The sequence below is a fragment of the Mesorhizobium sp. WSM4832 genome, from assembly GCF_055811115.1.
Genome location: NZ_JBVVQH010000005.1, coordinates 22,500 through 78,517, shown reverse-complemented (window position 1 = coordinate 78,517; position 56,018 = coordinate 22,500). Strand labels below are relative to the sequence as shown.

The 56,018-nt window shown below is 64.4% G+C and carries 54 protein-coding genes (1 of these 54 only partly in view); 30 read left to right on the top strand and 24 right to left on the bottom strand.

Annotated elements, in window-relative coordinates; genetic code table 11:
• Positions 1-420, bottom strand: the beginning of a protein-coding gene (locus AC0L2L_RS08995; RefSeq protein ID WP_473577644.1) for an ABC transporter substrate-binding protein. It extends 1,239 nt beyond the left edge of the window; the window shows 420 of its 1,659 coding nt (coding positions 1-420); its start codon is at positions 418-420; its stop codon lies beyond the left edge, outside the window.
• A 127-nt stretch (positions 421-547) separates the two neighbouring features.
• Here AC0L2L_RS08995 and AC0L2L_RS08990 point away from each other — a divergent pair, with 127 nt between their 5' ends.
• Positions 548-1,459 carry a LysR family transcriptional regulator gene (locus AC0L2L_RS08990; protein WP_473577640.1) on the top strand — a complete coding sequence of 304 codons (912 nt, stop codon included), beginning with the start codon at positions 548-550 and terminating at the stop codon, positions 1,457-1,459.
• A 6-nt stretch (positions 1,460-1,465) separates the two neighbouring features.
• On the opposite strand, the gene AC0L2L_RS08985 is transcribed toward AC0L2L_RS08990, so the two are convergent.
• From AC0L2L_RS08985 to AC0L2L_RS08940, 10 genes are all read right to left on the bottom strand, one after another.
• Entirely contained in the window at positions 1,466-3,499 is a 2,034-nt protein-coding gene (locus AC0L2L_RS08985; RefSeq protein WP_473577638.1) for a dipeptide ABC transporter ATP-binding protein, read from the bottom strand.
• Positions 3,492-4,382: an ABC transporter permease gene (locus AC0L2L_RS08980; RefSeq protein WP_473577636.1), complete on the bottom strand. Its 891-nt coding sequence runs from the start codon at positions 4,380-4,382 to the stop codon at positions 3,492-3,494. Before AC0L2L_RS08980 ends, AC0L2L_RS08985 begins: the two co-directional genes overlap by 8 nt.
• A complete protein-coding gene (locus AC0L2L_RS08975; RefSeq protein ID WP_156913276.1) occupies positions 4,379-5,332 on the bottom strand; it encodes an ABC transporter permease in 954 nt (317 codons plus the stop codon). Before AC0L2L_RS08975 ends, AC0L2L_RS08980 begins: the two co-directional genes overlap by 4 nt.
• Before the next feature lie 70 nt (positions 5,333-5,402).
• Positions 5,403-7,067 (bottom strand): ABC transporter substrate-binding protein, encoded by a 1,665-nt coding sequence (locus AC0L2L_RS08970; RefSeq protein WP_473577635.1) that lies wholly within the window; start codon positions 7,065-7,067, stop codon positions 5,403-5,405.
• A gap of 252 nt (positions 7,068-7,319) precedes the next feature.
• Complete coding sequence (locus AC0L2L_RS08965) at positions 7,320-8,504, bottom strand: mandelate racemase/muconate lactonizing enzyme family protein (protein ID WP_473577634.1); 1,185 nt, start codon at positions 8,502-8,504, stop codon at positions 7,320-7,322.
• Positions 8,501-9,610 carry a mandelate racemase/muconate lactonizing enzyme family protein gene (locus AC0L2L_RS08960; protein WP_473577633.1) on the bottom strand — a complete coding sequence of 370 codons (1,110 nt, stop codon included), beginning with the start codon at positions 9,608-9,610 and terminating at the stop codon, positions 8,501-8,503. The genes AC0L2L_RS08965 and AC0L2L_RS08960 overlap by 4 nt, the downstream gene beginning before the upstream one ends.
• Before the next feature lie 23 nt (positions 9,611-9,633).
• Positions 9,634-10,323, bottom strand: a complete 690-nt coding sequence (locus tag AC0L2L_RS08955) for a GntR family transcriptional regulator (protein WP_473577632.1) — start codon at positions 10,321-10,323, stop codon at positions 9,634-9,636.
• Between the two features lie 244 nt (positions 10,324-10,567).
• On the bottom strand, positions 10,568-11,716 hold the full coding sequence (locus tag AC0L2L_RS08950; protein ID WP_473577631.1) for an efflux RND transporter periplasmic adaptor subunit: 1,149 nt from the start codon (positions 11,714-11,716) through the stop codon (positions 10,568-10,570).
• Between the two features lie 14 nt (positions 11,717-11,730).
• On the bottom strand, positions 11,731-14,931 hold the full coding sequence (locus AC0L2L_RS08945; protein ID WP_473577630.1) for an efflux RND transporter permease subunit: 3,201 nt from the start codon (positions 14,929-14,931) through the stop codon (positions 11,731-11,733).
• The gene (locus AC0L2L_RS08940) at positions 14,925-15,164 is read right to left on the bottom strand and encodes a hypothetical protein (protein ID WP_473577629.1); all 240 of its coding nucleotides are present in this window, start codon (positions 15,162-15,164) and stop codon (positions 14,925-14,927) included. The genes AC0L2L_RS08945 and AC0L2L_RS08940 overlap by 7 nt, the downstream gene beginning before the upstream one ends.
• A gap of 248 nt (positions 15,165-15,412) precedes the next feature.
• Here AC0L2L_RS08940 and AC0L2L_RS08935 point away from each other — a divergent pair, with 248 nt between their 5' ends.
• Positions 15,413-15,994: a TetR/AcrR family transcriptional regulator gene (locus AC0L2L_RS08935; protein WP_473577628.1), complete on the top strand. Its 582-nt coding sequence runs from the start codon at positions 15,413-15,415 to the stop codon at positions 15,992-15,994.
• Between the two features lie 405 nt (positions 15,995-16,399).
• Here the strand turns inward: AC0L2L_RS08935 and AC0L2L_RS08930 are convergent, their stop codons facing one another.
• The 5 genes from AC0L2L_RS08930 to AC0L2L_RS08910 all read right to left on the bottom strand — a co-directional run bounded on the left by AC0L2L_RS08930 (position 16,400) and on the right by AC0L2L_RS08910 (position 21,769).
• The gene (locus tag AC0L2L_RS08930) at positions 16,400-17,422 is read right to left on the bottom strand and encodes a LacI family DNA-binding transcriptional regulator (RefSeq protein WP_473577627.1); all 1,023 of its coding nucleotides are present in this window, start codon (positions 17,420-17,422) and stop codon (positions 16,400-16,402) included.
• Between the two features lie 59 nt (positions 17,423-17,481).
• On the bottom strand, positions 17,482-18,276 hold the full coding sequence (locus AC0L2L_RS08925) for an ATP-binding cassette domain-containing protein (RefSeq protein ID WP_473577626.1): 795 nt from the start codon (positions 18,274-18,276) through the stop codon (positions 17,482-17,484).
• Between the two features lie 4 nt (positions 18,277-18,280).
• The gene (locus tag AC0L2L_RS08920; protein ID WP_473577625.1) at positions 18,281-19,267 is read right to left on the bottom strand and encodes an ABC transporter permease; all 987 of its coding nucleotides are present in this window, start codon (positions 19,265-19,267) and stop codon (positions 18,281-18,283) included.
• A 103-nt stretch (positions 19,268-19,370) separates the two neighbouring features.
• On the bottom strand, positions 19,371-20,303 hold the full coding sequence (locus tag AC0L2L_RS08915) for a sugar ABC transporter substrate-binding protein (RefSeq protein WP_473577624.1): 933 nt from the start codon (positions 20,301-20,303) through the stop codon (positions 19,371-19,373).
• Between the two features lie 308 nt (positions 20,304-20,611).
• Positions 20,612-21,769: a fumarylacetoacetate hydrolase family protein gene (locus tag AC0L2L_RS08910; protein ID WP_473577623.1), complete on the bottom strand. Its 1,158-nt coding sequence runs from the start codon at positions 21,767-21,769 to the stop codon at positions 20,612-20,614.
• Positions 21,770-21,966: 197 nt separating this feature from the next.
• Between AC0L2L_RS08910 and AC0L2L_RS08905 the strand changes: the two genes are divergently transcribed.
• From AC0L2L_RS08905 to AC0L2L_RS08880, 6 genes are all read left to right on the top strand, one after another.
• Positions 21,967-23,250: an NAD(P)/FAD-dependent oxidoreductase gene (locus AC0L2L_RS08905; RefSeq protein WP_473577622.1), complete on the top strand. Its 1,284-nt coding sequence runs from the start codon at positions 21,967-21,969 to the stop codon at positions 23,248-23,250.
• 93 nt (positions 23,251-23,343) lie between these two features.
• Positions 23,344-24,231: an ABC transporter permease gene (locus tag AC0L2L_RS08900; protein WP_473577621.1), complete on the top strand. Its 888-nt coding sequence runs from the start codon at positions 23,344-23,346 to the stop codon at positions 24,229-24,231.
• Positions 24,228-25,049 carry an ABC transporter permease gene (locus AC0L2L_RS08895; protein ID WP_473577620.1) on the top strand — a complete coding sequence of 274 codons (822 nt, stop codon included), beginning with the start codon at positions 24,228-24,230 and terminating at the stop codon, positions 25,047-25,049. Before AC0L2L_RS08900 ends, AC0L2L_RS08895 begins: the two co-directional genes overlap by 4 nt.
• Positions 25,050-25,077: 28 nt before the next feature.
• Entirely contained in the window at positions 25,078-26,148 is a 1,071-nt protein-coding gene (locus tag AC0L2L_RS08890; protein ID WP_473577619.1) for an ABC transporter substrate-binding protein, read from the top strand.
• 258 nt (positions 26,149-26,406) lie between these two features.
• Complete coding sequence (locus AC0L2L_RS08885) at positions 26,407-27,015, top strand: cupin domain-containing protein (protein ID WP_473577617.1); 609 nt, start codon at positions 26,407-26,409, stop codon at positions 27,013-27,015.
• A complete protein-coding gene (locus AC0L2L_RS08880) occupies positions 27,005-28,171 on the top strand; it encodes an ABC transporter ATP-binding protein (protein WP_473577616.1) in 1,167 nt (388 codons plus the stop codon). The genes AC0L2L_RS08885 and AC0L2L_RS08880 overlap by 11 nt, the downstream gene beginning before the upstream one ends.
• A gap of 19 nt (positions 28,172-28,190) precedes the next feature.
• Here the strand turns inward: AC0L2L_RS08880 and AC0L2L_RS08875 are convergent, their stop codons facing one another.
• Positions 28,191-28,892, bottom strand: coding sequence for a GntR family transcriptional regulator (locus AC0L2L_RS08875; RefSeq protein ID WP_473577614.1), 702 nt, complete (start codon positions 28,890-28,892; stop codon positions 28,191-28,193).
• A 232-nt stretch (positions 28,893-29,124) separates the two neighbouring features.
• On the opposite strand from AC0L2L_RS08875, the gene AC0L2L_RS08870 reads away from it, so the two are divergent.
• From AC0L2L_RS08870 to AC0L2L_RS08830, 9 genes are all read left to right on the top strand, one after another.
• A complete protein-coding gene (locus AC0L2L_RS08870) occupies positions 29,125-30,165 on the top strand; it encodes an ABC transporter substrate-binding protein (protein WP_473577613.1) in 1,041 nt (346 codons plus the stop codon).
• 80 nt (positions 30,166-30,245) lie between these two features.
• Positions 30,246-31,328, top strand: coding sequence for an ABC transporter ATP-binding protein (locus AC0L2L_RS08865; RefSeq protein ID WP_473577977.1), 1,083 nt, complete (start codon positions 30,246-30,248; stop codon positions 31,326-31,328).
• Complete coding sequence (locus AC0L2L_RS08860) at positions 31,325-32,248, top strand: ABC transporter permease (RefSeq protein WP_473577612.1); 924 nt, start codon at positions 31,325-31,327, stop codon at positions 32,246-32,248. Before AC0L2L_RS08865 ends, AC0L2L_RS08860 begins: the two co-directional genes overlap by 4 nt.
• On the top strand, positions 32,245-33,045 hold the full coding sequence (locus AC0L2L_RS08855; protein WP_473577610.1) for an ABC transporter permease: 801 nt from the start codon (positions 32,245-32,247) through the stop codon (positions 33,043-33,045). Before AC0L2L_RS08860 ends, AC0L2L_RS08855 begins: the two co-directional genes overlap by 4 nt.
• Before the next feature lie 22 nt (positions 33,046-33,067).
• Positions 33,068-34,654 (top strand): gamma-glutamyltransferase, encoded by a 1,587-nt coding sequence (ggt, locus tag AC0L2L_RS08850; protein WP_473577609.1) that lies wholly within the window; start codon positions 33,068-33,070, stop codon positions 34,652-34,654.
• A 45-nt stretch (positions 34,655-34,699) separates the two neighbouring features.
• The gene (locus tag AC0L2L_RS08845; protein WP_473577608.1) at positions 34,700-36,229 is read left to right on the top strand and encodes an acyl--CoA ligase; all 1,530 of its coding nucleotides are present in this window, start codon (positions 34,700-34,702) and stop codon (positions 36,227-36,229) included.
• Positions 36,229-37,215, top strand: a complete 987-nt coding sequence (locus AC0L2L_RS08840) for a 2-dehydropantoate 2-reductase (RefSeq protein WP_473577607.1) — start codon at positions 36,229-36,231, stop codon at positions 37,213-37,215. The genes AC0L2L_RS08845 and AC0L2L_RS08840 overlap by 1 nt, the downstream gene beginning before the upstream one ends.
• 57 nt (positions 37,216-37,272) lie before the next feature.
• Entirely contained in the window at positions 37,273-37,524 is a 252-nt protein-coding gene (locus AC0L2L_RS08835) for a hypothetical protein (RefSeq protein WP_473577606.1), read from the top strand.
• 462 nt (positions 37,525-37,986) lie between these two features.
• The gene (locus AC0L2L_RS08830) at positions 37,987-38,340 is read left to right on the top strand and encodes a SnoaL-like domain-containing protein (protein WP_473577605.1); all 354 of its coding nucleotides are present in this window, start codon (positions 37,987-37,989) and stop codon (positions 38,338-38,340) included.
• Between the two features lie 96 nt (positions 38,341-38,436).
• Here the strand turns inward: AC0L2L_RS08830 and AC0L2L_RS08825 are convergent, their stop codons facing one another.
• Positions 38,437-38,916: an SRPBCC family protein gene (locus AC0L2L_RS08825; RefSeq protein WP_473577604.1), complete on the bottom strand. Its 480-nt coding sequence runs from the start codon at positions 38,914-38,916 to the stop codon at positions 38,437-38,439.
• Positions 38,913-39,266, bottom strand: coding sequence for an ArsR/SmtB family transcription factor (locus AC0L2L_RS08820; RefSeq protein WP_473577602.1), 354 nt, complete (start codon positions 39,264-39,266; stop codon positions 38,913-38,915). Before AC0L2L_RS08820 ends, AC0L2L_RS08825 begins: the two co-directional genes overlap by 4 nt.
• Before the next feature lie 158 nt (positions 39,267-39,424).
• On the opposite strand from AC0L2L_RS08820, the gene AC0L2L_RS08815 reads away from it, so the two are divergent.
• Complete coding sequence (locus AC0L2L_RS08815; protein ID WP_473577600.1) at positions 39,425-39,778, top strand: ArsC family reductase; 354 nt, start codon at positions 39,425-39,427, stop codon at positions 39,776-39,778.
• A 17-nt stretch (positions 39,779-39,795) separates the two neighbouring features.
• On the opposite strand, the gene AC0L2L_RS08810 is transcribed toward AC0L2L_RS08815, so the two are convergent.
• The 3 genes from AC0L2L_RS08810 to AC0L2L_RS08800 all read right to left on the bottom strand — a co-directional run bounded on the left by AC0L2L_RS08810 (position 39,796) and on the right by AC0L2L_RS08800 (position 42,499).
• Positions 39,796-40,152: a DUF488 domain-containing protein gene (locus AC0L2L_RS08810; RefSeq protein WP_473577598.1), complete on the bottom strand. Its 357-nt coding sequence runs from the start codon at positions 40,150-40,152 to the stop codon at positions 39,796-39,798.
• A 98-nt stretch (positions 40,153-40,250) separates the two neighbouring features.
• Positions 40,251-41,507, bottom strand: coding sequence for an aminopeptidase (locus AC0L2L_RS08805; protein WP_473577596.1), 1,257 nt, complete (start codon positions 41,505-41,507; stop codon positions 40,251-40,253).
• 77 nt (positions 41,508-41,584) lie between these two features.
• Positions 41,585-42,499, bottom strand: coding sequence for a LysR substrate-binding domain-containing protein (locus AC0L2L_RS08800; RefSeq protein ID WP_473577594.1), 915 nt, complete (start codon positions 42,497-42,499; stop codon positions 41,585-41,587).
• Between the two features lie 97 nt (positions 42,500-42,596).
• On the opposite strand from AC0L2L_RS08800, the gene AC0L2L_RS08795 reads away from it, so the two are divergent.
• From AC0L2L_RS08795 to sbmA, 3 genes are all read left to right on the top strand, one after another.
• Positions 42,597-42,794, top strand: a complete 198-nt coding sequence (locus AC0L2L_RS08795; protein WP_473577592.1) for a hypothetical protein — start codon at positions 42,597-42,599, stop codon at positions 42,792-42,794.
• A 72-nt stretch (positions 42,795-42,866) separates the two neighbouring features.
• Entirely contained in the window at positions 42,867-44,027 is a 1,161-nt protein-coding gene (locus tag AC0L2L_RS08790) for a YbfB/YjiJ family MFS transporter (RefSeq protein ID WP_473577591.1), read from the top strand.
• A 122-nt stretch (positions 44,028-44,149) separates the two neighbouring features.
• A complete protein-coding gene (sbmA, locus tag AC0L2L_RS08785; protein ID WP_473577589.1) occupies positions 44,150-45,427 on the top strand; it encodes a peptide antibiotic transporter SbmA in 1,278 nt (425 codons plus the stop codon).
• Between the two features lie 118 nt (positions 45,428-45,545).
• Here the strand turns inward: sbmA and AC0L2L_RS08780 are convergent, their stop codons facing one another.
• Positions 45,546-46,556 (bottom strand): polysaccharide deacetylase family protein, encoded by a 1,011-nt coding sequence (locus AC0L2L_RS08780; protein ID WP_473577587.1) that lies wholly within the window; start codon positions 46,554-46,556, stop codon positions 45,546-45,548.
• A 199-nt stretch (positions 46,557-46,755) separates the two neighbouring features.
• Here AC0L2L_RS08780 and AC0L2L_RS08775 point away from each other — a divergent pair, with 199 nt between their 5' ends.
• Both AC0L2L_RS08775 and der read left to right on the top strand, forming a co-directional pair.
• Entirely contained in the window at positions 46,756-47,421 is a 666-nt protein-coding gene (locus AC0L2L_RS08775; protein ID WP_473577586.1) for a tetratricopeptide repeat protein, read from the top strand.
• A gap of 6 nt (positions 47,422-47,427) precedes the next feature.
• Positions 47,428-48,858, top strand: coding sequence for a ribosome biogenesis GTPase Der (der, locus tag AC0L2L_RS08770; RefSeq protein ID WP_473577585.1), 1,431 nt, complete (start codon positions 47,428-47,430; stop codon positions 48,856-48,858).
• Between the two features lie 237 nt (positions 48,859-49,095).
• Here the strand turns inward: der and AC0L2L_RS08765 are convergent, their stop codons facing one another.
• The gene (locus AC0L2L_RS08765) at positions 49,096-50,016 is read right to left on the bottom strand and encodes a LysR substrate-binding domain-containing protein (protein WP_473577583.1); all 921 of its coding nucleotides are present in this window, start codon (positions 50,014-50,016) and stop codon (positions 49,096-49,098) included.
• Positions 50,017-50,130: 114 nt separating this feature from the next.
• Here AC0L2L_RS08765 and AC0L2L_RS08760 point away from each other — a divergent pair, with 114 nt between their 5' ends.
• The 7 genes from AC0L2L_RS08760 to AC0L2L_RS08730 all read left to right on the top strand — a co-directional run bounded on the left by AC0L2L_RS08760 (position 50,131) and on the right by AC0L2L_RS08730 (position 55,772).
• On the top strand, positions 50,131-51,405 hold the full coding sequence (locus AC0L2L_RS08760) for an MFS transporter (protein ID WP_473577581.1): 1,275 nt from the start codon (positions 50,131-50,133) through the stop codon (positions 51,403-51,405).
• A 227-nt stretch (positions 51,406-51,632) separates the two neighbouring features.
• Positions 51,633-52,817 (top strand): cell wall hydrolase, encoded by a 1,185-nt coding sequence (locus AC0L2L_RS08755; protein WP_473577579.1) that lies wholly within the window; start codon positions 51,633-51,635, stop codon positions 52,815-52,817.
• 288 nt (positions 52,818-53,105) lie between these two features.
• Positions 53,106-53,498 (top strand): AtpZ/AtpI family protein, encoded by a 393-nt coding sequence (locus AC0L2L_RS08750; RefSeq protein ID WP_473577577.1) that lies wholly within the window; start codon positions 53,106-53,108, stop codon positions 53,496-53,498.
• A 66-nt stretch (positions 53,499-53,564) separates the two neighbouring features.
• Positions 53,565-54,323 carry a F0F1 ATP synthase subunit A gene (locus AC0L2L_RS08745; RefSeq protein WP_473577575.1) on the top strand — a complete coding sequence of 253 codons (759 nt, stop codon included), beginning with the start codon at positions 53,565-53,567 and terminating at the stop codon, positions 54,321-54,323.
• Positions 54,324-54,401: 78 nt separating this feature from the next.
• Positions 54,402-54,626, top strand: coding sequence for a F0F1 ATP synthase subunit C (locus tag AC0L2L_RS08740; RefSeq protein ID WP_027164582.1), 225 nt, complete (start codon positions 54,402-54,404; stop codon positions 54,624-54,626).
• A gap of 61 nt (positions 54,627-54,687) precedes the next feature.
• Positions 54,688-55,269, top strand: coding sequence for a F0F1 ATP synthase subunit B (locus tag AC0L2L_RS08735; RefSeq protein ID WP_473577572.1), 582 nt, complete (start codon positions 54,688-54,690; stop codon positions 55,267-55,269).
• A gap of 11 nt (positions 55,270-55,280) precedes the next feature.
• A complete protein-coding gene (locus tag AC0L2L_RS08730) occupies positions 55,281-55,772 on the top strand; it encodes a F0F1 ATP synthase subunit B (protein WP_473577570.1) in 492 nt (163 codons plus the stop codon).
• Positions 55,773-56,018: the final 246 nt, after the last annotated feature.

Here is a 56,018-nt window from a genome sequence, read left to right as displayed (position 1 = left end):
CACGCCCTTGCGCAGCTTGAAAGTCCACACGCTGCCGTCGGCGTTGGGCGACCAGCTCTCCGCCAGCACCGGTTTTAGTGTGAGGTCCGGCTGCGTGATGCAGAGAAATTCCGCGGTCTGGAAGACCAGCTGATAGCTGCCGCTGTCATAGAAGGTGACCGGGTCGATGGCGCCGCCGGGCACGGCAATGCCGGCACGCACCGTGCCGCCGGGCTTGCCTTCGGCGCGCGCCTGCGGAGCGCCGAGGCCGACCGCCGAAGCGATGCCGCCGAGGAAGGGCAACGACAGGCCGAGCACGCTGCCATGGCGAAGGAACTCCCGCCTGCCGATCCTGCTGCCGAGCAATTCATCGATAGCGGAATTTTCGATTGCGCTGAGAGACTTGCGGGCGGCGTCGATGGTCCTGAAATGCTTCGGCATGGCTGCATTCCTCGCTTCTTGCGGATATGCCGCCATTTAGGTCACTGTTGACCACAGGCGGAAAGCGATATTTTTTGATTGCAGCCATCGAAATTTTCGATGGCGGTCCACCGAAAGGCTGCAAACAATGGACACCGAGAATCTGCGCAGTTTCCTGGAGGTCGCGACGCATGGCAGCTTCACCGTCGCGGCCAATCGGCTGAATCTCGCACAGTCCACCGTTAGCGCGCGCATTCGCGGCCTCGAAGAGCAGTTGGGCCGCAAGCTGTTCGTCCGCGACAGCGACGGCGTCACGCTGACGCCGGCCGGCCGGCAGTTCCTGCCGCATGCCTCGACGATCACCCGTACCTGGGAGCAATCGCGGCAGGACATCGCGGTTCCCGATGGCTATGAGACGCTGCTCAGGCTGACCGCGCCCGCCTATCTTTGGGACAGCATAACCTCGCCCTGGATCGCCTGGATGCGGGAGAGGCGGCCGAATGTGGCGCTGCGGCTGGAAGGCAGTTTCCCGGACCTGGCGGTCGACCAGATAGCCGAGGGCCTGCTCGACATCTGCATCCTCTATCTGCCGAAGCCGCATCCGGGCATCGTCTATGAGACGCTGGCGGTCGATCAGGTGGTGCTCGTCCAACACACGGGGCAGCCCGGATCGTGGACCGACAACTACATCCTGATGGATTGGGGGCTGGAGTTCCGCATCGAGCACGATCGTGCCTTTGCCGGTGTCGTGAAGCCCGCCATCTCGGCCGGGCTGGTGTTCATCGGGCTACAGCACGTCCTGTCGCAGAAGGCGGCCGCTTACCTGCCGCTCAGCGCGGTGAGCGCGCATATCGAGCGCGGCGAGCTGAAGCGCGTCGAGGGCACGCCCGTGTTCCAGCGCCCGATCTACCTTGCCTACCCCGCCAACCCGGCGTCGTCCGACGCTCTCGACATTGCACTAAAAGGCCTGCGCATGCTGGTCAGGGACTGGTCGGATGCCAGCGGCTTTGCCGAGGGCGACCGCGCCCTCGGCATGGCGGATGCGCTCCACGCGCCTTGATCGCGGTCACGCCGGCTCCGCGGCCTTCTGCCTCTGCAGCCGTGCCAGTTCGGCATAAGGGATATGGCAGCGGATTGTGTGGCCGGGCTGGGCCTCGGTGAGTTCCGGCTCCTGCATCTCGCAGATGGCGCCGATCTTGCGTGGGCAGCGCGTGTGGAAGACGCAGCCCGTCGGCGGGTTGGCGGCGCTCGGGATTTCGCCGTCGAGGCGGATGCGTCCGGTCTCGGTCCGGTCGAGCTTGGGTACGGCCGACAACAGCGCTTCGGTGTAGGGATGGTGCGGGCCGGAGAAGACCGCTTCCGACGGTCCGAACTCCATGATGCGGCCGAGATAGAGCACGGCGATCTTGTCGGAGAGATAGCGCACTACGCCGAGGTCGTGCGAGATGAAGACGTAGCTGACATCCTGCTTCGACTGCAGGTCGGCCAGAAGGTTGAGGATCGCCGCCTGCACCGACACGTCGAGCGCCGAGGTCGGCTCGTCGCACACCACGATGCGCGGATCGCCCGCGAAGGCGCGCGCGATCGCCACGCGTTGCTTCAGCCCGCCCGAGAGCTGCCGCGGCTTGACCGCCAGATGCCGGTCGGTGAGCCGCACCGAGCGGACAAGCTCTTCCAGGCGCGTGTCCAGCGTCTTGCCGGTGAGCCCGCCCAGCCGCTTCAAAGCCCGGCCGAGGATGTGTCGGATCGAATGCGAGCGGTTGAGCGCCGAATCGGGATTCTGGAAGACGATCTGCACCGCCTTGACCTGGTCTTCCGAACGGCTGGCAAGCCGTGGCGCGAGCTTCTTGCCTTCGAGCTCGATCGAGCCACCGTCATCGGGCGGCACAAGGCCAAGCAGGAGCCTGGCGAAGGTTGTCTTGCCGCTGCCGGATTCGCCGACCAGGCCAAGCGTCTCGCCCGGTGTCAGGCTGACCGAAACGTCCTTGACCGCCCTGAGCGGATGACCGTGACTGGCGTAGGTCTTGTTCAGCCCCTCGACCCGCAGCACCGGCGGCGCATGCTTGGGTGCGGCGGCGGGAGCGTTGGCGGGCGTGGCGCGCGGCAGCGACTGCGCCTTGTCGTGATAGTGGCAGCGCGACAGGCGGCCATCGCCGAGCTCATAGAGCGGTGGCGGTTCCGCGCGGCAGCGCTCGGTCGCCAGCGCGCAGCGGTCGGCGAAGGCGCAGCCGATGATGTTGGCGCCGATGCCGGGCAGGAAACCGGGGATGGTGTCGAGCCGGCCCTGGTCCTTGCGCTGGCCGCCACGTGGCAGGCAGCGCAGCAGCGCCACCGTGTAGGGATGGCGCGGGTCGTTGAAGACATCCTTCGTCGAGCCTTCCTCGACCAGCATGCCGGCATAGAGCACGCCGACGCGGTCGCACATGTTGGAGACGACGGCGAGGTTGTGGCTGATGAACAGGATCGAGGCCGACAGCTCGCGCCGCAATTGCCCGATCAGGTCCAGCACCTCGGCTTCGACCGTAGCGTCGAGGCCGGTGGTCGGCTCGTCGAGTATCAGCATCGAAGGGTCGTTGGCCAAAGCCATGGCGATCGCCACGCGCTGCTGCATGCCGCCGGAAAGCTGGTGCGGATAGCGCTGCATGACGCTGACCGGATCGGAGATGCGCACCCTGTTCAGCATCGCGGTCGCCTTGTCGGTGGCCGCCTGTCCGGTGATGCCGGCGAGCTCGAAAATCTCGGTCAGCTGGCGGCCGATTCGCAGCGACGGGTTCAGCGCCTTGCCGGGATCCTGATAGACCATCGACACGCTGTCGGCGCGGGCACGACGCAGCGCCTCGCCGTCAAGCTTCATGACGTCCTTGCCGTCGAGCGCGATCGAGCCGCCGGTGATCGAGCCGTTGCGCGGCAGGTAGCGCACCACCGAAAGCGCCACGGTCGACTTGCCGCAACCGGATTCGCCGACCAGCCCGTAGGCTTCGCCGGCCTTGATGGTCAGGTTGACGTCGCGCAGCACCGCGCGGTTGCGGCGGCCGACGCGATAGGCGACCGAAAGGTCCTTCAGTTCGAGCGCGTTGGCGGCTTGCCTGGGCTCAATCATTGAACGCTCCATGCACGCCGTCGGCCACCAGGTTGACGCCGATCACCAGCGAGGCGATGGCCAAAGCATCGAACAGCACCGTCCACCAGAAGCCGCCGCCGATCATGCCGTAATTGGAGGAGATCGACAGGCCCCAGTCCGGCGAGGGCGGCTGGATGCCGAAGCCCATGAAGGAGAGCGTGGCGACGGCGAAGATGGCATAGCCCAGCCGCACCGTCGTCTCGACCAGGATCGGCGGGATGACGTTGGGCAGGATCTCGACGAACATCGTATGCAGCGCCCCTTCGTGGCGCAGCTTCGCCGCCGCGACATAGTCGAGCTCGCGTTCGGCAAGCACCGCCGAGCGCACCGTGCGGGCGATGATCGGCGCGAAGCTCAAGCCGATCACGACGATGACGGTCACCTTCGAGGTGCCGAGCGCGACGATGGCGAGCAACGCGATGATCACCACCGGTATCGCCATGAAGGCTTCCAGCACGCGGCTGATGACATCGTCGACGATGCCGCGGAAATAGCCGATGACGAGGCCGAGCGCGGTGCCGGCGATGGTCGCCAGGATGGTTGCCAGCGGCGCCACCGTCAGGATGTCGCGCGAGCCGACAATAACGCGCGAGAACACGTCGCGGCCGAGCTGGTCGGTGCCGAACCAGTGATCGGCCGCCGGCGGCGTAAGCGCGTTGATGATGTCGCTTGCCAGCGGGTCGTAGGGGACGAAGTGCTGGCCGAACAGCGCGCAGACGACCCAGAACGCCAGGATGAAAAGCCCGGTCAGGAAGGTTCCGGACCTCGCCAGCGAATGCAGCACCTCGCCCCAGGGGCTGCGCCCCGCGGTGTCGGGTGCGGAGGGCGCCGGCATGCCGACGGGCGTGTCGGTTGCGCTCATTGCTCTGCTCCCAGCCGGATGCGCGGATTGAGCACGGAATAGAGGAAGTCGGCGACCAGAGTCGCCACCGCGTAGACGATGCCGATGGTGAGGATGCCGGCCTCCAGCATCGGAAAGTCCTTGCCGCGCGCGGCGGTGAAGATCAGCGAGCCGATGCCCTGGTAGCGGAACAGCGTCTCGATCACGACCAGGCCGCCGATGAGATAGCCGGTCTGGGTGGCGATCACGGTGATGGTCGGCAGCAGCGCGTTGCGCAGCACATGGCGCCAGATCACCGTGCGCCACGGCAGGCCCTTGAGCACCGCGGTGCGCGTGTAGTCGGAATCGAGCGCCTCGATCATGCCGGACCGCGCCATGCGCGCGATGTAGCCGAACAGCACCAGGAACAGCGGCAGCGAAGGCAGGATGAGATAATAGATCTGGGTGAAGAAGCCGGCGCCTTTCGGCCAGGCGGCGGCGATCGGCAGCCAGCGCAGCCAGACCCCGAAGATCAGGATCAGGATGATGCCGGTGACGAACTCCGGCAGCACCGTCACCGACAGGCCGCCAAGGCTGATGATCCGGTCGAGCGGGCGGTTGAGGTTGAGCGCCGCGACAACGCCGCCGAGGATGCCGATCGGCACCACCAGCACGAAGGCGATCAGGGCCAGTTTCATAGAGTTGCCGAGCGCGTCGACAACGAAGGGCGCCACCGGCGCGCGGAAGACGTAGGACGTACCCATGTCGCCGTGCAGGAAGTTCCAGATCCAGCTTCCGTACTGGACGAGTAGCGGCCGGTCGACGCCGAGCGAATGGTTGAGCGCATCGACCGCGCGCTGGTCGGCGAACGGCCCGAGGATGGCCCGCCCTACATTGCCGGGCAGCACCTGGCCGCCGAGGAACACCATGACGCTGAGCAAAAACAGCGTGACGAGCGACAGAGCCAGGCGCCGGACGAGGAAGACGAGGATGGCGAATACTCCTATTGAAGCCGGCTCTCCGTGGAGAGCCGGCTGCCAGAAATATGCTTGTTCGCTCGCGTCAGGCCTTCGAAGCCTTCTCGAGGAACAATTGCGACATGGCGGTGGGCTGCACGCCCGCCACGCCTTTCGCCGTCGCCGTCAGGTAGTCGTAGAAATAGCCGAAGATCACAGGCGTTTCCTCGAGCAGCAGCTTCTGGATCTTGCTGGCGCTGGCCTTCTGCGCCTCGAGGTCGAGCGCCCCGATATAGCTCGCCGCCATCTGGTCGTAGTCCTTGTTCTTGAAGTGGGCGGCATTCCAGGTGCCGTCGCTCTTCAAAGGCGCGGCGAGGTAGACGTTGGGAACGCCGCGGTGGCCGTAGTCGGTGATGCCCATCGCCGAATCCAGCCAGTTCGACTTGCCGAACACGGCATCGCCGTAATAGGCGCCTTGGTCGAGGATGTTGAGTTCGAGCTCGATGCCGATTTCCTTGACCCAGTTCTGGATGAGCTGGGCGTATTCCGGGATTTCCAGATAGCGCTCAGTGGTGAGCGTCATCTTGAAGCCCTGCGCGAGGCCGGCCGCTTCCATCAACTGCTTGGCCTGGGCGATATCCTGCTTGCGCTGCGGCACGCTGGTGTCTGTCGAGGGGTAGACGGCGGCGAACGGGCTGTCATTGCCGAGCGCCGAGCGTCCCTTCATCAGGCCGGCGGCCAGTTTCTCGCGGTCGAGGCAGAGCGCGATGGCGCGGCGCACGCGAGCGTCCTTCGTCGGGCCCTCGTCGCAGTGCATATGCAACTGCTGATGCGCGGACGACTTCAGGCTGATGATGTCGACATTCGGATCGTTGAGGACGGCGACGCCCGCCAACACCGGCATCTGGTTGATGATGTCGATCTGGCCGCCCTGCAGCGCCAGGATCTGCGGCTGGATGTCGGTGAAGAAGGTGAATTCGGTGCGGTCCGGCAGGGCTTTTTCGCCCCAGTAGTTGTCATTGCGCACGAAGGAGGCGCCGACCTTGGGCGTGTATTTTTCGAGCTTGAACGGTCCGGTGCCGTCGAAGCTCTGTTCATAGCCGCCCTTGTAGCTCGCCGGGATGATGACGGCGTTGTAGTTGTCGGACGACACCATGTAGGGGAAGTTGCCGTTCGGCGCGTCGAGATGGAATTCGACGGTGTAGTCGTCGACCTTCTTCGTGTTGCCCTTCTGCAGGATGCCGGTGAACACCGACAGCGCGTTGGACGAGTTGGCCGGATCGGCGAGCCGGTCGATGCTGGCGGCCACGTCATCGGCCTTCATCTCGCCGCCTGAGTGGAATTTCACGCCCTTGCGCAGCTTGAAGGTCCACACCGTGCCGTCGGTGTTCGGCGACCAGCTTTCAGCCAGTGCCGGCTTCAGCACCAGGTCGGGGCCGTCGACGCAGAGGAATTCGGCCACCTGCTGCATGACAAGCAGGCCGCCGGCGTCCGCGATGGTGACCGGATCGATCGCCGCGGCCGGCACGCTGCTGCCGACGCGGATGGTGGCGCCCGCCGCACCGGCGGCACGAGCGAGCGATGGCGCGGCGCCGAAGCCGGCCGCCATGCCGATACGGCCGAGCAGCGGCAGCGACAGGCCGAGGAGACTGCCGTGGCGCATGAATTCGCGGCGGCTGACGCGGCCGTCGATCAGGCCGTCGATGAGGTGATTTTCGAGCGGCGTGCGGCTGCGCCGGATGAGATCGAGGATGCGGTAATTCTTGCTCATGGGTCTAAGCCCTTTCCCCAGTTATTGTGGTTGGCGAGTGCATTCCAGTTGACGAGTTCCGTGGAGTTCTCCTGTCCCGGCACCCGTCAGTATTTGTCGATGTACAGTAGCATGCGGTTCCGACCGGTCCATCCGCTGGTTGAAGCGGAAAAGTCAGATTTTCTTGATGCATTGTCTGCCGGCCAGGCGACCGGGACGAACCCGTGGCCGCCCCTTTTTCTCGATATGTCCTGCTTGCTTTTCGGTATCCTCCTAGCTCAGCGGCAATCTGCGGTAAGTCCCGGGCTTTTCCGGGTCGTGATATTTGTTGCAGGGTCCATTCTCGACGACGTCGCGATGGCAGGCGGCGAGCTTGTCCTGCGACAGCGTGACTCCAAGGCCGTGCCCCTCCGGCACCCGCACGACGTTGTTCTTGGGCGCGAACGGGCCTTCCTCGATGATGTCCATCGGCTGCATGCGAAACAGCGACTGGTTGGGTTCCCTGATCCAGCCGAGCGCGGCGCACAGATGCAGGTAGCAGGCGCTGCCGATGCCGGTGTCGCCGCTGTAGCACCAGTAATCGATGCCGGCATGCTCGCAGGCTCCGACGAAGCGCAGCATGCGGTTTATGCCGCCATGCGCCGTCGAATTGCCGACGAAGGCGTCCGGAACTTTCAGCTCAATGGCGCGGGCAATGTCGATATTGTGGGTCGAGAACGGGATCGAGCTGTGGCGGCGCAATTCCCGCATCTCCTCGATCGTCGCCACTGGATCTTCCCAATTGCGCACGCCAAGCTCTTCCAGCGGCCGCGCCAGCTGCCTGGCAGTGGCCAGCGAATAGGCCTGGTTGGAATCGATGCGGATCATCGCATCGTCGCCCAGTTTTTTGCGGATCAGCTCGACCATCTTCAGCGACAGCTTCGGATCCTGCGTCGAGAACTTGCCCTCGAAGAAGGTTGTGCCGTGGCGCTCGTGCAATTCGACGCAATAGTCAGCGACTTCTTCCGGCGACTTCTCGCCCTTGACCTTCGCTCCATCGCCACGCAGCGAGAAATAATCGGTGAAGGGTATCTCCTTGCGCACCGCGCCGCCGAGCAATTGGTAGAGCGGCTGCTTCCAGGCCTTGCCGCGCAGGTCCCACAACGCCATCTCGATGGCGCCGAAGGCCATGATGCGCGTGCGGTCGTTGATCGATTGCACGCCGCTCCAGAAGGGCAGGCAAACTTCCTCCGCGCCGGCGATGTCGAAAGCGTCGCGGCCGGCGAGCCTTGGCGCCAGCACGTCGTTGATGACGGCCGCGGCAGCCGCCGTCGGCGCCTCGCCGATGCCGACAAGCCCGTCCTCGGTCTCGACCTCGACGATGGTCGGCGAGAAGCCGTCGAGCTCGCCGAAGACCCAGACATAAGGGGCCTCCAGCCTGTAGTTGATCGGGGTTGCCTTGACGCGCCGGATCTTCATCTTGAGCCGATCTCGAAGAAGGGCTTGCCGAGCAGGCTCGGGTCCACGTCGATGCCGAGGCCCGGGCCGTCAGGAATGCCCATGCGGCTGCCGGTCACCGGCGGCTTGTTGGTGGCCGTGCGCACCGTGACCCATTCATGGAAGGCGATGGCATGCAGCCGGCGTTCTTCCGGCGTCGACAGCGACAGATGCGCCATGGCGGCGGTATCGATCTCGGCGCCGCCGGTGTCTTCCACCGTGATCATGAAGCCGAGATCGACGGCGACATCGCGGATCAGCCGCGTCTGCGTCACGCCGCCGAGCCGCGAGATCTTCAGCGTCAGCCCGTCGGCCGCGCCGCGTCGATGGATTTCCAGCATCTCGTCCAGCGAGGTGACGGATTCGTCCAGCACCATCGGCTTGTCGAGCATGCGGCGCACCGACATGTTCTCCTCGATCGTGCTGCAGGGCTGCTCGAACGTGTAGTCGATGCCGCGCGTGGCGTCGGCGAACTGGCGCGCCTGATAAGGCGTCCAGCCGGCATTGGCGTCGCAGAAAATCACCGTGCCTTTCGGCACGGCCGAGGCGACCGCCGTGACCCGCTCGATGTCTTCTCGCACATTGCCGCCGACCTTGACCTGCAGCCGGTGGTAGCCTTCGGCCACGATACCCTTGGCAAGTGCGGCCATCTGATCGACGGTGCCATGGGTGACGACGCGGTAAAGCTCCGCCGTCTCGCTTTCGCGGCCGCCGAGCATGGTCACCAGCGGCACGTCTGCCGCGCGGGCGGCGAGATCCCAGCACGCCATGTCGAGCGCCGCTTTGATATAGGGGTGGCCCTTGAACACCGTGTCCATCAGCCTGCCGATACCGGCAAGGCCGCGCGGGTCGTGGCCGATGAGATGCGGCGCGATTTCGGGCACGCCCGTGCGTGTTCCCGCCGGAAACGCGGCCGAGTAGAAATTGCCGAGCGGCGCCATCTCGCCCCAGCCGGTCACGCCGCTGTCCGACGTGATGGCGACGATCACCGCGTCGAAGCAGTCGGCGACCCGCCCCTTGGACATGCGGTAGGGCCCATGCGCGAAGGGCTGCACGACATGATAGGCCTTTATGCTCTTGATCTTCACTTGCTGTCCGTCGTCCGCTTGTGTCAGTTCTTCGACGTGCGCTTTTCGAGGCTGCGCGCATAGGCGAGAAGCTCTTCGAAATCGAGGTCGATATGCTCGCGCGCATGGCGCTGGGCGGCGCCCATGTCCGAGCCCTTCATCAGGGCGACATAGGTCTCGTGCACGTCTTCGGCCGGAACCGGTTCGTTACGCGCCCGCTGATGCAGGGCGAAATACATCTGCAGCCGGCTGGTCAGCCGCTGCCAGGTCTCGAGCAGCACCGAATTGTCGGCCCATTCGTAGATCAGCCCATGCAATTGCAGCGCCGTCTCGATCTGGCGAGTGGTGTCCATTGCCCGTGTCGCCTGCTTCACCGCCTCGTGGCGGCGATCCAGCTCGTCGAAGAAACGCGGGTCGCGCTGCGGCCAGGTCTGCTCGATGGCGAATTCGTCGAGCACCTTGTTGAGGGAATAGGCGTCGATGATGTCCTTGGCGGTGACCTCGATGACGAAGGTTCCGGCATAGGGAATGCTGGTCAGGATGCCTTCCTGCACCAGCTCGCGCATGGCCTCGCGCAACGGCGCGCGGCTCACGCGCATCTGCTCGGAAATCCTGAGCTCGTTGAGCTTTTGGCCCGGCTCCAGCTGTCCGGTCAGTATGGCTCGCCTGAGCAGGGCGACGATCTCCGCCCTGCGCGTCGTATCCGCGATCGGACTGAAATCCAGCTTTGCCATAGGTCGAGTCCCGGGAGGAATTTCTGCAAGACAAGCAGATTGTCGACAATCTAACAAGAGCCGATTTCTCGCGAACCCATTTTGGATAGACAGCAGAGCCTTCAGGGGTCCCAACTATGGGGGCAACATGCATCAGAAAAACGCGGATCGACCTTCGCCCGGAATTGCCTGAGCCTGGACAACAAAACGGCGCCCTCGACGTGGGTGTCGAGGGCGCCGTCGGACCGGAAACTGATGGGGGTTATCAGCTGGCCGGTTTCGGTTGCGGCAAGGGAGAAACCGGCATTCCGGGTCCGATCTTCTGCAAATTGCCCGTGATCACCTGGTCGTTCTCGGAGATGCCGGAGGTCACGGAAATCAGGTCGCCGTCGGTCGGGCCGAGCGAGACCAGCTTCTGGTCGACGGTGTTGCCCTTGCCCAGCACGTAGAGGTACTTGCCGAGCTGGCTGGAACCCAGCGCCACCTGCGGCACCATCAGCGTGTTGGGCTGCTCCTTCACATGCAGCCGCACGCGCACATACTGGCCGGGCAGCAGCGTGAACTTGGCGTTGCCGATCGTGGCGCGCGCCGTGATTGTGCCGGTCGAATGGTCGATCGTGTTGTCGATGAAGGTGAGCTGGCCTTTCTGGCTGGGCTGGGTCTCGCCGGGCAGGAGCACGTCGACGGCGATCGGGCCCGCGGCCTTGGCCTGCTCGATCTGCACGAGGTCGGTCTCGCTCGGATTGAAGGTCACGTAGATCGGGTCGAGCTGCACCAAGGTGTTGAGCACCGTGCCGGCGACGCTGACCAGCGTGCCGACCGAGGCCTGGTTGCGGCCGATGCGGCCGGGGAACGGCGCCTTGATCTCGGCATAACCGAGATTGAGCTCGGCCGTCCGCACCGCCGCCTGGTCGACGGCAAGGGCCGCCTGGGCCGTCCGCAGATTGCTGGTGCGCTGGTCGAAGCTGTCCTTGTCGAGGTAGCCTGCCTTGGCAAGGTCGGTGCCGCGGCCGAGATTGGACTTTGCATAATCGAGCGTTGCGGCGTCGCGCTGCACCTGCGCCTTCGCCTGGTCGAGCGCGGCCTGGTAGTCCTCCGGCGCGATCCGGTAGAGCAGGTCGCCCTGTTTGACGTTGCTGCCGTCGGCCGCGGTCTGCTCCTGCAAATAGCCCGGCACGCGGGCCTGCAGCGTGATGCTGCGGATCGACTCCACCCGCGCGGCATAGTCGAGATAGATCGGCAGCGTCTTCTTGACGACGTTCACCACCGGCACCGGCATGACGAAGGCCGCCGGCGCGGGCGCGGCACCCGCCGTGCCTCCGCTGACGTTGCCCATGTCGAGCAAATGCACGCTTGCCACCGAGATTGCGCCGAGCGCAATGGCCGTTCCCAAAGCGATTTTCCATCTACGCATGTTGGTCTCCAATCCTATTCGGCCGCCTGGGCGAGCGGCTGAAGCGCCGGCTCGGCGGTCGGTTCAATTTCATCTGGCTGAGGGGCGTCATGATGCCCCTTGGCTGTTTCTTTCCCGCCACGGCGCTCGCGCAGCTGCTCGATCACCGCGTAGAAGACAGGCACGAAGACCAGCGACAGGATGGTCGCCGCCACCATGCCGCCGAAGACGGTGGTGCCGATCGACTGCCGGCTGGCCGCACCTGCGCCGGTCGCGAACATCAGCGGCAGCACGCCGAGGATGAAGGCGAAGGCCGTCATCAGGATCGGCCGCAGCCTCAGACGCGCCGCTTCCATCGACGCCTCGACGATGGTCAGGCCTTCCTCGCGCCGGCGTCTTGCGAACTCGACGATCAGGATCGCGTTCTTCGCCGCCAGGCCGATCAGCATGACGAAGCCGATCTGCGAGTAGACGTCGATCTGCATGCCTCGCAGCAGAAGCACCACGAAGGCGCCGAACAACGCGAGCGGCACGGCGAGCAGCACCATGAAGGGCATCGCCCAGCTTTCATACTGCGCCGCCAGGATCAGGAAGACGAAGACGATCGCCAGCCCGAACACGACCGAGGCGATCGATCCGGCCTTGAGCTCCTGATAGGTGATGCCGGTCCATTCGTAGCCAAAGTCGCGCGGCAGCACGTTCGCCGCCGCCCGCTCCATGGCCGCCACCGCCTGTCCGGACGAGAAGCCGGGAGCAGCGCCGCCATTGATCAGGGCCGAGGCATTGTTGTTGTAATGCGGCACGGTCTCGGGGCCGACGATCGGCACCAGCTTGCCCAGCGTGCTCAGCGGCACCATGCCGCCCGACGCGTTGCGCACATAGAGCCTGGAGATGTCGGTCGCGTCGGCGCGCGCGTCCTTGTCGGCCTGGATCGTCACGCGGAAAGTGCGGCCGAACAGGTTGAAGTCGTTGACGTAGAGCGAGCCGAGATAGATCTGCAGCGTGTTGAAGACATCAGGCAGGTTGAGCCCGAGCAGCTTCGCCTTGCTGCGGTCGAGGTCGTAGTTGAACTGCGGCGTCGACGTCGAGAAGGACGAGAACAGCTGCTGCGGATTGAGCTCGGGCTGCTTGCGCGCCTCGGCGATCAGCGCCTGGGTGACGTCGTTCAGCGCAGCGCTTCCGCGCCCTGACAGATCCTCCACCTGGAATTCGAAACCGCCGGTGGTGCCGATGCCCGGGATCGATGGCGGATCGAAGGAGAGCGCGAACGCGTCCGGCATCTGCATCAGCTTGCCGCGCACCTGCTCGACCAGTTTCGACGCGCTCTGCTCGGGGCCGCGTTCGTCCCAGGGTTTCAGGATGGCGAACTCGACCGCCGAATTCGACTGCGCGGCGCTGGTCAGGAAATTGAGACCGCTGATCGAGCCGACGATGTCGACGCCGGGCGTGTTTTGCAGGATGTCGCGCGCCCTCTGCGCCACCGCGTCCGTGCGCTCCAGCGAAGCGCCGTCCGGCAACTGGATGACGACGAAGAAATAGCCCTGGTCCTCCACGGGGAGGAATGTCGAGGGCAGCTTCTGCCAGACGAAATAGGTGGCGACGAGGCCGGCCGCGAACAGGCCGAGCATCGCCCAGCGCAGCTTGATCAGGATGCGCACGCCATGCGCGTAGGCATGCGACAGCCAGTCGAAGCCGGCGTTGAACCAGCGGAACAAGATGAACTGGGTCTCGCCGCGATGGCGCAGGAAGGCGGCGCTCAGCGCGGGGGAGAGCGTCAGCGAATTGAAGGCGGAAATGCCGACGGAGATCGCGACGGTCAACGCGAACTGGTTGTAGAGCCGGCCGGAGACGCCCGGGATGAAAGCGACGGGAACGAACACCGCCATCAGCACCGCGGTGGTGGCGATGATCGGCCCGGTCACTTCAGCCATCGCCGCGCGCGTCGCGGCAAGCGGCTTGAGGCCGGCCTCCAGTTGTCGCTCGACATTCTCGACGACGACGATCGCATCGTCGACGACAAGGCCGATCGCCAGCACCATGCCTAGCAGCGACAGCATGTTGAGCGAGAAGCCCAGCATGTACATCACCGCCAGCGTCGCGACGAGCGACACGGGGATGGCGATGGTCGGGATGATGGTCGTGCGCCAGCTCTGCAGGAAGATGAAGACCACCGCCACGACCAGCACCAGCGCTTCGCCGAGCGTGATCAGCACGTCATGCATCGAGGCCGACACGAAGCGCGTCGTGTCGTAATGCATGGCGTAACTGACGCCCTTCGGGAAGCGCTGCGACAGTTCCTGCATCTTGTCCTTGACCCGCTGCTGCAGGTCGAGCGCGTTGGAGCCGGGCATCTGGTAGACGGCCAGCACCACGGTTGGGTCCTTGCCGAAGAAGGCGGACGAGGAATATTGCAGCGCGCCAAGCTCGATGCGGGCGACGTCGCGCAGCCTGACCAGCGAGCCGTTCTGCGAGTTCGCACGCACGACGATGTCGCCGAACTCCTTCGGGTCGCTCAGGCGGCCGACGGCGTTGACCTGCATTTCGAAGGCGGTGCCGGCAGGCGCCGGCGACTGGCCGATCTTGCCCGCCGCCACCTGAACGTTCTGTTCGGCGATGGCGTTCTGGACATCGACGGCGGTGATGCCGAGATTGGCCAGCTTGTCCGGGTCGAGCCAGACGCGCATCGAATAGCGGCGCTCGCCGAAGATCTGCACATCGCCGACGCCGGGCAGGCGCTTCAGCGGATCGACCACCTGCAGATAGGCGAGGTTGCTCAGCGCCACCGGATCGACCGAGCCGTCCGGCGAGGTGAGGTCGACGATCAGCACGAAATTGGGATTCTGCTTCTTGATCGTCACGCCGCCCTGGTTGACGATAGCCGGCAGGGAGGATGCCGCTTGCGAGACGCGATTCTGCACGTCGACGGCCGCCGTGCTCAGCGGATAGCCGACATCGAAAGTGATGGTGATGGTCGAGGAGCCGTCATTCGAGCTCGTCGACGACATGTAGGTCATGCCTTGCACGCCGTTGATCTGCTGCTCGAGCGGCGTGGTGACCGTATCGGCCACGACCTGCGCGCTGGCGCCCGGATAATGGGCGCTGACCACGACCTGCGGGGGCGTGATGTCGGGGAATTGCGAGACCGGCAGCAGGAAATAGGCGATAGCGCCGGCGAGCACCATGATGATGGCGATCGCCGACGCGAAGATCGGGCGGTGGATGAAGAAATTTACCATGACGCGGATGCCTCGCCGAACGGTCTTGCCAAGTGGCGCATGCGCCGGGCCCGGCCGGAGCCGGGGTCCTCCAGGAAGGTAAGCGGGATCTCGTCGTCCGGCGCCTGGTCGGCCGCGCGCGAACGCAGCATCCGTTCCAAGGCCTTGGGATCGACCCCGTCCGCCTTCATCACCAGCCGGATCATCGGATCCCGGATGGCTTCGTCGATGGTCAGGTCTTTGCGCTTTTGCATAGGAGCAGCTCCTTGCTTGCGGCCCGCATCGGTTGATCACGGGCTGCTTTTTCGAATTCACCGGCCGAAGCCGCATGACAGGCAGGTTTTTGTCCTATCTCATTCTGGCAGGGCCATCGGTGGGCCTTGTCGTTGACGGGGAATGATATAGGTGTTACCAGTAAGTAACATTCTGGAAGTTACAGACCGGTAACACCCTAGTCAAGAGGTGGCCCGGGTTTTTTTGGAAACGACGAAAGGAGAGCATGATGACTGACGGCGTTGCGGAGCGTTCCCGCCCGCGGGACCGTATCCTGGAGACGGCGCAGGACATGTTCCATAAGCACGGCATCAAGGGTGTAGGCGTCGACGCCATCACCGAGGCCGCCGGCACCAACAAGATGACGCTTTACCGTCATTTCGAGTCCAAGGACGAACTGGTCGTCGAATGCCTGCGCGCCACGGCGGCGAAGGCTTCAAGGATGTGGGACGAGTTCGAAGCCCAGCATCCCGGTGACAAGCTCGCTCAGCTGCATACTTGGGTCCGCAAGGCCTCGGAACTGCTCAGCGCCGACAGCCGCGGTTGCGACATGGCCAATGCCGCCGTCGAGCTCACCGAGACCGATCATCCGGCCAGGCGCGTCATCAAGGAATTGAAGGAAGCTCAGCGCGAGAAGCTGGTTGCGCTTTGCCACGACGCCGGCATCGGTCAGGCGGAACTGCTCGCCGACACGCTGTCGCTGCTGCTCGAAGGCGCGCGTGTCTCCATGCAGAGCGTCGGCGCGGAAGGCCCGAGCGCGCAGTTCGTGCGCATGGCCGAAAGCCTGATCGCCTCTTTCCGGGCGCGCTAGGGCGCGGCTCCCCCTCATTCGGCCGCTTCGCGGCCACCTTCTCCCCGAGGGGAGAAGAGAGAAATCCGGCGCCAGTGATCCCCTCTCCCCATGGGGAGAGGTCGGATTGCCCGAATTGCTGTTGCAATTCGACTTGGCAATCCGGGTGAGGGGCTGGCGCCGCATCCAAGCAGGCAAAGAAAAAGCCCGCTGCCGGGAGGAGGTGGCAGCGGGCTCGATTTCGAATACGGCACGGGAGGAGGTGTACCGTACTCAGCGTCGGCATCACATCTGGGAGGAGGAGACGGCCGACACCCAGAGAAATACGGGTTGCCTAACGATTCGGCAATTGCGAAACGTGCATAGCTGCTGTGCAGAATCGCGGGATCAATCGTCAGACAAATCCGCGAAGCAGCCGCCCGCGCGTCACTGCACCGGCACGTTTTCCTTGAAGATCAGCCGCGGCTCGATGAATTTCTTCGTCAGATAAGGCGCCGACGAGGCGATGGAGCCGAGCAGACGGATCACCGACTGCTCGGCGATCAGCCGCGCATTCTGGTCGATGACGACGTCGGCGAGATCGTCGACGAGGTAGCGGCGCGTTTCCTTGGTCAGGTCATGGCAGATGAAGACGGGCTTCCTGAGCGGCCTGACCTCGAGCAATGCCTTGGCCACACCGGAGCGTCCCGCGCCGACGCAATAGATGCCGAGCAGGTCCGGTTCGTTGTGCAGCGCCTTGACGGTGGCCCTGTAGCTGGCGTCCGGGTCGTCGTTGCTTTCGACGGCACTTGAGACGGTGAGGTTGGGAAACTCTTCGCTGAGCACCGAACGAAAACCCATCTCGCGCTCCTCGTGGCCGCGATAGGAACGCGAGCCGACCACCATCGCCAGATGTCCGGTGCGGCCGCCGAGGAAGCGGCCCATCAACAGTGCCGCCGTACGGCCCGCCACGCGGTTGTCGATGCCGACATAGGCCGAGCGGGGTGCCGCGGGCACGTCCGAGATCAGCGTGACCAGCCTTATCCCGGCATCGACCAGCTCGCGCAGGATGTTGCGCGTGCGCGGGTGGTCGACGGCGATGACGCCGACGCCATTGGCCTTGAGCGACAGATTCTCCACCGCGCCCTGCAGCGCGCCCGGCGAAATGCCGGCAAGGTTGTGGATGCGGCAGGAAGCGACCAAGGGCAGGCGCTGGGCATAGTCCTCGATGTGATGGGCGAGATCGGCCATGAAGGCGTTGGATCCGATCGGCAGGAAGAATTCGAGATGCGCCGGCTTCGACGGCAGCACGACCTGGTCGAGTGTCGGCAAATAGCCGAGCTGCTTGGCCGCCTCCATCACCCGCTGCCGGTTGGCCGCGCTTGCGCCCGGTCGGTTGTTGAGCACCCGGTCGACGGTCGCGGTCGACAGGCCGCAGCTCCTGGCGATGTCGGCTACGGTGGCTTTCATGGGTCCAGTCATAGGATGGGATGCGGGCCCCTGTCAGGCCAAATCAACGTCAGGCCAAATCAGCCGTGCTGCTGCCGGCCGTCGGCGATCGCGTCACGGATTTCCTTGTCCGACATGCCGGTGATGACACGCTCGACCTCGGCGACGGTGGTCTTTTTCGGATCGATGTCGTCGGCCACCACCTTGCCGCGGCGCATCACCACGATACGGTCGACCACCTGGAAGACGTGATGGATGTTGTGTGCGATGAAGATGCAGGAATGGCCGGAATCGCGGGCGCTGCGCACAAAGCTCAGCACGCCTTGCGTTTCGGCGACGCCGAGATTGTTGGTCGGCTCGTCGAGGATGATGAGGTCGCTGTCGAAATGCATGGCGCGCGCGATCGCCACCGCTTGCCGTTCGCCGCCCGACAGTGAGCCGATCGGCGTCGTCGGCGGGATGTTCTTGGTAATGCCGACTTGTCTGAGCAGGTCGCGCGCCACCGTGTTCATCGCCTCCTGGTCCATGCGGTTGAGGAAGCGCGGCGACTTGATCGGCTCGCGCCCGAGGAACAGGTTGCGCGCGATCGACAGCTGCGTCACCAGCGCCGAATCCTGGTAGATCGTTTCGATACCCTGGGCGATAGCATCGCTGGTGCTGCGCAGCGTGACCTTCTCGCCGCGGATGTAGATGTCGCCGCTGGTCAGCGGCACGGCGCCCGACAGCACCTTGATCAGCGTCGACTTGCCGGCGCCGTTGTCGCCGAGCAGGCCGACGATCTCCTTTTCGTTGACATGGAAGTTGGCGTCCACCAGCGCCTGCACGCGCCCGTAGGACTTGCGGATATTTTCCATGCGGATCAGCGGTTCGGCCATGGTTTCACGTCCCTGCCTGGTGCCGGCGTTCGAGCCATGAATGCAGCGCCATCATGCCGAGGATGATCGCGCCGATGAAGATGTTGTAGGCGAGCCCCGGCACGCCGATCAGCACGATGCCGTTGCGCATGACGCGCAGGATCAGGATGCCGAGCACCGTGCCGATGATGGTGCCGCGCCCGCCGGTCAGCGCCGTGCCGCCGATCACCACCATGGCGATGACCTCCAGCTCGTAGCCGGTGCCGCTGTTGGGGTTGGCTGCGGATGTGCGCAGCGACGAGATCACGCCGGCGAGCGACGCCATCACCGCCGACAGGATGAACAGGCCGACCTTGACGCGGCTGACGTTGACGCCGCGCGCACGCGCCGCATTCGGATTGCCGCCCGCCGCCTGAATCCAGTTGCCGGTGCGGCTCTGCGTCAGCACATAGCCAAGCGCGATCGCAGCACCGATGAACCAGAACAGCGAGGCGTAGATGCGGAACGGGCCGACATAGAAGTCGCCGACCAGGATATTCGCCAGCCAGCTGCCCTCGGCGCTCCAGGTCCGCTGCGGAAAGCCGTCGGTGACGAACAACGCCGTGCCGCGCACGACCAGCAGCATGCCGAGCGTCACCAGGAAGGACGGGATCTTGAGCTGCGTGACGAACCAGCCATTGACCAGCCCGATGAAGCCGGCAACCACCAGCGCGATCAGCAGGCCTAATTCCAGCGAAGTGGCGCCGCTGTTGTAGAGCGTCCACATCAGCACCGGCGAGAAGCCGAACAGCGAGCCGACCGACAGGTCGAATTCGCCCGATGTCATCAGCAGCGTCATCGCCAGCGCGATCAGGCCGAGCTCGACGGTGAAGGCCAGGATGTTGGAGATGTTCTGCGGCGACAGGAAATCGGGATTGATGCCCCAGAAGACAGCCAGCTCGACAATGAGCAGCACCAGCGGACCGAATTCCGCTCGCGCGATCAGGCGTTGGATGAGGGAACGGTTTTCCATTGAACCCGCGACATGAGGGCCGGCCTGCCTGTGAAGGCAGGCGCGGCGGGACAGGAAAAAGGCGGTCGCGACCGGTGAGGCCGCGACCGTTTGAGTTCAGGGATTACTTGCCGGACAGGATCTTGTCGTAGACGCCGGCGGTGTCCTTCTCGTAGAGCGCGCCGGTGATGACGTTGAAGCCCGGAGGGATGCCGCTGGCGGCCATGTTGGCCATCGACAGCGCGATATAGCTGGTCGCCTGCGGATCCTGCCACTGGCCGGCATTGACGTAGCCGTTCAGCACTTCCTGCGTGGTGTCGAGCGAATTGCCCCAGCCGACGACCGGGATTTCGCCCGGCTTGACGCCAGCCTGGTCGAACACCCGCTTGATCGAGCCGGTGACGAGGTCGCCGAGGCCGATGATCGCCTTCACCTTGCCCTTGTGCGCGGTGAGGTAGTCGACCATGCGGTTGATCGCCTCGGCCTGATCGAGCGTCGCCTCGGTCACCTCATAGGTGATGCCGGCCGGCTCGAACACGCTCTTGATGCCTTCCTCTTCCTGCACGCCGTAGGTGGCGCCGGGGATCTCGACCGGCATCCAGACGAAGTCGCCCTTCTTCACCAGACCCTTGTCGACCAGGTACTGCGCCCAATGCTTGCCGAAGGTGACGTTGTCGCCGCCGACATAGGCGTTGAAGTCGGCCTTCGGGTCGGGCGTGTTGAAGTTGATGATCGGAATGTTGGCCGCGCGCGCTTCCTTGACGATCTCGACGAGGCTGCCCGGATCGGGGCTGGTGGTGACGATGCCGTCGGCCTTGGCCGAAATGGCGGCGCGAACGGCCTCCTGCTGCGACGCGACATCGCCATTGTGGAACGAGGTGTTGACCTTGCTGCCTGTGTCGGCCGCCCATTGCTTGGCGCCGGCCAGGAAGTAGGTCCAGACCGGATCGGCCGGGCCGCCATGCGAAATCCAGTAGAACGTCTTGGCCTCGGCCATAGCCGGAATGGCGATGGCCGCGATCAAGCCAAGCACGAGTAGTCTTAGCCGCGAAAGCATTCGATTTCCTCCCATGTTGAAACTCTCCTCCTGGATCAAGCGCGACGCGGCCGTGGACCGCATCTCCTGCCAGCGCTGACCGGAACGTCTAGAGCATTCTCTTTTTCGGGCGGTGGCAAGCCTCCATCGCCAATGGATGTCGGCACAGGCGCGCGCGCCATCAGCAATCCCATCAGATTGCATCAGTTGCGTGATATATTCGCAAGCGAGTTGTTTATCCTCGGCGAGGCGTTTGCGAGATGTGCGGGACAGAGGGGCGGTGCCAAGGAACGCCAGCGCGCTCGTTCTGTATCGCTGCGTTTTTCCCGCTAGATCAAATCCGCCTTGGCCAGGTCGCGCATGAGGTGACTGGCGCCGTAGGTCCAGTGCGGACAATCCGGCGACAGCCGCACGCGGTTGGTGAGTGCGCCGAGCTTTTCCGACGAGATGGTGACGATGTCGCCGACCTTGTGGGTAAAGCCCTTGCCCTTCTCACCACGATCCTTCGAAGGCACGAACATGGTGCCGAGATAGAGCGCCAGCCCGTCAGGATACTGGTGGTGCGGCCCCATCGCCGCCTTGACCAGCTCTTCCGGCGAGCGGCTGATTTCCGCCATCGAGCTCGCGCCCTCCAGCGAGAACCCATCCTCGCCCTCGACGCTGAGCCGCACCGTGGCGCGCTTCACGTCGGCGATTGAAAAGGTCTCGTCGAACAGACGGATGAACGGACCGAGCGAAGCAGAAGCATTGTTGTCCTTGGCCTTGCCCAGCAGCAGCGCCGAACGTCCCTCGACATCGCGCAGATTGACGTCGTTGCCGAGCGTCGCGCCGACGATGCGGCCCGAGCTGTCGGCGATCATGGCGATCTCTGGTTCCGGATTGTTCCAGGTGGAGACGGGATGCAGCCCGACATCGGCGCCAAAGCCGACCGAGGCCATCGGCTGGCATTTGGTGAAGATCTCGGCGTCCGGGCCGATGCCCACTTCCAGATATTGCGACCATGCCCCGCGCTGGATCAGCTTGGCTTTGATCTCCATCGCTTCCGGCGAGCCGGGCTTGAGCTTCGACAGGTCATGGCCGATCAGCCCGGCAATGTCGGCGCGGATGGCGTCGGCCTTTTCCGCCGAGCCACGCGCCTGCTCCTCGATGACGCGCTCCAGCAGGCTGACCACGAAGGTGACGCCGGAGGCCTTCACCGCCTGCAGGTCGACGGGCGACAGCAGGACCGGCTTCTTCGGATCGCGCTTGGCCTCGAAACTGTTCGCCGCGATGTCGGCGAGCGCGCCGATCGGCTTGCCCTTGGCCGAACGCAGATAGCCGGCCGGATCCTTCAACTCGCAGACGTCGCGCACCGTGGGCGCCGCGCTCGAGGTGATGTCGATGACCTGACCATCGCGCACCGTGACCACCAGCGGATGGGAGGCTTCGCTGGTTCTGGCGCGGCCGACGAAAAGGCCCTCGGCGGGCAGGCGGGTCGGATCGGTCATGGCGATGCTTCCTCTCGATTTTTCGCGCGCGGCACTTTTCCCCGATTTCGCGGAAAGGTCTATCCCGCCAGACGCAACATTTATGACCATGCCTGTGCTGTCACACAGTCACAGCCGAACTGGCCCATCGATGTGCTCTTTCAAATCCATGAAATCGACAATAGAATTTTCACGACGCTCCAGCGCTCAGGTGATCTTTGACCGCAGCCTTTTCCGATCCGATCTGGCAAAAGCCCAAAGCAGCCCCGGTCTTCCAATCCGAGCTCTCGGCCCGCGGCACACTCGACGCCGTCATCATTGGCGGCGGCATCATGGGATTGTCGACGGCGCTGCATGCGGCGCGCGCGGGCCTTTCGGTTCAGGTGCTTGACGCCGGCGCGATAGGGCAGGGCGCTTCCGGCTTGAATGGCGGCCAGGTCATCCCCGGCCTCAAATACGACCCTGAATGGCTGCTCAGGCACTTCGGCAAGGAACGCGGCGAAGCGCTGGTCGAGTTCGCCGCCTCGACGGCGGACGCGGTATTCGATGTGATCCGCGACGAGAAGCTGGCCGTGCCGTTCACGCGCAATGGCTGGATCCAGGCCGCGCACACCGAGACCGCTTTGACCGCGGCGGCGAGCCGCGACCGGCAATGGCGCTCGCGCGGCGCCAATGTCGAGCTGCTCGACCGGGCCGGCATCGCGGCGATGACCGGCGCCAGGGGCTATCTCGGAGGCTGGCTCGACCGCCGCGCCGGGGTCATCGATCCGCTGTCCTACACGCTTGAACTCGCCCGCGTCGCCTCGGCCGCCGGCGCCGGGATCGCCGAGCGGCAAAGAGTGGTGAAGCTTAGCAAGGAGGCTGGCGTCTGGCGGGTTTCGACCCAAGGCGGCACCGAGTTGCGCGCCAAGTCGGTCGTGCTCGCCACCAATGCCTATACGGACGGCCTGCTGCCCGGTCTCGCGCAGACCATCGTGCCGCTGCATTCCTTCCAGATCGCCACCGCGCCCCTGCCGGCTGACCTTGCCGCGAGCATCCTGCCCGGCGGGCAAGCGGTTTCCGATTCGCGTCGCATCCTGGTTTACTACCGCCGGAGTCCCGACGGCCGGATGGTGCTGGGCGGGCGCGGCCGCATGGCGCTGCCTTCGAGTGCTTCCGACTGGGCGCATCTCGAACGCGCGCTCATTCGCCTCTATCCGGCGCTTGCCGGCTTCGCCGTCGAAAAGCGCTGGTTCGGCCGCGTGGCGCTGACGCCGGACCACCTGCCGCATCTGCATGAGCCGGAAAAAGGGCTGCTCGCCGTCGTCGGCTGCCAGGGCAGGGGTGTCGGCCTGATGAGCGCGCTGGGCAAGCGCATGGCGAGCTACCTCGCAAGCGGTGATGCCAGGCAATTGCCGTTCCCGCTGTCGCCGATCAAGCCGATCCCGTTCCACGCTTTCCGCCAGGTCGGCGTCGCCGCGACCATCGCCTGGTACCGGATGCTCGACGCATTCGAGCGCTGACGCCGAACGCGTGCAGCGCACAAGCGATTCAGCTTGACAGTTTCATGAATATGAAAAAGCATTAGCCGATTTCAAAAATCGGTGGACAGCCAGATGTCGACCATCATTGCAACACGGCCATTGCCGGAAAACCGCATCTCGCCGGTGTTCCGCTTCGCCATGCTGCTGCCGGGCGGGCTGGTCACCTTCTTCCTGATCCTGTTTGCGCTTGGCCTGGTGGTGTTCCTCGCCTTCCGGGGCAATGACAACTCGCTGCTTGGCGTCGGGCTGACGGCGGAGAATTTCGTCACGGTCGCTACCGACCCGCTCTATTGGACGGTCACGCTGCGCTCACTGGTCATTGCCGGCCTGGTCACGCTCGCCACCGTCGTCACCGCCTATCCCGTCGCCTACTATCTCGCCTTCCATGCCGGCCGCCGACGCAACCTGCTGCTCTTCCTGGTCACGCTGCCGTTCTGGACCAGCTATCTGCTGCGCGTCTTCGCCTGGAAGATCGTGCTTGCCTACAACGGCGTGTTGAACTCGGCCTTCATCGAGACCGGCCTCTGGTCGGAGCCGACACTTGCCTTCCTCAACACGCCGGCCGCGGTGGTCGTCACGCTGGCCCACGCCTACGCGCCTTTCGCCATCCTGCCGATCTATGTGGCGCTGGACACGATCCCGAAATCGCTGCTCGAAGCCGCGTCCGATCTCGGGGCGCGGCCCTTCACCAGCTTCCGCCGCGTCGTGCTGCCCAATTCCATGCCGGGCGTGCTGGCAGCCGCGCTGGTCGTGTTCGTGCCGACGGTCGGCGACTATGTCACGCCGGCCATGGTCGGCGGTCCGGCCAGCACCATGATCGGCACGCTGATCCAGTCGCAGTTCGGCAAGGCCAATGACTGGCCGTTCGGCGCCGCGCTTTCGGTCTGCGTCATGCTGGTCATCCTGTGCGTCGTCCTGGTCGCGCGCGGCGCCGATCGCAGATTTGGCAGCCGCACATGAGCAGCGTCCGTATCGATGCCAATGCAGGCGGCCGCTGGCTCGGCCTCTATGTGCTTGGCTATCTCGTCTTCCTCTATCTGCCGGTGCTGCTCATTCCGCTGTTTTCCTTCAACGACTCGATCCAGGCGGCGTTTCCGCTGCAGGGTTTCACGCTCGAATGGTACCGCACGCTCTACGGCAATCCGGCGCTGTCCGGCGCCTTGGCCAACAGCCTCGTCATCGGCGCCATCGCAGCCTCCGGCGCGACGCTCTGCGGCATCACCGTTTCCTACATGGACCTTTACGGCCGCTCGCCACTGGCGGCCACGATCAGCGCCATCGCCCGCCTGCCGATCCTGATCCCCGGGGTCATCGTCGGCATTTCGCTGTTGATCCTGGTCAACCTCATCGGCCTCGGCCCGTCGCGCGTTTCCATCGTGCTCGGCCATATCCTCGTCGCGCTGCCGACGACGGTCGTGGTGATGCGCAGCCGCCTCGCGGCTATTCCAAAAACCATTCGCGAGGCGGCGCTCGATCTCGGCGCTTCCGACTGGACGACGTTCCGGCGCGTCATGCTGCCGCTCAGCCTTCCGGCCGTGCTGTCGGCCTTCATGCTCTCCTTCCTGATTTCCTTCGACGAGTTCATCGTCGTCTTCTTCCTCGCCGGCACCGAGCCGACGCTGCCGCTCTACATCTGGAGCCAGCTTCGCTTCCCGCGCTCGCTGCCGACGGTGATGGCGCTGGGAACCGTGATCCTGACCGTGTCCTTCATCATCGCTGCCTGCGCCGAAATCCTGCGCCATCGCGGCCTCGGCGCCGCGCGCCGCAATCCAGCCTGAACCACAACAAAGAAAGAGGAGAACGAAAATGACATTCCACCTGAAATCGATCACCGGACACAAGGCCCGTGCCGGCCTTGCCGCGCTCGCTTTGGCGCTGTCGTCGACCGTCGCTCTGGCCGCCGACAAGCTGCAATACTTCACCTGGTCCGGCTACGAATTGCCCGACTTCAACAAGAGTTTCCTCACCGCCCATCCCGACGGTGTCGAGGCGACGATCTTCGGCGATGACGACGATGCCTTCACCAAGGTCAAGGCCGGCTTCCGTCCCGATATCGCGCATCCCTGCTACGACAAGCTGGCGCGCTGGAACAAGGAAGGCCTGCTGCAGCCGATCGACACCAAGCGTATCAAGAACTGGGATTCGATCTTCCCGGTGTTCAAGAACCTGCCCGACCTCCAGGCCGGCGACGGCAAGGTGTGGATGGTGCCGTGGGACTGGGGCAACACCTCGATCCTCTACCGCACCGATCTGGTGAAGAACCCTGAGGCAAGCTGGAACCTCCTGTGGGACAAGCAATATGCCGGCCGCATGGCGACCATCGACGCCGTGCACGACACGCCGATCGTCGCGGCGCTTCTGGCAGGCGTCAATCCGTTCGACATGACTGCGGAGCAGATGGACAAGGTAGCCGAAAAACTGCGCGAGCAGCGGCCGCTGCTGTCGAGCTACACCACCGACATGACCTCTGTCGAGCAGGCGCTGGCAAGCGGCCAGCTGGTCGCCGCCATGACCTGGAACGCGTCCGCCACCTCGCTCAAGAAGCAGGGCGTGCCGGTCGAGTTCATGAAGCCGAAGGAAGGCATGCTGACCTGGGCCTGCGGCTTCGTCATGCTCAAGGACGCCAAGAACGTCGATCTCGCCTATGACTTCATCAACAGCCGGCTCGATGCCGATTCGGGCAAGTTCCTGATCCAGTCTTACGGCTATGGCAGCTCGCTCGGTACCGCCTTCGCCGACGTGTCGAAGGAAGAACTGGACAAGCTGCAGCTGCCGGCGGATCCGGACGTGATGCTGAAGAGCACCATCTTCACCGGGCCGATGAAGCAGAACGACGATATGGCCAAGATGTTCGAGAAGGTGAAGGCAGGCGGGTGAGGCTGATCTTGCCTTCTCCCCTTGTGGGGTGAGAAGCGGTCCGCGTTAGCGGACGAAAAGCCAATTGCTTGGCTTTTCGAGCTTCGAACGCCCTGAGCCTGCGAAAGGCCGGGCGGTGGCCGCGCAGCGGCCGGATGAGGGGTGTTCCAGGGAAAGCTGACGTCTCACTCCGCTGGAACACCCCTCATCCGTCTCGGCGCTTCGCGCCGATCCACCTTCTCCCACAAGGGGAGAAGGGAAGACAACGAGGACCATTGCATGGACATACTTGATGAAGCCGCCGAAAAACCGAAGGACGAGGCCGACGTCCGCGTCGGCCGCCGCGTGCGAGCGCTGCGGCTCGAGCGCAAGCTCTCATTGGCCGAGCTTGCCGCCAAGGCCGGCATCTCGATCGGCGCGCTCAGCCAGATCGAGCGCGGCATGTCCTCGCTGCGCGTCAAGGTGATCTGGCCGCTGGCGGCGGCGTTGGACATCGAACCTTCGGCGCTGATCGCCGATGGCAACGAGGCGGTCAACGACCTCTATTGCGTGCGCGCCGACAAGCGGCGCGCGATCCCGGTCAAATCCGAGGGCATCGCCAAGGCGCTGTTGTCGCCGCCTGGGGCGACGCTCACCGGGATGCTGGTAACGGTCGAGGCCGGCGGCGGCACGGCGGAAGCCTACGCCCATGCCGGCCACGAATTCGGCTTGGTGATAACCGGGGAAGTCGAGCTGGTGGTGGACGCCACCACCTATGTGCTGAAGGCCGGCGACAGTTTTGCCTTCAAGAGCACACTGCTGCATGCCTTCCGCAACCCCGGCGCCGAGCGCTGCCAGATCCTCTGGGTCAACACGACAAAACCGTCCGAGGTGCGCGATGGCGCCTGACGCCTCAGAGCAATTCCAGGAAAAGAGCGACGCGGTTGGGCTCGGCAGCTTCGCCGTAGCCTTCCGTCCGGAATTGCGGGAACCATTGGTTCGGCTGCAGAAAGTCTCGAAGGTTTTTCCCGGCGGCGTGGTCGGCCTTGATGCCGTCGATCTCGATATCGCTCCCGGCGAATTCCTCACTTTGCTCGGGCCTTCCGGTTGCGGCAAGACGACGAGCCTGCGCGTCATCGCCGGCTTCGAGAGCCCGACCGGCGGCAACGTCCTGCTCGAGGGCCGCGACATCACGGGCCTGAGGCCCTTCGACCGGCCGGTCAACACCGTCTTCCAGGATTATGCGCTGTTCCCGCATATGGACGTCGCCGAGAATGTCGGCTTCGGCCTGTCGTTGCGAAAGCTGTCCGGCACCGAGCAGGCCAAGCGTGTCGGCGAGGCGCTTGAGATGGTCGGGCTCGCCGACAAGATCGGCGCCCGCATCCTGGAACTCTCCGGCGGCCAGCGCCAGCGCGTCGCTTTAGCCCGCGCCATCGTCTGCGAGCCGCGCGTGCTTCTTCTCGATGAGCCGCTTTCGGCGCTCGACGCGCATCTGCGCGAGCAGATGCAGGTCGAGCTGAAGCGGCTGCAATCAAGTCTCGGCACCACCTTCGTCATGGTCACCCACGACCAGACCGAAGCGCTGTCGATCTCCGATCGCATCGTCGTCATGAACAAGGGCCGTATCGAGCAGATCGCGCCGCCGGCCATGCTCTACGATCGGCCCGCCACCAAGTTCGTTGCCAGCTTCATCGGCACGATGAACCTGTTGCAGTCGCGCTTCCTCGGCCGCGACGGCGAGCGCCTGCGCTTCGCCGCCGGCGAGCTGCCGTTGGAGGCTGTCTCCGACACCGGCGAGATGCCGGCCGCGGGCGACATGCGCACCATCGGCGTGCGTCCGGAGGATCTGCTCGTTGTCACCGAAGCCGCCGACGGCACGGCGCCGGCGCGGGTGAGCGGCATCGTCTTCCATGGCCGAACGCTACGCCTTCACGCCGAGCTCGGGCGGGGGACCTCGATCGTCATCGACGCCCCGCGCCGTGCGGACGGCTTCCAATTCAGCGTCGGCGACGTGGCGCATGTCAGCCTGCGGCGTGGCGCCAACTGCCCTGTGCTCGCGAGCTGACGCGACAGAGAGCCTGGCTCTACGACGCCTTGGCGAAAAATCCCTGATAGTCGGATTTGGCCTGCAGCAGGCGCAGGATGTTCTCGCGCGAGCCGCGCACATGCGCGCGGGCGCGCTGGCCGGCCAGAGCGACGTCGCCGGCACAGATCGCATCGACGATGCCGGTATGCTCCTCGCGGGTGAGCTTCCATTCATCCAGCCACAGAAGCTCGGTCCAGACATATTGCTGGCATTTGTCGAGGATGCCGCAGAGCATGCCGTGCAGCATCTCGTTGCCGCTGATTTCGGCGATCATCCGGTGCAGGTCGATGCCGACCTGCAACTCCTCGAACTTCTCCCTGGTGCTGCGGTCAGGGATCGCCGCCAGCCGCTCACATTCGGCCAGCATCTCGCGCAGCTTCGCCTTGTCGGCGGCGGTCGCGTTGGCGGCCGCCAGCTCGGTCGCGCGTCCGTCGAGCAATTCGCGGATGTCGAAGGCCTCGCGGAACATGGTCAGGTTGAATTCGGCGACGATATAGCCTTGGCGCGGACGGCCGATCACCAGGCCGTCGCGCTCCAGCCGGTTGAAGGCTTCGCGGACCGGCGTGCGGCTGACCCTCAGACGCTCGGCGATCTCATTTTCCGTCACGCGGCCGCCGGGCGGGATCTGCCCGGTGATGATCAACGCCTTCAGCGACTCGAAAACAGAGTCGCGCAGCGTGTTCTTTCTTTCCTTGCTCAAGCGTCCCGCCTCCAACGGTCAGTCATGGATTCGTCAGTCTAGTGCCTTTTAGCGCCTGCTTGAAACAGGGCCGCTTCGATAGGAACAAACCCTCGACGCCGTGCTCTTTTCATCGCCGCCGAAAAACGCAAGTCCCATGTTGACATCGGCTTCCGAAAAATTACACTCCAAATTGTATACAAATTCGCATACCAAATCAACGATAACGGGAACACCGGTTGGAGAAGCGAAAATGACGAAGAGACTTTGTATTCAAGGCTTGGCCGCTGCCGGGCTGCTGGCCTCGGTCGCCGTTCCGGCGTCGGCCGCCGACACCATCACTGTCGCCTCGTGGGGCGGCACCTATCAGGAGGCGCAGACCAAGGCCTTCTTCGATCCGACGGCCAAGGATCTCGGCATCACCATCAAGCAGGACACCACCAACGGCCTCGACGACGTGCGCCTGCAGGTCAGCGGCAACGCCGTCAAATGGGACATCACCGAGCTCGGCGCCGACGAATGCGCGCGGGGCTCCAAGGAAGGCCTGTTCGAGAAGCTCGACTACAACGTCATCGACAAGAGCGGCATCAATCCGAAGCTCGTGCATGACGACTGGGTCGGCATCTCCTATACCTCCGTCGTCCTGATCTACCGTACCGATGTCTTCGGCGACAAAGGCCCGAAGACCTGGGCCGATTTCTGGGACGTCGAAAAATTCCCCGGCCGCCGCGCCCTCTCCGGTAGTCAGGCGACGGAAACGCTGAGCGTCGCGGCTTTGGCCAAGGGCATTCCGATCGACAAGGTCTATCCGGTCGACATCGACGGCGCGCTGCAATCCGTCGACAAGGTCCGTGGCCATATCGATGCCTGGTGGACCTCGGGCGCGCAGGCCATGCAACTCGTCAAGGACGGCGAGGTCGACATGGCGAGCATCTGGAACGGCCGCGCCGGCACGCTGAGGAAGGAAGGCGCGCCCGTGAGCTTCTCCTTCGACCAGGGCGTGCTGACCGCCGACTGCATGGTCATTCCGAAGGGTTCGAAGAACAAGGACGTCGCCATGAAGGCGCTGGCCAAGTTCGTCAGCCCCGACCTTCAGGCCAACCTGCCGCTCTATGTCGACAACGGCCCGGCCAACGAAAAGGCCTTCGAGACCGGCAAGATCCCGCAGGACCGTATCAAGGACATCAACTCCGCGCCCGAGAACGTCAAGAAGCAGGTGCTGCAGGATCCAGCATTCTGGCGCGACACCCTCGTCGAGGCGACCGAGAAGTTCAACAACCTGATCCAGCAATAGCGATCGCATAGGAGCGGTGCCGATGAGGCACTGCTCCGCATCGTCTCGCGAAAAATGATCCGGAGTTGAAGGAGATGCTCTTGTCTCTCGCGCAGTCCGCGCTTCCCATCGGCATCAGCGGTATCGAGAAGCGCTTCGGCGGCGTGTCGGTCCTGCACGATCTCGGCCTCGACGTCGCCGCGGGCGAATTCCTGACGCTGCTCGGACCGTCCGGCTCGGGAAAGACGACGCTGCTGATGATCCTCGCCGGTTTCGTGCGGGCCAATGCCGGCTCCATCAAGGTCGGCGGCGAGGAGATCATCACCATGCCGCCGCACAAGCGCAACATCGGCATGGTGTTCCAGAACTATGCGCTGTTCCCGCATATGAACGTCTTCCACAACATCGCCTTTCCGCTGAAGCAACGGCGGGTATCAGCCGCTGAAACAGCTGAACGCGTCGAGAGGGCGCTGGACCTGGTGCAGTTGAAAGGCCTCGGCGAGCGCCGTGTCGACCAGCTCTCCGGCGGCCAGCGCCAGCGAGTTGCCTTGGCCCGCGCCATCGTCTTCGAGCCGCGCATCGTGTTGATGGACGAGCCGCTGTCGGCGCTCGACAAGAACCTGCGCGAGCACATGCAGATCGAGCTGCGCAACCTGCATCGCCGGCTCGGCATGACGACGGTCTATGTCACGCACGACCAGCGCGAGGCGATCACCATGTCGGACCGCGTTGCCGTCATGAATGCCGGGCGCATCGAGCAGATCGATCAGCCCGAGGCGCTCTACGCCAGGCCGAAGACGAAGTTCGTTGCCGGTTTCATCGGCGAGTCCAGCTTCATTCCTGTCGAGTGCCGCAATGGCGGCGTCTGGCATGAGGGAAGCAAGCTGCGCATGAAGGACCCGGCACCGTCCGCCGGCCGGCACTTGATGGTGGTGCGGCCGGAAAAGCTGCGCCTGATTGACGGCGCGGAGCAGGCGGGCGACGTCAACGCGCTGCCGGCAATTGTCGGCGACGTCATCTACCAGGGCGACAGCTTCGTCTGCTACGCGACGCTCAAGGATGGGCGGCAGGTGACTTTGCGCGACTATTGCCGCCCCGAAGTGCTGGCGAAATTGCCGGCGCCAGGCGAGCCGATAACGCTCGGCATCGATGCACAAGATGTCGTTCTGGTGGCCGATCAATGAGCATCGGGTTCGCAAGCATTGATCCTGCCCGCGGGCCCGATCGCGGCCTCAACGCCGATGCTTTGCGCGCCGACGCGCGGCGGGAATCGCGTGGCCTGCTGGCACTTTTGTCGCCGGGGCTGCTTCTGGTCTTCGCCGTCATCATCGTGCCGATCGGCTGGCTGTTCTGGCTCTCGCTGTTTGACGAAACCGGTCAGCTCAGCGCGGCCAATTATGCGCGCTTCTTCGAGCAGGCGTCCTACATCAAGACCTTCGCCACCACCTTCAAGGTGGCCTTCGTCGTCACCGGCGCCTGCGTGCTGTTCGGCTATCCTCTGGCCTATATGCTGTCGCAACTGCCACGCCGCGCGGCCTCGATCTGCCTGATCTTCGTCATCCTGCCGTTCTGGACCTCGGTGCTGGTGCGCACCTATGCCTGGTTGGTCATCCTGCAGCGCAAGGGCCTGGTCAACAGCTGGCTGATCGATCTCGGCGTCATCGGCCAGCCGCTGCCGCTCGCCAACAATTTTGCCGGCGTCGTCATCGGCATGACCCACATCATGCTGCCGTTCCTGGTGCTGCCGCTCTACGCCTCGATGAAGACGATCGATGTCGATTGCCTGCGCGCCGGCATGAATCTCGGCGCCAGCCCGGCGGCAACCTTCCGGCAGGTCTTCTTTCCGCTGTCGCTGCCCGGCCTTGCCTCGGGCGTGGTCATCGTCTTCGTGCTTTGCCTCGGCTTCTTCGTCACCCCGGCGCTGATGGGCGGCGGCAAGGTGATTATGTGGGCCATGCGCATGGAGCAGACCACCAGCCTCTATTCCAACTGGGGCGCGGGCGCGGCGCTCGGCGTCGTGCTGCTTGCCGTGACGCTGGCCCTGCTTGGGATCTTCCAGCGGCTGCTGGGCGCTCGCGCCACCGGGGTCTGGAGCCAGCGATGAGCATGGAAAACAGCCTGCCCATCTCGCATCGGCAACGCCTCTGGCTCTATGCGCTCGGCGGGCTCGTCATGCTGTTCCTGATCGCCCCGTCGGTGATCATCGTCATCATGTCCTTCTCCGGCTCGACACTCCTGCAGTTCCCGCCGCAGGAATGGTCGCTGCGCTGGTATGAAAGCTATTTCGGCTCGGTCGAATGGCGCGACGCCACCATCGTGTCGGTCAAGGTGGCGGTGATGACGGCGATCGTGGCAACGCTGCTCGGCACCGCCGCCGCCTACGCCATCAACGCCCGCACGCTGCGGCTGACCGGCGCCATCAATGCGCTGCTCACCGCCTCGCTGATCATCCCGGTCATCCTGATCGGCATCGGCACCTTTTTCCTCTATGCCCGCATCGGCCTCAACAACACGCTGACCGGCCTCGTCATCGCCCACACCGTGCAGGCGCTGCCGCTGGTCGTGTTGACCGTGCTTTCGGGCTTGCGGTCTTATGACATGAACCAGGAGAAGGTCGCGCGCAGCCTCGGCGCCGGCCGCTTCTCCGCCTTCTTCCAGGTGACGATGCCGCAGATACGCTTCTCGATCGTCTCGGGTGCGCTGTTTGCCTTCATCACGTCCTTCGACGAGGTGGTGGTGTCGCTGTTCATCTCCGGCGGCGAGACCACGACCTTGACGCGCCGCATGTTCAATGCGCTGCGCGACCAGATCGATCCGACGATCGCCGCCATTTCGACTTGCCTGATCGTGCTATCGATCGTCTTGTTGTCCGCCGCCCAGCTTTTCGGCCGCGGACGTTGAACACAGGGATACCGACAACCGCATGCGTGACTTCCAGTTTCCAGGCCGCTCGCCGGTCCGTGCCACCGAGGCGATGGCCGCGACCTCGCATCCGCTCGCCACGCTTGCCGCCATCGACATGCTTCGCTCCGGCGGCAACGCCATGGACGCCGCCGTTTGCGCGGCCGCCGTGCAGGCGGTGGTCGAGCCGCAGTCGACCGGCATCGGCGGCGACTGTTTTGTCCTCTATTGTCCGAAGGGCGAGGGGAACGTGCTTGCCTTCAACGGATCCGGCCGTGCGCCCGGGGCCGCGACGGTCGACTGGTATCGCGAGCATGACTTCAGCGAATTGCCGAAACAGGGCCCGCATGCAGTGACAATTCCCGGCGCGGTCGACGCCTGGTGCCGTCTTCTGGACGATCACGGCCGCAAAGGCATAGCCGATGCCCTTGCGCCGGCCATTCATTACGCCGAGAACGGCTATGTCGTGCACGACCGTGTCGCCTTCGACTGGGCTGATCCGGAAACCGATCTGTCGACCGACGAGGTGGCGGCGCGCATCTTCCTGCCGGGCGGCAGGCCGCCAAAGGCCGGCGATATCCACCGCCAGCCCGAGCTGGCGGAGACGTTGCGCGTCATCGCCAAGAAAGGCCGCGCCGGTTTCTATGAGGGCGCGGTGGCCGAGGACATCGTCGGGCGGCTTCGCGCGCTCGGCGGGCTGCACACGCTGGACGACTTCGCCGCGACCAAGGGCGATTACAGGACCGCGATCAGCACCTCCTATCGTGGCCACGACATCCACCAGATGCCGCCGAACAATCAGGGGCTGACCGCGCTTCTGATGCTCAACGTTCTCTCCGGCTTTGATCTCGGCAAGCTCGATCCCGACGGCGCCGAGCGTCTGCACCTCGAGATCGAGGCCGGCCGCCTGGCTTACCAGGATCGCGACGCATTTTTCGCCGATCAAGATCATGTCGACGTGCCGGTCAACGCGCTGCTTTCCAGCACCTATGCCGACCGGCTGCGCGCGGCGGTCGATCCCGAGCGCGCCATGACCGATCTGCCGCGGCTCGACCTGCCGGGCAGCGACACGGTCTATATCAGCGTCGTCGACCGCGACCGTAACGCGGTGAGCTTCATCAACTCGACCTACTATTCCTTCGGCAGCGGTGTCGTCGGCCCGAGGACCGGCGTGATCCTGCAAAACCGCGGCTCCAGCTTCCGCCTCGACCCGAAGCATCCGAACGCAATAGCGCCGGGCAAGCGGCCGATGCACACCATCATGCCGGGGATGATGACCAGAAACGGCCGCGCCGTGATGCCTTTCGGTGTCATGGGCGGCGGCTACCAGCCTTTCGGCCATGTGCATCTTTTGACCAACATGATCGACTTCGGCATGGATCCGCAGCAGGCGCTGGATGCAGCGCGCGTCTTCTACAACCACGATGTCGTCGAGGCCGAGCGGAGCGTGCGTGCCGAGACGATCGGGGGCCTGCGCCGGCGAGGCCATAAGGTGGTGGAACCGGATCATCCGTTGGGCGGCGGGCAGGCGGTGCTGATCGACTGGGAAAAGGGCACGCTGACCGGCGCCTCCGATCCGCGCAAGGACGGCCTGGCGCTCGGATATTGAGCAGCGCTGGACATCGGCCGATCGTTCGAAACATAGTCTGAAACCATGACAAACAGCGAAAACGCCACCGATCTTGCCCATCGCCTTGCACCCGGCGCTGAGGATGCGCCGGCCATCGCCGCGCCCGAGCGGGCAGCCCTTTCGCATGGCGGGCTGCGCCTCCTGATCCGCGATACCGCGGCGCGGCTCAACGCGCTCGGCATCGGCCGTGGCGACCGGGTCGCCATCGTGCTGCCGAACGGCCCGGAAATGGCGACGGCCTTCATCGCGATCGCCGCTGCCGCATCCACGGCGCCGCTCAATCCGGCCTATCGCGCCGACGAGCTCGATTTCTATCTGAGCGATATAGGCGTCAAGGCGATCCTTGTCGGCAAGGACGAACAAGGGCCTGCGGTCGAAGTTGCCGAGCGCCTCGGTATCCCCGTGCTGCGGCTGGTGGTGCCTAGCGGCGCCTTGGCAGGTGTCTTCACGATCGAGGGCGATCCGGTTGGGCCGGCGGTCGTATCCGGACTGGCCGGGGATGGCGACATTGCGCTCCTTCTGCACACCTCCGGCACGACCTCGCGTCCAAAACTGGTGCCGCTCAGCCACGCCAATCTCGCTGCGTCGGCGGCGCATATCGGCGCGACGCTCGGCCTGACGACGTCGGACCGCTGCCTCAACATCATGCCTTTGTTCCACATCCACGGATTGATCGCCGCGGTGCTGTCATCGCTGGCGGCCGGCGGCAGCGTGTTTTGCACGCCGGGCTTCAACGCGCTGCGTTTCTTCCAGTGGCTGTCCGAGGCCAAGCCCAGCTGGTACACCGCCGTGCCCACCATGCATCAGGCGATCCTGCCGCGCGCGGCGCGCAATCCTGAGCAGCTCGCCGAGGCAAAGCTGCGCTTCGTGCGCTCGTCATCAGCTTCGCTCCCGGCGCAGGTGATGGCGGAGCTTGAGGCGACGTTCGGCTGCCCGGTGATCGAATCCTACGGCATGACCGAGGCCGCGCATCAGATGGCGTCCAACCGCTTGCCGCCTGGCCAGCGCAAGCCGGGCAGCGTCGGCGCATCGGCCGGACCCGAAGTCGCCGTCATGGCGCCGGACGGGCGGTTGCTCAAGGCCGGCGAGATCGGCGAGATCGTCATTCGCGGCCCGAACGTCACGGCTGGTTACGAGAAGAACCCGGACGCCAATGCCAGCGCCTTCGCGCATGGCTGGTTCCACACCGGCGACCAGGGTGTGCTCGACGAGGACCGCTATCTGCGCGTCACCGGCCGGCTGAAGGAGATCATCAATCGCGGCGGCGAAAAAATCTCGCCGCTCGAGGTCGACGGCGTGTTGATGGATCATCCGGCGGTGGCGCAGGTCGTTACCTTCGCCATGCCGCATGACAAGCTTGGCGAGGAAGTGGCCGCCGCCGTCGTGCTGCGCGAAGGCCAGAGCGCCAGCGAGGCCGACATCCGCGGCTTTGCCGCGACCCGGCTCGCCGATTTCAAGGTGCCGCGCAAGGTGGTGATCCTGGACGAGATCCCGAAAGGCGCGACCGGCAAGCTGCAGCGCATCGGCCTTGCCGCAAAGCTCGGGCTCGGCTGATGCGCATCACCATCTTCGGCGCCGGCGCCATTGGCGGCTATCTCGCCGCTAAGTTGGCGATCGCCGGCTCTGTCGATCTGTCGGTCGTGGCACGCGGCGCGCATCTGGAAGCCATCAAGGCCGATGGCCTTCGCCTGATCGAGGGCGGCAAGGAAACGGTGGCGCCGGTGAAGGCGGCGGCGCACGCCGAGGAACTCGGCGTGCAGGATTATGTCGTGCTGGCGCTGAAGGCGCATTCGCTGGCGCCGGCACTTGAGCAGATCGCGCCGCTGCTGGGTGAGGGGACAGCCGTCGTCACCATGCAGAACGGCGTGCCCTGGTGGTATTTCCATAAGGCGGGCGGCGCGCTCGAAGGCACGCGGCTCGATGCGGTCGATCCTGGTGGTGCGATCTGGGAGCGCATAGGGCCGGAGCGCGTTATCGGCTCCGTCGTCTATCCGGCCGTCGAGGTGGATGCACCCGGCCTGATCCGTCATGTCGAGGGCGCGCGCTTTTCGCTGGGAGAGCCGTCAGGTGAGAAGAGCGAGCGAACCACCGCGCTGGCGCGCGAAATGGTCAAGGCAGGGCTGCAGGCGCCCGTCCGCGAGGACATCCGCTCGGAGATCTGGGTAAAGCTCTGGGGCAACCTCTCCTTCAACCCGATCTCGGCGCTCACCGGCAGCACGCTTGCGGCGATCGTCGCCGACGAAGGAACCCGCGCCGTTGCGCGCGCGATGATGCTGGAGGCGCAGGCGATCGGCGAGAGCCTCGGTGTGCGCTTCCTCATCCCGGTCGACCGCCGCATCAAGGGCGCCGGCGACATCGGCGAGCACAAGACCTCGATGCTGCAGGACCTCGAACGCAGCCGCCCGATGGAGATCGATGCGTTGGTCACCGCCGTGCAGGAGCTCGGGCGGTTGACCGGCCAGCCGACGCCGACCATCGACACAGTGCTGGCGCTGGTGCGGCGGCTGGCGATCGAACGCGGATGCTATTCGCCCTTGTAGATGTTCCTGTTTTGTTCTAAGTTGATCCTTTTGGAGGATATCCGAAAGGGATCAGCCATGAACGAGGAGCTTACATTCGGGACGCACGACACCGGCCAGACTTATTTCGGCTGGCGCGAGTTCAGGACGAGCAAGAATCGGAGGCAGCTGAAAGAGCCGCGTCTGTTTTATGGAGTCATGGTCGAAGGGCCGACAAATGTCCTGCTAGCCGATCAAGGCGAGAGTTACTGTCGGGAGTATGGGCTACTCAAGGCTTGGCTAACTCCCGCCAAGCTGACGCACATAACCTTGATGGGCCTCGGCCTTTGACGTTTGTTTCGACAGATTGTTGGCTTTCGGCGGTGGAGCGCTGGTGCTTCGCAGTGGCGATCATTCGCCGGCGCTGCAAGATTTCTGGCGCAAACTCTCAGCCGTAGTTCACGACAGCCCGCTGCAGCCTTTCGTAACCAATTCGCTGGAGCCGCATGTGACACTGCTTCGAGATAGAGATGGCGTATCAAAGATACCGGAGCGGCTCGTCGAGCCCGTCAGGTGGACCGTGCGGAGTTTCGCGCTGATCCACAGCCACGGGGGGAGATACGATTTCCCCGGTACTTGGCAACTGAACGGTCAGGACGACGCGCATGCTGTCATGTGAGCATCTCAAATCGCCTTTATCGTCAGCACCGGCACCGCCATCCTGACACGAATTGTCACCTGCAGAGCAACGTCCCGGTGGCAGGCGCACAATCGGTCCCCTACTTGATGTCTGGTCCAAACCGGGAGGAAATCATGACCACTGCCGACATTGCCAAGGATTTCACCGAACTCCTCAAGCAGGGCGACAGCCACGGCGCTGCCGCGAAATACAATGCCGACGACATCGTCAGCTACGAGGCGATGGAAGGGCCGATGGCCGTCTGCAACGGCAAGGAAGCCGTCAAGCAGAAGGGCGAATGGTGGGAAGCGAACCATGAGGTTCACGGCGGCTCGATCGAAGGCCCCTATGTCAACGGCGACCAGTTCGCCTTGCGCTTCACCTTCGACATAACGCCCAAGTCGACCGGCAAACGCGTCACCATGGACGAGGTAGGCCTCTACACGGTCAAGAACGGCAAGATCAGCGAAGAGCGCTTCTACTATTGAGGCCGATTTAGCTCGCGGCGTCCCGCGTCCTTTCGCTGCATGATTTGAAGACAGACACGACGGCCAGGATGATAGTCCGGCCGCCGTGCCGTTCTCTCAAATCGTCTTCACATAGTTCGCAAGCTGGTCTGCCACTGTGCCCCAGCCGTCGAAGAAACCCATCTCTTCGTGATTGTTGCGCGTCGCCTCGTCGCGGTGGATGGCGGTGGCGGTGTAGCGCGTGCCCTTGCCTTCGGGCGTCAAGGCGATGACCGCGGTGATGAAGGGCTCGCCGGACGGCCGGTAGCCGGGCAGCAGCGCATCGGTCCACACCAGCCGCTCGTCCGGCACGATCTCGAGATAGCAGCAATGGCGGTCGCTCACCTCCTTGCCGTCGGGCGACTGCATGCGTGTGCGGAACAGACCGCCGGGCCTGAGGTCGATCTCGCAATCGGTGATGATCCACGGCTTCGGCGTGAACCACTGCTTGACGTGCTCAGGCGTCGTCCAGGCGCGCCATAGGAGTTCGCGCGGCGCGTCGAGGAAACGCTCCAGCGTCAGGTCCAGTTTCGGGTTCGGCTTGAACGGATCGCTCACTTCTCACTCTCCTTGAGGCTCATCACATAGTCGTCGAACTGGTCGAGGCGGCGCTCCCACAGCGCGCGCTGTTCGGCGAGCCAGCTTTCCGCAAGCTTCAGCGGTTCGGGCGCGAGACTATAGGTCCTGACGCGGCCGGCCTTTTGCGACTGCACCAGCCCGCAGCCTTCCAGCACCTTGAGGTGCTCGACGAAGGAGGGCAGGGCCATGCCGAAGGGCTCCGCCAACTCGCTCACCGAGGCGGGGCTTCTGTTCAGCCGCTCCACGACACGCCGGCGCGTCGGGTCAGCAAGCGCGCGAAAAATGCCGTCGACGGGCGGCACGCTTTGGCCGACGGTCTCAAGGCTCATGGCTATTCCCTTCGCACTAGGTCGCGTACATTTTGAAAGATACTTAGGAAAAAACCTTAGTGTTGGCAAGAGCCAAAACCGGGCCATCGCGAAGCGCTGGCAAAGCCGTTCCGGTGGGCTTAGGTTTTGTTCAGATTCGCAACCGACCGAGGCCTGTCTTGACCATCACCATGTACGGCATCACCACCTGCGACACGATCAAGAAGGCGCGCGTCTGGCTGGAGAGTCATGACGTTCCGTATCGCTTCCATGATTATCGGGCCGAGGGGATCGAGGCGGAGAAGCTGAACGGCTGGGTCGGCAAGGTCGGTTGGGAAAAGCTGCTCAACAAGGGCAGCACTACGTTTCGCGAGCTGCCGGAAGCGGACAAGCAGGCGCTCGACGAGGAGAAGGCCAAGAAGCTGATGCTGGCCAGGCCGACGATGATCAAGCGCCCGGTGCTGGAGGTGGGTGAGCGGGTGCTGGTTGGGTTCAAGCCGGAGGTTTACGAAGAGGCGGTGGGCGGGAAATAGGCTCGACGTCGCGATAATTATGCTTGGGCTTCCAAATATTCCGCCAGCGCTACCGCATTGTTGTGCGCCTCGTCATGCGCGCCGAAGAGCAGCGTCACCTTGCCTTCACGCAAAAGGCCATGCAGCTGCGCCACCGCATCCTTGTTTGCGTCAAGTTCGGCCCGGTACCGCTTCCGAAACTCCGGCCAGCGTTCCGGCTCGTGCCCGAACCATTTGCGCAGCTCGTCGCTCGGCGCGATCTCCTTCAGCCACAGCGTCAGTTCGGCGTCCTTCTTGCTGACGCCGCGCGGCCAGATTCGGTCGACCAGCACGCGCTTGCCGTCCGCCTTCTCGGGCGGCTCGTAAACGCGCTTCACCGCAATCTCGAAGGCCATTGCGCCTCCTTACAAGCAATTCCAGGAAAACTGTGCAGCGGTTGGGCTCGGCGACTTCGCCGTAGCCTTCTGTCCGGAATTGCGCAAAATAGAGTTCCTCAGGCCCACTCGCCCTTGCGCATCACCGGCACGCGGCTGCCGTCCTTGGCCACGCCGTCGATGTCGATCTTGTCGGAGCCAATCATCCAGTCGATGTGGATGAAACTCTTGTTGCCGCCGCGCTCGGCGATCTCGGCCTGGCTGAGCGAAGCGCCGTTGACGAAGCATTTCGAATAGCACTGCCCGAGCGCGATGTGGCAGGCGGCGTTCTCGTCGAACAGCGTGTTGAAGAACAACAGCCCGCTTTTCGAGATCGGCGAGGAATGCGGCACCAGCGCCACTTCGCCGAGACGGCGCGCTCCCTCGTCCGTGTCGAGCACCTTCTTTAGCACGTCCTCGCCCTTCGATGCCTTGGCCTCGACGATCCGCCCGCCCTCGAAACGCACCGAGATATCGTCGATCAGCGTGCCTTGATAGGACAGCGGCTTGGTCGAGGAGACATGGCCTTCGACGCGCCTTGCATGCGGCGTGGTGAAGACTTCCTCGGTCGGGATGTTCGGATTGCAGGTTATGCCGTTCTTCGCCGTCGAGGCGCCGCCCATCCACTCATGGCCGTCCGCCAGCCCGATAGTCAGGTCGGTGCCCGGTCCGGTGAAATGCAGCGCATGGAAATTATGCTCGTTCAGCCATTTCGTGCGCTCGGCCAAGGCTGCATTGTGCGCCTTCCAGTTGCCGATCGGATCCTCGACGTCGACCCGCGAGGCCGAGAAGATGGCATCGGCGAGCTTGACCACTGCGACGTCGTCGGGCTCGCCCGGAAACACCTGTTTGGCCCAGGCTAGATCGGGATAGGCGACGATGTTCCAGTTGATGTCGAAGCCGGTGATCTTCTCCAGCGCCGGCTGGTAGGCCATTGAATTCGCCTTGTTGGCGCGCGCCACTTTGGCCGGATCCTGCGCCGACAGCAGCGACGGGTCCTCGCCGCGCACCGCAAGCCGCGCGGCATTGTTGGCGAAGGCTTTCGCCATGCCTTCGTAGAGCCACCCGGCGGCGCGGTCGAAACCGGCATCGGCGCCGTAGCGGAAGCGCGCCAGCGTGATCTCGTCGTCGTTGAAGATTGGCGTCACCAGTCCGGCGCCCGCCTTGTAGGCATGCTCGACGATGCGGCGGGTCAGCGGCAGCGCCGCGATCGACGAAGTCAGCACCAAATCCTGTCCGGGCTGCAGCTGCAGCCCGACCTTGATGGCGACTTCCGCCAGCCTGTCGAGCTTCACCGGGTCGATGCTTGCCGAGACGCCGCGCGAATGTGTAGTCATGATCGTGCCTGCCATTTGTTGGGGTCTGATTCCAACATAGACCGGCGAGGTTGGCCTTTCCACCGTGATCGACTGGGTCAGGCCGCGCTTTCCAACGCGCGGAATTGCGCCATGGTCGCCTCGATCTCCTCGCGGATCCAGATCTTGAAGTCACGCACCTTGCGGCTCTCGCTCTTCGTGGCCGAGGTGACCAGCCAGTAGCCAAGCCCGCTCTCGGCCCTGATGCCGAAGGGCGCGACCAGCCGGCCGTCGGCCAGCGCGTCGGCGGTGAGCAGTTGCCAGGCAAGCATCACGCCGTGGCCGGCGATCGCCGATTCCAGGCAAAGCATCGGATCGGTGAAGCGCGCGCCCTTGAGGAAGGTGACCGGCTCGACGCCGGCCGCCTCGAACCAGCCGTCCCAGCTGAACATCGCCCGCTCGTCGGTGATCGCGCAGGTCTGGGCCAGATCGCCGATCGACTTCAGCCTGGCCGCGATCGACGGCGCGCAGACCGGAAACACTTCCTGGGCAAGCAGAAGCTCGGCCCGCCCGCCTGGCCATTTCCCGTCGCCGAGCCGGATGGCGATATCGATATCGGAGCGGTCGAGATCGGCGACCCTGGCCGAGGCGTCGATGCGTAGCAGCACATTCGGATGGCGGGCGAAGTGCCGCGACAACCTGGGCAGCAGCCATTTCGAGGCGAAGGCCGGCGCCACGGAAACGACCAGCGTGCACTCGTTGGCCTCGTCGGCCAGCGCCACCGCTTGCGCGAGCTCGCGAAAGCCGGAGCTGAGCCGCATCGTGAAGGCGGCGCCGAATTCCGTCGGCACGAGCCCGCCTGGCGTCCGTTCGAACAGCGCCTGGCCAAGCTGCCTTTCCGTGCGTTTGACCTGCTGGCTGACGGCGCTGGTCGAGACATTCAATTCGGCCGCCGCCGCGGCAAGAGATCCCAGGCGGGCGACGGTTTCCACGGCGCGCAGGCCGTTGAGATGGACGCGGTTCAGCATAGCCATTCAGTTTTTCTAAAGTGAACAGAGTGAAATCTCAATTGAAACCTGATGCAAAAAGGCGGATTTTATTGGGCGTAGGCCTGAGCTTGGAGGCAATCCGATGAAGATTTTATCTTTGCTGAAGGGGCTTTCCGGCGCCGAGCCAAGACAGGTTCGGCCCGATGACGGCGAGGTCGCCCACTGGGTCGTCGATCCGCTGTCGCATCCCGTGCTCGATACCATGTCGGAGCGCGAGCTTGGCGATATGCCGTTCCGGCTGACGGCCGGTCGCACGGCCTACGAGACGGCCTGCCGCTGAAGGCCGCCTGAGCCCAACTGGCCCAACACAAGCGCATTGTTTCGCTCGCGCGCGCACTTATGTTGCGCCGCAATGAACGCCGCCTCGCCATCTCCCTTGCGCCTAGCCATTGCCGGCACGGTCGCGCTCGCCGTCGCCATGGGTATCGGCCGCTTCGTCTATACGCCGATCCTGCCCGGCATGATGGAGGAGTTGCATCTGACGCCGGCCGATGCCGGCTGGATCGCCTCCGCCAACTATGTCGGCTATCTGGTCGGCGCGCTTGCCGCGGCTGGCGGCTGGGCGCACGGCCGCGAGCGCCTGTTGATGTTCGTGAGCCTCGCCGCCAGCGCCGTGCTCGCGGGGCTCATGGGGCTCAACGAGACGATGGCCGCCTTCCTCGTCATCCGCTTCCTCGCCGGCCTCGCCAGCGCCTTCGTCATGGTGTTCATGGCATCGATCGTCTTCAGCCATCTTGCCGCGGCCGGCCGCGGCGACTTGCAGGCGCTGCATTTCGGCGGCGTAGGCCTTGGCATAGCCGCGTCCTCCGCGCTCCTGGCGATTCTCGTCTCCGAACATGCAGGCTGGGCCGCCGGATGGCTTTGGTCCGGAGCGCTTTCGGCGGCTGGCCTGCTCGTCGTCGCGCTGCTCGCCGGCTCCGCCACGCCGGCCAATGGCGTTGACGGGCGCGAGCCGGCGCTGCCGAAGGACCGGTCCCTGGTCAAGGTGATCATCGCCTACGGGCTATTCGGCTTCGGCTATGTGGTGACGGCCACCTTCCTGGTCGCCATCGTTCGCCAGGGCGGCGGCGGGCGCGTCTTCGAGGCCACCGTCTGGATGATCGCCGGCCTTGCCGGCTTCCCCTCGACCTGGCTCTGGCAGAAGCTTGCCGGCCGGACAGGGCTCTACGCCGCTTATGCGATTACCTGCCTGATCGAAGTGGTCGGCGTCACCGCCAGCGTCATCGTCAAAGGCCCCGCTGGACCGCTGATCGCCGGCGTCCTGCTCGGCGGCACTTTCATCGCCATCACGGCATTGGGGATACAGATGGGCAGACAACTGGCACCGCAGGCGCCGCGCCGCATCTTCGCGGTGATGACGGCGGCCTTCGGTCTCGGCCAGATTATCGGTCCGGTCGCCGCCGGCCTGCTCGCCCAGGCTTCGGGCAATTATGTGCTTGCCTCGATCATGGCGGCGGCGGCACTGTTGGCCTCCGGCGTCATCGCCTGGTCGGCTGCGCCAAAATCGCCATGATTGGTGGTCTTGCTTGGTGCCGGGCATCGGGCAGGGCATTTTCTTTCCCACTAATGTGTGACTTTATGCCCGCCGAACAGCAACGCCGCTGATTTGCGGTCAGACCGAGGAAACCAGCCACAGTGTTCGTATCTTTCTTCCCGCAGCCGAAGCTCTTCTTCACCTCGGCCGCCGTCTGGAGCCTTGCCGCAATCCTGTTCTGGTTTTTCGGGGGAGAACAATTGGGCTCGGTCTTCGGCCTCCCGCCGGCCGCGGCGGACATCCCGACCATCATCGGCATCGCGGTCCTGTGGTCGAAGCCGTTCCTGTGGTTCTATATCTACTTCGTGGCCTGCGTGGCGGTCTTCTATGCATTCTGGAGCTGGTACGCCCCGCATCCATGGCAGAACTGGTCGATCCTGATGACCGCTGTCATCCTGTTCTTCATCTATTTCAACGTTCAGGTCAGCGTCGCCATCAACAATTGGTATGGTCCGTTCTTCGACTACGTGCAGGGCCTGATGTCGGGCACGGGGAAATCGACCGACTCGGAATTCTACATAGGATTGGCCGATTTCTCCTGGCTGGCGCTGGTCGGCATGAACGTGCAGGTAATCAACGCCTTCATCGTCAGCCACTGGATCTTCCGCTGGCGCACCGCGATGAACGATTACTTCGTGACGAATTGGGGCCGGTTGCGCCACATCGAAGGCGCCTCGCAGCGCATCCAGGAAGACACGATGCGCTTTTCGCAGATTATGGAGGACCTTGGCTCGACCTTCGTTCAGTCGATCATGACCCTCATAGCCTTTCTGCCGGTTCTGATTCAATTGCAGGCCCATATTACCGAACTGCCGATCATCGGCGCGGTCCCGCAGCCTTTGGTCGTTGCCGCATTGGGCTGGTGTTTGTTCGGGACGATCTCCGTCATGGTGGCGGGTCTCAAGCTGCCGGGCCTGCAGTTCCGCAACCAGCGTGTCGAGGCAGCCTATCGCAAGGAACTCGTCTACGGCGAAGATCATGCCGACCGGGCTCAGCCGGCGACGACGGCACAATTGTTCGCCAATGTCCGACAAAATTATTTCAAGCTATATTTCCACTATATCTATTTCAATGTTGTTCGTTACACCTACCTGCAGGCTGACGGCATCTTCTCGTTGCTCATCTTGGGGCCGTCGCTGGTCGCGCATAAGATCACGTTCGGCGCCCTGAACCAGATATCGAACGCGTTCGGCAAGGTGACGAATTCCCTGCAATTCCTACTGAATTCCTGGTCGACGATTGTCGAACTGCAGTCGGTGCACAAACGTTTGCGTGCCTTCGAGGCGACGCTGCAAGGCGAGCAACTGCCGGTTGTCGATCAGCATTATCTAGAACGCGAGCAAGCTGGCATGCGTCCGGAAGATCAGCCGGCAAGTTAGAGCAATTCCAGGAAAAGTGTGAGCGGTTTTCCGTCCGGAATTGCGTCAAAACAAAGAGATAAAGCGGTTCGCCGTTTCGGTGAAACGGTGAAACGCTTTGGAGCGCGCCTACGTCCAGTCAGCCGCCCACGGTTGCTTGCGCCTGGCCGGCGCGCTGCCGCGCGACATAGTCGCGAAAACTGATGCACTCGACTTGCGACATCACACAGACTTCCCCGGCGAAGCGCTCCAGCGCGTTCCAATACGCGCCGTTGTTCATCAGCGTGAAGTGGAAGCCGAGCTCCAGCGGCAGGCCCTTGCCGTTGTACTCAGCTTCGAAAGCGGCGTGGAACGCCTGATAGGCGCGTTCGGCGAATTCGTCCGCCATCGCCGGCTTCTCGGTGCCGCCCGAGTGGCGGACATAGAGATTGTAGTCCATGGCGACCACCGGTTTCGCCTTCGGTCCTTCCGGGACAAGCGGCAGGGCGAAATGGGTTATGCCGTTCCTGGTTGGCGGCAGGTCGGGGCCGTCCGAAACGCCGCTTGCGTCATATTGGAAGCCGGCTTCGGGCAGCGCCTCGTAAAGCGCGGCGCCGGTTGAAAGATAGGGCGCGCGAAACCCGACCAGGGCATGATGCGCGAAATCGTGCCAGTCGGCCGGCTCCGGGATGCCGTTGATCGCATAGGCGTTTTCGAAGATGCGCCGGGCGGAGGCGAATTCGGCCAGCCAGTCGGCCTTGCTCCACGCCTTGCCGTCGAAATGGCCGCAGGCATGGCTGCCGATGTCGTGGCCCTCGGCGGCCGCGAGCCTGACCTGTTCCAGCCGCTCGGCGACGTCCTGTTTCGAGGCGCCGAAGCCGACATTGGATTTGCCGGCGGCCTTGCCGGGGCCGGCATAGTACTGCCGTGTTTCCGGCGAGAGCAGGAAGACGCAGGACAGGAAATAGGTGAAATGCGCGCCCGTGCGCTTTGCCAGCGCCCGGCTGCGCTCCCATTGCGAGATATCGCGTGCGGCATCGAACGAGATCAGCACGACCTGCTTGGGCCTGGCAGGCGAAACGGCTGGCGATTTCGGCGGATCGGCGAAGGCTGAGCTGGCGCAGGCAAGCGCGGCGAGACCGAACGCAAGGACGCGGTAGGAACGAAGCATTGGCAAACTTCTGGCAGGAGCCCCTCGGCTGATCTGAAGCCGGCTATCGGGCAAATGTGGCGTGGGTGCGTTCAGGCGAGCCTTGTGGGCGCAGGCGCTCTGCACCGATTTTCCGGCCGGCCCCCTTCCATGCCGGCGAAATTTCGCTAAAACGCGGGCACAAGAAGCGCCCCAACCGGGGCTGCAATGGTTTTGATTAATGTCGGACGACAGTTTTATCCGCGAAGTCAACGAAGAGATTCGTCGCGAGCAGGCGCATGCGCTGTGGGATCGTTTTGGCCCGGCCATTCTCGGCATCGCCATCCTGGTCGTGCTGGGTACTGCCGCCGTCGTTGGCTACCGCTATTGGGACGAGACCCGCGCCAACCGTTCGGGCGACGCCTTCTCGGCGGCGTTGAAGCTCGCCAATGACGGCAAGAACGACGAGGCGATCGCCGCGCTCGACCAGCTGGAGAAGGATGGTTACGGCGCCTATCCGTTGCTCGCCCGCATGCGCGCCGCGACCGTCAAGGCCGACAAGGGCGACGTCGACGGCGCGGTCAAGGATTTCGACGAGGTCGCGGCCGACAACGCCATTCCCGCCGGCATCCGCGACATGGCGAGGCTCAGGGCAGCGCTGCTGCTCGTGGACCACGGCTCCTACGCCGATGTTTCCAGCCGGGTCGAGGCGCTCACCGCCGACTCCAATCCGCTGCGCCATTCGGCGCGCGAAGCGCTCGGCCTTGCCGCCTGGAAGGACGGCAAGGCCGCGGATGCTCTCAAACTGTTCGACCAGATCTCTTCGGATGACGGCGCCCCGCGCAATGTGCGCCAGCGGGCGCAACTTATGTCCGAGCTGATCCGCGGGTCGGGCAACGCGTCGTGACCTTAGATGGGTTTCAAAGTCGCCATCATCGGCCGGCCTAACGTCGGCAAATCGACTCTTTTCAATCGGCTGGTCGGAAGGAAGCTGGCGCTTGTCGACGACACGCCGGGCGTGACGCGCGACCGGCGTGTGCATGCCGCCAAGCTCTACGATCTCTATTTCGACGTCATCGACACCGCCGGCTTCGAGGACGCGGCGGCTTCGACGCTGCCCGGCCGCATGCGCCAGCAGACCGAAATCGCCATCCGCGAAGCCGACCTCATCTTCTTCACCGTCGATGCCAAGTCCGGCCTGATGCCGGACGACCGCACCTTCGCCGACGTGGTGCGCAAATCCGGCAAGCCGGTGGTGCTGGTCGCCAACAAGGCCGAGGCGCGCGGCGCTCAAGGGGGGATGCTGGAGGCTTGGGAACTCGGCCTCGGCGAGCCGATCCCGGTCTCGGCCGAGCACGGCCAGGGCCTGCCCGACCTGCGCGACGCGGTGATCGCCGCGCTCGGCGAGGAACGCGCCTTCGGCGAGGACGAGGACGAGGCGGGCGACGAGATCGCCGCCAGCGAGGTGCTGATCGGCGAGGACGTCGCCGATCCGGATGCCGAACCCGCCTATGACGACACCAAGCCGCTGCGCATCGCCGTCATTGGCCGCCCCAATGCCGGCAAGTCGACACTGATCAATGCGCTGATCGGCGAAGAGCGGCTGCTCACCGGTCCGGAAGCCGGCATCACGCGCGATTCGATCTCGGTCGACTGGGACTGGCGCGGTCGCCACATAAAACTGTTCGATACCGCCGGCATGCGCCGCAAGGCCAGGATCCACGAAAAGCTGGAAGTGATGTCGGTGCAGGACGGCCTGCGCGCCATCCGCTTTGCCGAGATCGTCATCATCGTGCTCGACGCCACAATTCCCTTCGAGAAGCAGGACCTGCAGCTCGCAGACCTCATCATCCGCGAGGGCCGCGCGCCGGTGATCGCCTTCAACAAATGGGACCTGATCGACAATCCGCAGGAGCTTTTGGCCGAGCTGCGCGAAAAGACCGAGCGGCTGTTGCCGCAGGTGCGCGGCATCCAGGCGGTGACGGTTTCGGCCGAGACCGGCCGCGGTCTCGACCGGCTGATGGACAGCGTCATCAAGACGCACAAGGTCTGGAACAGCCGCGTCTCCACCGGCAAGCTCAACCGCTGGCTGGAAGGCATCCTGGCGCATCATCCGCCGCCCGCCGTCGCCGGCCGCCGGCTGAAGGTCAAATATGTCACGCAGGCCAAGACCCGCCCGCCGGGTTTCGTCGTCTCCTGCTCGAGGCCGGACGCGATGCCGCAATCCTACGTCCGCTATCTGACCAACAGCCTGCGCGAGGCCTTCGACATACCCGGTGTGCCGATCCGCATGGCGCTGCGCACCTCGGACAATCCGTTCGCGGGCAGGGCGAAGAAGCGCTGAGGCTTAGCCGTTTGCGCCAATCCTCTCCAGTCGTCATCCACGGGCGAAGCAAGGAGCGAAGCGACGCGCGCAGACCCGAGGATCCATTCCGTGACTTAGGAGCGTCGCTACGGTGCAGAATTCTGCTCCGCTGCATTATTTGCGCGAGGTAACGGCATGGATTCTATGGTCTGCGCGCGTCGCTTCGCTCCTTGCTTCGCCATAGAATGACGAAGTCGAAGGGCGTCGGCGAGGAGGCTAAGCGACCTCTCGCAGCCTCTCTTTCATCTCCGCCCCCTCGGGCAGCGTCTCCACCACCGCCTGCAGCAGTATCTCCGCCAGCCGCGCCGCCACCGGATCGAGCTCGGCGTCCTTCTGGTGCAGATGCAACGCCATCGTCGGCAGGGCCGGCAAATCGAGGACTCCCGGCGCGAGCGCCCTGACATTGGCGGGCAGGCCGATATCGGTGCGGATCGTCAGGCCAAGTCCTGCCGCCACCGCCGCCCAGATGCCGCCGAGGCTGGGGCTCGAGAAGGCCATGCGCCAGGCGAGACCGGCGCGGTCGAGCGTTTCGGTCGCGACCGTGCGCAGCAGGCAGGGCGCCTCGAACACCACCAGCGGCAGCGGCTCGCCATTGCGCGGACCTGCCTCGATCGGCTTCGCCGGGCCGATCCAGCGTGCCTGCACGTCGGCGACATGCCGGCTGTAGGGCAGCGTCGTGCCGTCATGCCAGGCGAGCGCGATGTCGAGATTGCCGGAAAGGACACGCTCGGCAAGTTCGTGGCTGCGTCCGATCCGTGCCTCGATGCGAACCTTGGGATGCGCGCGGGCGAAGCGGCCGAGCACGCCGGGCAGCACGGCCTCGCCGAAATCCTCCTGGAGGCCAAGCCGCACCCAGCCTTCCAGCTCGACGTCGCGGATGGCGGCAGCCGCCTCGTCGTTGAGCTCGATCAGCCGCCGCGCATAGCCGAGCATGGTTTCGCCGGCTTCGGTGAGCGCCAGGCCGCGCCCGGCCTTGCGGAAGACCGGCGTTGCCGCCTGTTCTTCCAGCTTCTTCAATTGCGCGCTTACGGCGGAAGTCGAGCGTCCCAGCCGTTCGGCCGCCTTGGCGAAGCTGCCCAATTCCATGCCGGTGACGAATGTTCTGAGGACATCGAGGTCGAATGTGACGCGGCGCATGATATCGTCCTGATTTTCAGGATTGTTGATCAAAAACTTCCTGATTTTATGAATGAAGCTATGGCGCTACCTTCCGTCCGTCAAGCCGTCAGCGGCCACTACGGGAATGGAATCATGTCCGCCATCGTCACACGAAACGACTGCCAGCCGGCCGCGGGGAACATTGCCGCCAACCCTGCTCGCCGTACCTTCGGACCAAATCATCGCTGGAAAGTGCTGGGCATCGGCGTCGCTGCCAATGCCGGCTTCTCCGCCACCTTCTCCGGCATTCCGGCCACCGCGGTGGTGATGCGCCAGGGTTATCATCTCGGCAATGCCGAACTCGGCCTCGCGCTCGGGCTACTCGGTCTCGGCGTGGCGCTGAGCGAACTGCCTTGGGGCGTGCTCACCGACCGCTGGGGCGACCGCCGCGTGCTGTTGACCGGGCTTGGCGCGACGGCGGCATGGCTGTTCCTCATGGCAATGCTCGTCGTGCCGACGAAGCTCTCCGTTCCCAGCGTCACGCTGCTTTCGGCGAGCCTGCTCGTCGCCGGCCTGCTCGGCGGCAGCGTCAACGGCTCCAGCGGCCGCGCCATCATGGGCTGGTTCGGTGAGGGCGAACGCGGCTTTGCCATGAGCATCAGGCAGACGGCGGTGCCGCTCGGCGGTGGGCTGGGCGCGCTCGTTCTGCCTTCGCTTGCGCTGGCTTTGGGCTTCACCGCGGTCTTCGGCCTGCTGGCAGTCGTCTCCGCTCTCTCGGCCTATTTTGCCTGGCGCTGGCTGCACGAACCACCGGCGGAAACCGGCGCTCACGCCGCAGCGACAAGCGGCCCCGCGCCCTTGCGCAACATCGAAGTCTGGCGCATCTCGACCGCGATCGGCCTGCTCTGCTTTCCGCAGGTCGCGGTGCTGACCTTCGCGTCGGTCTTCCTGCATGACTTTGCCGGCATGGGTACCTGGGTCACCAGCGCCAGCCTCGCCGCCGTGCAGACCGGCGCCATGGTGATGCGTGTCTGGAGCGGGCGCTTCACCGACCGTCACGGCAACCGCCGTCCGTTCCTGAAATTCTGCAGCGCGTCGAGCGCGCTGGCCTTCCTGGTGCTTTGGCTGCTGGTGATCGGCACCGCTGGACTCCCGGCGCTGGTGCCGTTGCTTCCACTGATGGTGGTCGTCGCCGGCATATCCGTCTCCGCCTGGCATGGTGTCGCCTATACCGAGCTTGCCACGCTTGCCGGCGCTGGCCATGTCGGCACCGCGCTCAGCCTTGCCAACAGCTTCGTCTTCATCGGCTTCTGCCTTGTGCCGATCGCCATTCCGTGGCTGCTGGTGTTCTTCGCATGGCAGGGCGTCTGGCTGGCCGCGGCGATTTGCGCGGCGGTCGCCTGGCCGATCTTCCTGCGCCAGGCCTGATTCGTCGCCGCCTGGAGCAATTCCAGGAAAAGTGTGAGGCGGTTGGGGGGTCGGCGACTTCGCCGTAGCCTCCGCCCGCAATTGCGTCAAACAAGAGCTCTTGCCGCGAAAACGGCAAGCCTGCTTTGCCACAAACATGAAAAGAACATGATCAATGTCGTTAACCCCGCATCAAGGTTAATGCTTCATTTTGGCTCTCCGGGGTCAGTAGCGTTCTGGAGAGTTCAGTGCATCGACGCGTTTCAATGCGGCTTGCCGCCGCCGCCGCCGTTGCGAAAAGACGTTGCTTCCTTTCTCCTTTGGTGCTCGGGCTCGGCATTTGGATCGGCTTTCCGTCGGTCGTCGCCTATCAGGACATGACAAGCCTGATTTCCGGCCTGGAAGCGCCCAACGCCCGCTGGAACGCCTATATCGAGAAATCCGCCGCCGGCTCGGTGCATGCCGCTGAAATGCCCTTCATTGACACCACCGCCACCGGCTCGATCTCCGGCTCCGGCGTGAACCTGCCGGGCGTGGGCACGGTCGCCTTCCGCGGCAAGGGCAGCGCCACGGGCGCGACGCCCGACGAGGATCGCGTCATGCGCGCCGACAAGAAGGGCCGCATCGTCCAGGTCTCGCCGGTCACGCCGCCCAAGAATTTCAGCGCCGGCTCGATTTTCGAGCGTACGTCCTCGCTGCTTCGCCGCAGCATGGACAGCGGGCTGAAGCTCACCTTCGCCAAGCCCGGGATCAAGGGCAAGGAAGTGCAGATCGCCCAGGCCTTCCATCTGCGCGAGGACAAGAAGCCCGACCCGGATCTGCCGGCGGCACTTGTCGCCCTCGTCAACAACGACAAGCCCGATATTCTTGCCACCGCCTATGCCCAGTCGGCGCCCGACTATGCCAAGGCCTCACCCTTCGAGGCGCTGCTTCAGGACGATCCGAACGATGGCCGCTTCATCCCGCCGATGGGCGAGGGCGACCACGCATGGCTGCAGAATCCGCTGCCGGCCAGCGTCTTTTCCCAACCCGAGCAGGCCTGCCTCGCCAAGGGCATCTATTTCGAGGCGCGCAGCGAGCCTGTCCGCGGCCAGGCGGCGGTCGCGCAGGTGATCTTGAACCGGGTCCGCAATCCGGCCTATCCGAAGACCATCTGCGGCGTCGTCTACCAGAACGACAACTGGTTCAACCGCTGCCAGTTCTCCTTCGCCTGCGACGGCAGGAAGAAGAGCATCACCGACCAGGCTTCCTACAAGACCGCGCAGGAGGTTGCCATGGCGGTGACCGCCGGCAAGATCTTCATTCCCGAGGTTGGTTCCTCGACGCATTATTACGCCAACTATGTCCATCCGGGCTGGGCGCGCGCCATGCACAAGATGACCAGGATCGGCCTGCATATCTTCTATCGCACCTATGGTGGCGGCTGGAGCTGAGCCGTTAGGCGGCTCGAACCGAACCGCCTAATCGACGGCTCCGGCTATGCTTCGTCCGGCTCCCGGCGCGTCCCGGCTGACGCGCCTTGTCGCGCGGATTCGCGCCGAGTCCTCACGCGGGCGTGAAGGGCACGATGTCGCACCTCGATAAACCATTGATTTAACTACTGAAAATACATCACTTCGAAGTTCGGCCCGTGGCTTGACGGGCGCGGACCCGCTAACTATGTTGCCGGCGACTTTAGAAGCGGACGGACGGCAATCGTCTGCCCGGGCAGGGGGGTTGCGATGGCCGACAAAACCGGGCCAGACGGAACCGGAGAAACCGGCCGCGGCAGGCAGCCAGAAGCCACCATCCGCGACGACGAACTTGAGCGCCGCCGGCGCGATCTCGAAGCATCGCTTGCGACGAGACGCACGGACCGGCTCGAGGGGAAAGACGAAGCGAAAGCCGCGGCCGGTTACGGTCAGGCGCTGAAACTGTCCAGCGAGTTTATCGCCGGAGTGGTGGTCGGTGTCGGGTTGGGCTGGATCATCGACCGCCTGGCGGGAACAGCGCCCTGGGGGTTGATCGTCGGCCTGTTGCTCGGCTTTGGCGCCGGTATACTCAATGTCCTGCGTTCGGCGGGACTGGCATCGGAATTCGGCCGGGGCGGCAAGCCGCGTGAGCCGAGGCAATGAAGTGAGGCGCCGCAAGGCGCTAAAGTGAACTTAAGAAGCCGGTTGTGGCTTTGACGGGGATTTAAAGTGGCTGCTGACAAGGTCGATCCGATCCACCAGTTTCAGATCCATCCGATCATCCCGATTCACATCGGCGGCTACGACATCTCTTTCACCAACTCCTCCCTGTTCATGGTCGTGACGATCGTCCTTGCGTCGGCCTTCCTTTACATGAGCACGGCCAGCCGCGCGCTCATTCCGGGCCGCCTGCAGTCGGTGTCCGAAATGGCCTATGAATTCGTCGGCAACATGCTGCGCGATGCCGCCGGCAAGCAGGGCATGCAGTTCTTCCCGCTGGTGTTTTCGCTGTTCATGTTCGTGCTGGTCGCCAACCTGATCGGCCTCTTCCCCTATTTCTTCACCGTCACCAGCCACATCATCGTCACCTTCACGCTGGCCATCCTGGTTATCGGCACCGTTCTCGTCTACGGCTTTGCCAAGCATGGCTTCGGCTTCCTCAAGCTGTTCGTTCCGCAGGGCGTGCCCGGCTATCTTCTGCCGCTGGTGGTGGCGATCGAAATCATCTCTTTCGTTTCGCGGCCCGTCAGCCTCTCTGTTCGTCTTTTCGCCAACATGCTGGCCGGCCACATCACGCTGAAAGTGTTCTCGGGCTTCGTCGTCAGCCTCAGCGCGTTCGGCGCCCTGGGCATCGCCGGCTCGGTGCTGCCGCTTGCCATGGCTGTTGCGCTCTCCGCGCTCGAATTGCTGGTCGCCTTCCTGCAGGCCTATGTGTTCGCTGTGCTGACCTGCATGTATCTGAACGACGCTCTGCATCCGAGCCACTGATCGATTTTACCGGCGCCCCGGCGCCAGCATACCCAACGTACCAACTGCAACGAACAAGCTAAACACAGGAGTTTTGAAATGGACGCAACTGCAGCAGCTGCTATCGGCGCTGGCATCGCCTGCATCGGCATGGGCGGCGCGGGCATCGGCCTCGGCAACATCTTCGGCAGCTACCTCTCGGGCGCCCTGCGCAACCCGTCGGCTGCTGATGGCCAGTTCGGCCGCCTGATCTTCGGCTTCGCCGTGACCGAAGCTCTGGGCATCTTCTCGCTCCTGATCGCCCTGCTCCTGGTCTTCAAGTAAGAGCCAGAGCTGACGAAAGGGGCCGCATGGTGCGGCCCCGTTCCATGGACAGGGGAATGAGATGTTCGTGACATCTGCCTATGCGCAAGAAACAGCGCCGGCCGCGGCCGAGGGCGATACGCATGCGGGCACCGCGGTGCCTGCGGCGGAGCATGAAACGTTCCCGCCGTTCGACGCCAAGACCTTCCCGTCGCAGATCCTGTGGCTGGTCATCACCTTCGGGCTGTTCTACCTGTTCCTGAAGCGGGTTGTGATGCCGCGTCTTGGCGCTATCATCGATGTCCGCAACGACCGCATCACCCAGGATCTCGACCATGCCGCAAGGCTGAAGGGCGAGGCCGACGCCGCCGTTGCCGCCTATGAGCAGGAACTGGCGGAAGCCAAGGCCAATGCCAACAAGATCGGCCAGCAGGCGAACGACGCAGCCAAGGCTGACGCCGAGGGCACGCGCAAGAAGCTCGAGGCCGAGCTTGAGAAGAAGCTTGGCGCGGCCGAGGCGAGCATCGCCTCGATCAAGGCCAAGGCGATGAAGGAAGTCGGCACCATCGCCGAGGACACTACCTCGGCTATCGTCGAGGCGCTTGTCGGCGGCAAGACCGACAAGTCCGAGATCGCGGCCGCGGTCAAATCCGCGAGCCGGTGAGGAGCGGGATCATGGACGCCACATCACTCGCCACACTCTGGGCAACCATCGCCCTGATCATCTTCCTCGGCGCCATAATCTACCTGAAGGTGCCGGGCATGCTCACCAAGTCGCTCGATGCCCGCGCCGCCAAGATCAGCGGCGAGCTCGAGGAGGCGCGCAGGCTTCGTGAAGAGGCCCAGCAGCTGCTTGCTCAGTATCAGCAGAAGCGCAAGGAAGCCGAGAAGGAGGCCGCCGACATTGTCGCGGCCGCCAAGCGCGAGGCTGAGCTGCTTGCTTCCGAAGCGGCCAAGAAGACCGAGGACTATGTCGCCCGGCGCACCGCGCTTGCCGAGCAGAAGATCAGCCAGGCCGAGCGCGAAGCGGTCAGCGAAGTGCGCGCCAGCGCCGTCGACATCGCCGTCGAGGCCGCCCGCGCGCTGCTCGCCGCCAAGGTCGATGCCAAGGCGGGCGCCGATCTGTTCAAGTCGGCGCTCAGTGACGTGAAGGCCAAGCTGAACTAGGTTTCAAAGCTTTAAAATCATCAAAGCCGCCTGGGCAACCCGGCGGCTTTTTTGTTTGGGGAAGCGAGGCGCCGAAGCTGCCAATCTCCCCCTGTGGGGGTTGAGGAGCGGTCCGCGCCCTTCCTCTCCCCCGTCGATCGGGGGAGAGGTGGGGGGGGCGGGGCGGGGGGGGGGGGGGGGGGCGGCGGCGGCGGTGTTTTTTAGGGGGGGGGGGGCGGTGCCGCCCCTTGATTTTTGGCGCGGGGG

Bases quoted from the DNA above. Each gene is read 5' to 3' on its own strand.
- AC0L2L_RS08940 (WP_473577629.1), bottom strand. From the start codon at position 15,164: ATGCAAAAGCGCAAAGACCTGACCATCGACGAAGCCATCCGGGATCCG.
- ggt (WP_473577609.1), top strand. From the start codon at position 33,068: ATGCGTGACTTCCAGTTTCCAGGCCGCTCGCCGGTCCGTGCCACCGAG.
- AC0L2L_RS08870 (WP_473577613.1), top strand. From the start codon at position 29,125: ATGACGAAGAGACTTTGTATTCAAGGCTTGGCCGCTGCCGGGCTGCTG.
- AC0L2L_RS08740 (WP_027164582.1), top strand. From the start codon at position 54,402: ATGGACGCAACTGCAGCAGCTGCTATCGGCGCTGGCATCGCCTGCATC.
- AC0L2L_RS08950 (WP_473577631.1), bottom strand. From the start codon at position 11,716: ATGCGTAGATGGAAAATCGCTTTGGGAACGGCCATTGCGCTCGGCGCA.
- AC0L2L_RS08855 (WP_473577610.1), top strand. From the start codon at position 32,245: ATGAGCATGGAAAACAGCCTGCCCATCTCGCATCGGCAACGCCTCTGG.
- AC0L2L_RS08980 (WP_473577636.1), bottom strand. From the start codon at position 4,382: ATGAGCGCAACCGACACGCCCGTCGGCATGCCGGCGCCCTCCGCACCC.
- AC0L2L_RS08945 (WP_473577630.1), bottom strand. From the start codon at position 14,931: ATGGTAAATTTCTTCATCCACCGCCCGATCTTCGCGTCGGCGATCGCC.
- AC0L2L_RS08925 (WP_473577626.1), bottom strand. From the start codon at position 18,276: ATGGCCGAACCGCTGATCCGCATGGAAAATATCCGCAAGTCCTACGGG.
- AC0L2L_RS08970 (WP_473577635.1), bottom strand. From the start codon at position 7,067: ATGAGCAAGAATTACCGCATCCTCGATCTCATCCGGCGCAGCCGCACG.
- AC0L2L_RS08840 (WP_473577607.1), top strand. From the start codon at position 36,229: ATGCGCATCACCATCTTCGGCGCCGGCGCCATTGGCGGCTATCTCGCC.
- AC0L2L_RS08820 (WP_473577602.1), bottom strand. From the start codon at position 39,266: ATGAGCCTTGAGACCGTCGGCCAAAGCGTGCCGCCCGTCGACGGCATT.
- AC0L2L_RS08990 (WP_473577640.1), top strand. From the start codon at position 548: ATGGACACCGAGAATCTGCGCAGTTTCCTGGAGGTCGCGACGCATGGC.
- AC0L2L_RS08780 (WP_473577587.1), bottom strand. From the start codon at position 46,556: ATGCTTCGTTCCTACCGCGTCCTTGCGTTCGGTCTCGCCGCGCTTGCC.
- AC0L2L_RS08845 (WP_473577608.1), top strand. From the start codon at position 34,700: ATGACAAACAGCGAAAACGCCACCGATCTTGCCCATCGCCTTGCACCC.
- AC0L2L_RS08985 (WP_473577638.1), bottom strand. From the start codon at position 3,499: ATGATTGAGCCCAGGCAAGCCGCCAACGCGCTCGAACTGAAGGACCTT.
- AC0L2L_RS08765 (WP_473577583.1), bottom strand. From the start codon at position 50,016: ATGCGCCGCGTCACATTCGACCTCGATGTCCTCAGAACATTCGTCACC.
- der (WP_473577585.1), top strand. From the start codon at position 47,428: ATGGGTTTCAAAGTCGCCATCATCGGCCGGCCTAACGTCGGCAAATCG.
- AC0L2L_RS08775 (WP_473577586.1), top strand. From the start codon at position 46,756: ATGTCGGACGACAGTTTTATCCGCGAAGTCAACGAAGAGATTCGTCGC.
- AC0L2L_RS08730 (WP_473577570.1), top strand. From the start codon at position 55,281: ATGGACGCCACATCACTCGCCACACTCTGGGCAACCATCGCCCTGATC.
- AC0L2L_RS08955 (WP_473577632.1), bottom strand. From the start codon at position 10,323: ATGGCAAAGCTGGATTTCAGTCCGATCGCGGATACGACGCGCAGGGCG.
- AC0L2L_RS08880 (WP_473577616.1), top strand. From the start codon at position 27,005: ATGGCGCCTGACGCCTCAGAGCAATTCCAGGAAAAGAGCGACGCGGTT.
- AC0L2L_RS08910 (WP_473577623.1), bottom strand. From the start codon at position 21,769: ATGACCGATCCGACCCGCCTGCCCGCCGAGGGCCTTTTCGTCGGCCGC.
- AC0L2L_RS08860 (WP_473577612.1), top strand. From the start codon at position 31,325: ATGAGCATCGGGTTCGCAAGCATTGATCCTGCCCGCGGGCCCGATCGC.
- AC0L2L_RS08920 (WP_473577625.1), bottom strand. From the start codon at position 19,267: ATGGAAAACCGTTCCCTCATCCAACGCCTGATCGCGCGAGCGGAATTC.
- AC0L2L_RS08830 (WP_473577605.1), top strand. From the start codon at position 37,987: ATGACCACTGCCGACATTGCCAAGGATTTCACCGAACTCCTCAAGCAG.
- AC0L2L_RS08750 (WP_473577577.1), top strand. From the start codon at position 53,106: ATGGCCGACAAAACCGGGCCAGACGGAACCGGAGAAACCGGCCGCGGC.
- AC0L2L_RS08915 (WP_473577624.1), bottom strand. From the start codon at position 20,303: ATGCTTTCGCGGCTAAGACTACTCGTGCTTGGCTTGATCGCGGCCATC.
- AC0L2L_RS08890 (WP_473577619.1), top strand. From the start codon at position 25,078: ATGACATTCCACCTGAAATCGATCACCGGACACAAGGCCCGTGCCGGC.
- AC0L2L_RS08900 (WP_473577621.1), top strand. From the start codon at position 23,344: ATGTCGACCATCATTGCAACACGGCCATTGCCGGAAAACCGCATCTCG.
- AC0L2L_RS08895 (WP_473577620.1), top strand. From the start codon at position 24,228: ATGAGCAGCGTCCGTATCGATGCCAATGCAGGCGGCCGCTGGCTCGGC.
- AC0L2L_RS08790 (WP_473577591.1), top strand. From the start codon at position 42,867: ATGAACGCCGCCTCGCCATCTCCCTTGCGCCTAGCCATTGCCGGCACG.
- AC0L2L_RS08805 (WP_473577596.1), bottom strand. From the start codon at position 41,507: ATGACTACACATTCGCGCGGCGTCTCGGCAAGCATCGACCCGGTGAAG.
- AC0L2L_RS08735 (WP_473577572.1), top strand. From the start codon at position 54,688: ATGTTCGTGACATCTGCCTATGCGCAAGAAACAGCGCCGGCCGCGGCC.
- AC0L2L_RS08760 (WP_473577581.1), top strand. From the start codon at position 50,131: ATGTCCGCCATCGTCACACGAAACGACTGCCAGCCGGCCGCGGGGAAC.
- AC0L2L_RS08965 (WP_473577634.1), bottom strand. From the start codon at position 8,504: ATGAAGATCCGGCGCGTCAAGGCAACCCCGATCAACTACAGGCTGGAG.
- AC0L2L_RS08930 (WP_473577627.1), bottom strand. From the start codon at position 17,422: ATGAAAGCCACCGTAGCCGACATCGCCAGGAGCTGCGGCCTGTCGACC.
- AC0L2L_RS08835 (WP_473577606.1), top strand. From the start codon at position 37,273: ATGAACGAGGAGCTTACATTCGGGACGCACGACACCGGCCAGACTTAT.
- AC0L2L_RS08800 (WP_473577594.1), bottom strand. From the start codon at position 42,499: ATGGCTATGCTGAACCGCGTCCATCTCAACGGCCTGCGCGCCGTGGAA.
- AC0L2L_RS08795 (WP_473577592.1), top strand. From the start codon at position 42,597: ATGAAGATTTTATCTTTGCTGAAGGGGCTTTCCGGCGCCGAGCCAAGA.
- AC0L2L_RS08885 (WP_473577617.1), top strand. From the start codon at position 26,407: ATGGACATACTTGATGAAGCCGCCGAAAAACCGAAGGACGAGGCCGAC.
- AC0L2L_RS08810 (WP_473577598.1), bottom strand. From the start codon at position 40,152: ATGGCCTTCGAGATTGCGGTGAAGCGCGTTTACGAGCCGCCCGAGAAG.
- AC0L2L_RS08935 (WP_473577628.1), top strand. From the start codon at position 15,413: ATGACTGACGGCGTTGCGGAGCGTTCCCGCCCGCGGGACCGTATCCTG.